The sequence below is a fragment of the Staphylococcus sp. EG-SA-10 genome, assembly GCF_017151945.1.
GTDB lineage: Bacteria > Bacillota > Bacilli > Staphylococcales > Staphylococcaceae > Staphylococcus > Staphylococcus aureus.
This window is the reverse complement of record NZ_JACVZJ010000012.1, coordinates 1-53,191: the sequence shown is the minus strand read 5'-3', so window position 1 is coordinate 53,191 and position 53,191 is coordinate 1. Positions and strand designations below refer to the sequence as shown.

Sequence of the window (53,191 nt, the reverse complement as noted above, 5' to 3'; positions counted from 1 at the left end):
GCCTTTTTCATATTCTTGAAACATATATAGCAGTACATCTATGTCTACTTTAGGTTTTATTGACATAAATAAAGCTCCCTTCAAAGTTTTCATTTTTTCAATGTCTACTTTGAAGGGAGCATTTCAAATGTTTTTAAGTCCGATTTCTTTATATCTACTTTTTTGAGTGCGAATCTAAAAATATGATCAAGCTAGTTTAATCAATTTCACTAGAACTGAATGAAGTGAAAGTATTATCGTTGAATCAAACGCGGCCACCCCTATACTAGTAAATCATTAATTTTATTAACGTTTATACATAATTGTTAGAGAGGAATAAATGTCCTTATCATTAGTTGTTAAACAACACTTTAAAGACTAGAAATGAGTCAGAAAATACTAGTAATATATAGAGAACCCAGTCAATGTCATATACAGCGATTTATAAATATTGTAAAATATGATAGATACACGAATCGTAAAGGAGAGAGACAAGTGGAGGATAAGAATTCAGTTATTGTATTTAAAAATGTTTCATTTCAATATCAAAGTGATGCATCCTTCACATTGAAAGATGTTTCTTTTAATATACCTAAAGGTCAGTGGACATCTATTGTTGGTCATAACGGTTCTGGGAAATCTACAATTGCCAAGTTAATGATTGGCATAGAGAACGTTAAATCTGGAAAAATTTTTTATAATAATCAAGCTATAACTGATGATAATTTTGAAAAGTTAAGAAAAGACATAGGAATTGTATTTCAGAATCCGGATAATCAATTTGTTGGTTCAATTGTAAAATACGATGTGGCATTTGGACTCGAAAATCATGCGGTTCCACATGACGAAATGCATAGAAGAGTCAGCGAAGCACTTAAACAAGTTGATATGTTAGAACGTGCAGATTATGAACCTAATGCATTATCTGGGGGACAGAAGCAGCGTGTGGCTATAGCAAGTGTATTAGCACTTAACCCCTCTGTCATTATATTAGATGAGGCGACTTCTATGTTAGATCCTGATGCACGTCAAAATTTATTGGATTTAGTGAGAAAAGTTAAATCAGAACATAATATTACAATCATTTCTATTACGCATGATTTATCTGAGGCGATGGAAGCAGATCATGTTATCGTTATGAATAAAGGGACTGTCTATAAAGAAGGCACAGCGACTGAAATTTTCGACCATGCAGAAGAGTTAACAACAATAGGTCTAGATTTGCCATTCCCAATCAAAATAAATCAAATGCTGGGACACCAAACATCATTCTTAACTTATGAAGGGCTGGTGGACCAACTATGACTATACGCTTTGACAATGTAAGTTATACCTATCAAAAAGGGACACCATACCAGCATCAAGCTATTCATGATGTTAATACAAAATTTGAACAAGGTAAATATTACGCCATCGTTGGACAAACGGGTAGTGGTAAATCAACATTGATACAAAATATTAATGCACTGTTAAAGCCGACTACTGGGACAGTTACAGTTGATGACATTACTATTACACATAAGACCAAAGATAAATATATTAGACCTGTAAGAAAAAGAATTGGAATGGTATTTCAATTCCCTGAATCTCAATTATTTGAGGACACAGTAGAGCGTGAAATGATATTTGGACCTAAAAACTTTAAAATGAATTTAGATGAAGCTAAAAACTATGCCCATCGTCTGTTGATGGATTTAGGCTTTTCAAGAGATGTAATGTCACAATCACCATTTCAAATGTCAGGTGGACAAATGCGTAAAATAGCGATTGTATCGATATTGGCAATGAATCCTGATATTATCGTGGTTGATGAACCTACAGCAGGACTTGATCCACAAAGTAAACGACAAGTAATGCGATTACTCAAGTCACTACAAACAGATGAAAATAAGACAATTATCCTAATTTCACATGATATGAATGAAGTCGCGCGTTATGCAGATGAAGTCATCGTTATGAAAGAAGGTAGTATCGTGTCGCAAACATCACCAAAAGAGCTCTTCAAAGATAAAGAAAAATTGGCGGATTGGCATATTGGTTTGCCAGAAATTGTTCAGTTACAATATGACTTTGAACAAAAATATCAAACAAAATTAAAAGATATTGCCTTAACTGAAGAAGCATTTGTAAGCTTGTATAAGGAGTGGCAACATGAAAAATAAATTGATTATAGGGCGATATTTACCAATTAATTCTTTTGTTCATCATCTTGATCCAAGAGCAAAGTTAATGTTTGTTTTTCTTTTTATTATATTAATATTTTTCTGTCATTCACCATTAACATATCTTTGGGTGTTTGCACTTATCTTATTCTTTATGAGATTAGCAAAAATTCAATTATGGTTCCTAATCAAAGGTTTAACGCCAATATTTTTCTTTTTAATCTTCACATTAATGATGCATATATTTTTAACTAAAGGTGGATATGTATTAGTTGAGTGGCATGGTATCACGATTGAAACTAATGGTATTTTAGAAGGGCTATATATATCACTGCGTTTAATTGGGATTGTGATGATAGCAACAATTATGACACTATCTACAAGTCCAATTGATTTAACAGATGCGTTTGAAAGATTACTTGCACCACTAAAGATGTTTAAATTACCAGTTCATCAATTAAGTATGATAATGTCCATTGCGTTAAGATTCATCCCGACGTTAATGGATGAGTTAGATAAAATCATTTTGGCGCAAAAGTCACGTGGTTCTGAAATAAGTTCAGGAAACATTGCAACACGTATTAAATCATTTATTCCATTACTAGTGCCACTATTCATCTCAGCTTTCCAACGCGCCGAAGAATTAGCAGTCGCAATGGAAGTTAGGGGTTATGATGCCAATGTTAAGAGAACGAGCTACAGACAGCTTAAATGGCAATTGAGAGATACGTTATCTTTAATCATGATTATCCCAATTGCAATTATTTTATTCGTATTAAAATATTCAGGAGTGTAAATTCATGCGTATATTAGTAGAAATTGCGTATCAAGGAAATAATTTTCTAGGTTTTCAAATTCAACAAAATGGTCGAACGGTACAGCAACAATTTGAAAAGCTATTACAACGCATGCATAAAAGACATGTGAGAATCCATCCTTCAAGTAGGACTGATAGAGGTGTACATGCGATACAGCAGTACTTTCATTTCGACACAGATTTGAATATACCTATGTCACAATGGCAATATGCAATGAACCGAACGTTACCTGATGATATTTATGTCAACAATGTAGTTACAGTCGATGACGATTTTCATTGTCGTTACGATTGTGTCGGTAAACGCTATCGATATAAAGTATATCAAGCACAACACCGCGATCCATTTCAAAGTGGTTTGAAAACATTTATTCCTGAACCGTTGGATTTAGACAAAATGAACAGAGCGGCACAACAATTCATAGGTACACATGATTTTACGGGATTTTGTTCGCAAAAAACTGAAGTAGAAAGCAAGGTTAGAACATTATACCAAAGTGAAATTGTAAAGACAGATGATGGCTTTGATTATATTGTCACTGGATCTGGATTTTTATATAACATGGTGCGTGTCTTAGTTGCATTTTTAATAGAAGTTGGAAAAGGGCGACATGAAGTATCTGATGTACCAAAACTTCTTGAATCAAAGAATCGTAAGAATGTACCTTTTACTGCACCGGCTGAAGGATTATATTTAGAGAAAATTTATTTAGATGAAAATGAGTTATTAAAAGACTTTGGTAACGATATCAAAATACATCGTAAAAAATCATTACAAAATGACTGATTGCCATTGACAAAAAGCTTGTGAAATTATAAGATTATTAACGGTATTGTTTTATATCCACCCCACGATAAGCCCCGGAAACTTATTGTGTTACAAGATATATAAGCAGAAACGAACAACAGTTAACAAAATAAATGAAATTAAACGTTTTAAAAATGAAACAAATGAAATCATCTATTAGGTTATGAAACTGTTTATAGCTTGAATAGAAGCATTTATTTTTTAGGAGGACAATTATTATGCGTCAAACATTTATGGCAAATGAATCAAACATTGAGCGCAAATGGTATGTTATCGATGCTGAAGGCCAAACATTAGGTCGTTTATCATCAGAAGTAGCATCTATCTTACGCGGTAAAAATAAAGTAACTTACACACCACACGTTGATACTGGTGATTATGTAATCGTTATTAATGCATCAAAAATCGAATTTACTGGTAACAAAGAAACTGACAAAGTTTACTACCGTCACTCAAATCACCCAGGTGGTATCAAATCAATCACTGCTGGTGAATTAAGAAGAACTAACCCAGAACGTTTAATTGAAAACTCAATTAAAGGTATGTTACCAAGCACTCGTTTAGGCGAAAAACAAGGTAAAAAATTATTTGTATATGGTGGCGCTGAACATCCACACGCTGCACAACAACCAGAAAACTACGAATTACGTGGTTAATTAGAAGGAGGAAATGACTTTGGCACAAGTTGAATATAGAGGCACAGGCCGTCGTAAAAACTCAGTAGCACGTGTACGTTTAGTACCAGGTGAAGGTAACATCACAGTTAATAACCGTGACGTACGCGAATACTTACCATTCGAATCATTAATTTTAGACTTAAACCAACCATTTGATGTAACTGAAACTAAAGGTAACTATGATGTTTTAGTTAACGTACATGGTGGTGGTTTCACTGGACAAGCTCAAGCTATCCGTCACGGAATCGCTCGTGCATTATTAGAAGCAGATCCTGAATACAGAGGTTCTTTAAAACGCGCTGGATTACTTACTCGTGACCCACGTATGAAAGAACGTAAAAAACCAGGTCTTAAAGCAGCTCGTCGTTCACCTCAATTCTCAAAACGTTAAGCTGGAGCTGTTGCGAACTTGTTCGCTTACAGATGGAGTTCGCAAATTGCGTCAGCAATTTGTGTTCAACTGAAGAAACGTTTACAGCACTCTTTGGATTATTCCAAAGAGTGTTTTTTGTATTTTTATAGAGTCATTTAGATACCATTTAGTTACCCCTAGAGGAACTAATTTGTTTCAATTCTGCTTAAACTTCAATGATATGAAACTTTAGGAAACCATATGAAATGACCTTGTTTTTCTTTGGGATTCGTACGACAAGCAGATAGAGGTTGTAATGATATTCGATAGATATAGTATTGAATGTTTGCAAACTGAGGTTGAAGGACAGCTTTCGAGTAAAGAGGAGGATTTTCGAGTAGTATTATTTAATAAGAATTACAAGTTAAATAAAATACCTACTAATCAGAAGTTGTCAGAGATTGTAGAATTTTTATCAGATGGTAAGTTAGCAAGTAGGCTAGAAATTCAAGAAACAATGGGACTTCAAAAAAGTTATACATCTGAGTTAATTGCTGAACTGAAGAAGTTAGAGATTATCGGATCTGAAGGTAGAGGTCCGGGAACTAGATATTATTTAATTAGAGACTAATAAATTCATCAAGTGATAACCGGACGATAACCTATTGATATACATAAAAACATTGATAAATCAATATATTTACGACCGGACGATAACCGGACGATAATCGGACGATACGAGAGTATATACCACCGGACAGCAGTTTATTTAGTTACCCCTGAGTGATATTTGGTGCAATACTATGCAATCGGAAAAATTAGAAATCCTTTAGTATCAAGGCTTACGACAGTCTATACAATTGTACGAAACCCTAAAGTTTTTTGAACGTAAAAAACCAAATCTTAAAGCAGCTCGTCGTTCACCTCAATTCTCAAAACGTTAATTGTCGGACGAAATATACAAAATACCTCGATGTTATGTCGAGGTGTTTTTTTACGTTTGTGTGGGGAATATGGATTGTGTAGAGTATAATGAATTTTTCTTTATTTAATGTCTCAGGAATAGAATAAATTCAACTATGAATTATTGATTTACACGTATAATTTGTACATGCTTACACAATCAAAAGTGTACATTATTAAATTGTCATTTAGCTTGCGGAGGACGGATAATAATGTTCTAATCATAGTGGTTCAAGGGAAAGGGCTATCGGATGATAACCAGACGATAACTCAAGAACCATGATTTAAGAGTGTTATCAAAATAAGGAGTGACTTAATTGAAAGATTCTATATTTTGGAAGAAAGCTTTTATTCCTGTTTATTTTATTGTTGCGATGCTGGTGTTTCTACTTTTTAGGTTTTATATTAAAACAGATAACTTTTCTATATACTTAATGATTATCTTCTTAATTTGTTTAGGAACTGCATCTATCATTTATAACTATAAAAACTATCGATAAATATAAGTATGAAATGTATAAGTCACAGTTAGATCTAAGTCTTGCTGTGGCTTTTTATCGAAATGACAATTTTAAATCGCCAAAAACAGCATTTTCAAACCGCCATAAAACGACAATTTCAGCCCGCCATCGACTAAATACCAAACTCAAAGACATAGTAACAATCATCCTCATTAATCAATCCGACATTCTTCATAATCACACCGCACAAAATCTACTCATGCATTTTTGGAATACTTAGTATTACAAATAACGATTTTTATTCATCTTACAAAGGATATATAATGTACTGAAGGCAATTTTTATGTATTACAAATCTAATTATATATGTAAAGTTTTGATAAATATCATTAATTTTACATAACTATCATTAGATTACAAATCACAATGTAATTACATGTAATACACATCTACACATCACATTTGAAGGGAAATGAATATAAATGACTGATAAAAAGTACACTGCAGCCGATATGGTTATTGATACTTTGAAAAATAATGGGGTAGAATATGTTTTTGGTATTCCGGGTGCAAAGATTGACTATCTATTTAATGCTTTAATTGATGATGGTCCTGAACTTATTGTCACTCGTCATGAACAAAACGCCGCAATGATGGCGCAAGGTATTGGAAGATTAACAGGCAAACCGGGTGTAGTACTTGTTACAAGTGGCCCTGGTGTAAGTAATTTAACGACTGGACTTTTAACAGCTACATCTGAAGGGGATCCTGTCTTAGCGTTAGGTGGCCAAGTGAAACGTAATGATTTATTACGATTAACGCATCAAAGTATTGATAATGCTGCTTTATTAAAATACTCATCAAAATACAGTGAAGAAGTACAAGATCCTGAATCATTATCAGAAGTTATGACAAATGCAATTCGTATTGCTACTTCAGGAAAAAATGGCGCAAGTTTTATTAGTATTCCGCAAGACGTGATTTCTTCACCAGTTGAATCTAAAGCTATATCACTTTGCCAAAAACCAAATTTAGGAGTACCGAGTGAACAAGATATTAATGATGTCATTGAAGCGATTAAAAATGCATCATTTCCTGTTTTATTAGCTGGTATGAGAAGTTCTAGTGCTGACGAGACGAATGCCATTCGCAAGCTAGTAGAGCGTACGAATTTACCAGTTGTAGAAACATTCCAAGGTGCGGGTGTGATTAGTCGTGAATTAGAAAATCATTTCTTTGGGCGAGTGGGTTTATTCCGTAATCAAGTTGGTGATGAATTATTACGTAAAAGTGATTTAGTTGTTACAATCGGTTATGATCCTATAGAATATGAGGCTAGTAACTGGAATAAAGAATTAGATACGCAAATAATCAATATTGACGAAGTTCAAGCTGAAATTACTAATTATATGCAACCGAAAAAAGAATTGATTGGTAATATTGCTAAAACGATTGAAATGATTTCTGACAAAGTAGATGAACCATTTATAAATCAACAACATTTAGATGAATTAGAACAGTTAAGAGCGCATATTGATCAAGAAACTGGTATTAAAGCGAAGCATGAAGAAGGTATCTTGCACCCAGTTGAAATTATAGAATCTATGCAAAAGGTATTAACTGATGAAACAACAGTGACAGTTGATGTTGGTAGTCACTATATTTGGATGGCACGTAATTTCAGAAGTTACAATCCAAGACATTTATTATTTAGTAACGGTATGCAAACGCTTGGTGTAGCATTACCGTGGGCAATTTCAGCTGCGCTTGTACGCCCTAATACGCAAGTTGTATCCGTTGCTGGCGATGGAGGCTTTTTATTTTCATCACAAGATTTAGAAACAGCCGTACGTAAAAATCTAAACATTATTCAACTTATTTGGAACGATGGAAAATATAACATGGTTGAATTCCAAGAAGAAATGAAATATAAACGTTCATCAGGTGTCGACTTCGGTCCTGTAGATTTCGTAAAATATGCTGAATCATTTGGCGCAAAAGGTTTAAGAGTTACTAATCAAGAAGAATTAGAAGCGGCAATTAAAGAGGGCTATGAAACAGATGGTCCAGTATTAATTGATATACCTGTAAATTATAAAGATAATATCAAACTTTCAACAAATATGTTACCTGACGTATTTAACTAAAACAAAGATAAATGTTAATGAGGAGTGGGAAATTATATGGCTAGTGTTTTATATCAACATGGTACATTAGGCACATTAATGGCAGGTTTATTAAAAGGAACTGCATCAATAAATGAATTATTGCAACATGGTGATTTAGGTATCGCTACACTAACAGGTTCAAATGGTGAGGTCATCTTTTTAGATGGAAAAGCTTATCATGCAAATGAACATAAAGAATTTGTGGAATTAAAAGGTGATGAGTTAACACCATATGCAACTGTAACTAAATTCGTAGCAGATACAAGCTATGAAACGAAAGATAAATCTTCTGAAGCAGTTTTTGCAGAAATTAAGGAAAAGATGTTGAGTGAAAATTTATTTTCTGCAGTAAAAATTTCAGGTGTGTTTAAAAAAATGCATGTACGTATGATGCCGGCACAAGAGCCACCTTATACACGTTTAATTGATTCAGCTAGAAGACAACCTGAACAAACTGAAACATACGTCAAAGGTTCAGTCGTTGGGTTCTTTACACCAGAACTATTCCATGGTATCGGGTCAGCAGGATTCCATGTACACTTTGCAAATGATGATCGTAACTTTGGTGGACATGTCTTAGATTTTGAAGTAGAAGATGTTAAGGTAGAAATCCAAAATATAGAAACATTTGAACAGCATTTTCCAATTCAAGATGAAGATTTCATAAATGCAAATATTGACTATAAAGATATTGCAGACGAAATTAGAGAAGCTGAATAATGAATGCGGAAATGTAATGATGGATTATAAAAATTGAAGCATTGACTTCATAATGTTCGATTTGGAAATTAAGTAATGATAAAAGGTTGATTAATACGGTTAATCATGTTTGTCATAGAGCAAACGTCTAAGTAATAACATAAATCCCTTCACTATTAACGGTAGTGAGGGGATTTATTTGTGTTCTAGCTATTTGTAATTTGCTGTTATGTTAGATTATAAATTACGGAAGACATTCATATCGAATTTACTTTAGCATAGGCCAATCTAATCTATTGTCAGTATAAGCAATCAATAATAAATTACAAGTTCAATCATTTGTTTCATACTAAAAAGACAAACGCAATTTTTCAGCGTTTGCCTTGTATAACTATTTTCATTTTCAAATTATTATTTAACTACAATTTGTATTTGTTTGATTGTACTTGGATCAATTGAATTTTTAGCGTTGTCATTTTTCTTTAGATTCACTACTTTTTTATTACCATCATTCAAAGTAAGTGTATAAGTTGCTGTTTGCGCATTATTAATTTTTTCTGTTGTAACACCACGTTGAGAAGCTAATTCATTTTTTACTTTACTGTCAATTTCTTGATAAAGTACCTTTTTATTTTCTGGAAAAACAAAGTAAGTTCGATGTAATGCAGTAATACCATCTACTGAAATCGTGTAAGGAATAGTGTGATAACCATCCATTGTCATTTCTTTATAGCCGTTATTACTATCTGCAGATGCTTCGTGACTAGGTAATGCAGCTCCGACCGATGATAATAATCCCAATGCTAAAGTGGCAGTAACAAATGATTTTAGTTTCATATCTCAATCTCCTTTTAAAGTTGTGGTATATTACACTATTTATATAACACGTTTCATAAAGTTTAAAACATACTTTTTGATTTTTTTATATTTTTGAATTTTAGTAATAGTTTTTAACGAGGAATATGACTCGTGTATTTTGAAAAAGGAATTATAATAAACCATCATGTTACTATAATTTTAAATCATTAATTATCATCTTTATTTAATGTTTGTTGTAATTCAAAGTAATACTTTGAATTGCCGGTACTAAAATAGTTAAACCATGCATCTAAAGTAGAATGTTTAAATACATCTAGATGATGTAGTATATCTTTTGTCCACATTAGTGCACCAGTTGAGCTTGCAGTAATTAAATTTTTATGAGATACAGATGGTTGATCAATATATAATTTTTGTCCATGGTAATTTGAAGAAAAACTTTCTAGATATAATAAGTCATTACTCGTATGATAATGTTCATTTAATATACCAATATCAGCTAGCGGAATTGTTGCTCCGCATATAGCCGCAACATAGCCACCATTTGATAAAACTTCTTTAGCAATTTTTATTACAGGTAAATGTTTTGAATCATTCCATGTGTCTGAGCCTGGTAGTATTAGAAAAGTGTCTTTAGAAATACTAATTTCCTCAATTAAGCATTCGGGCTTAATATTAATACCTCCCATTGTAGTAATAGGTGTTTTTGAGTTACTAACCATTTCTATGTTTATTGTTTGAGCATCTTTTTTAAAGAATCGCTTAGAGTTTAACTCGGCTAAAATATTACTTATTTCCCAGTCTGCTAAACCATCTATAATATAAAAATATACATTCTTCATAATTATCCTCCTGTAGTTGAATTTGATATCATTATAAGAGATAAAAGTGACCAACTGTATGGCAACAATTAAAAGTCAGGTGGAATTTAGATGAAAATTAGTCGGCTAATTAGTATTATATTGTTATTAAATGAGAGAAAACGTGTAAGTGCTCATGAGTTGTCAGAATTAATGGAAGTATCACAACGTACAATTTATCGAGATATAGAAGCGATAAATATAGCTGGAATACCTGTTTATTCTATTCCAGGTGTCGGTGGTGGCTTTGAAATTATGGAAAATTTTAAAATAGATAAAAATACATTTACTGAAAATGAATTGGCAAGTCTTTTAATTAGTAACTCTAATTTTCCGGAAAAACTAAAGAATAATGATTTTTTTAACACAAATCTAAAAATTAAAAGTTTAATACCGAAAGATAAGCTAAATTCAATAGAAACACAAGTAGAACAATTTCAATTAGATTCTAATCATTGGAATGAATTAAGAAATATAGATGAACAACTGATTAAATTTAAAAACGCTATACAAAACAATCAGGTATTAAAAATTAAATATATTAATCATTTAGGAAATAAAACAGAAAGAGAAGTCGAACCATATCAACTTATTTTAAAAGCAGGACATTGGTATTGTTATGTTTATTGTTATTTAAGAGATGATTTTAGATTACTTAAATTAAATCGAGTTATACATTTGCAAGAATTAGAAAGCAAATTTATTAAAAAAATGTATATAGACCCATTATTATCTACAAATAGGATCTTTGAAAAATTAAAAATGACAATTAAACTTCGCGTACACGAATCAATTGTTGAACGTTTATTAGATTTCTGTGATTACGATAGCTTTAGGCAAGAAAATAATCGATATTATGTAGTTGACTTCCCATTCATCGACAACTCATATTACTTTGGATTAATTTTAAGTTTTGGAGATAAGTGTGAAGTTATAGAACCAACTGAAATTAGAAATAAAATGAAACAAACAATTAAAAAAATGGCGGATAATTATAAGTAGTTAGATTACAATAATTAAATGAGGAGAAACTTGCTGAATGCCTTGGTAAATCGATTTATAAATAATCGAGAACTTATCAAGGGTGATGTGGTCTGCGGATTACAAGGTGAATGATGGCGATACTTATAAAATCTCGACACTATAAAAATGGTATAGTGCCGAGATTTTCTTGCTTATTTAGTTAATTCAAAGCATACGCCGGATTCATTAGTAGTCGATGCATTTTTATTTGTAATAGAGTATCCAGTCATTGAAATTTTAGATTCAATATCTGAAGCGGTATTTGTAGATTCGGGATTATAGAAGCTACATTCATAAGTTTTATCATCTTTCTTTTTAAGAATAAACATTCCTTTGACTTTAACTTCGACTTTAGTACCATTAATTTCAAAAGTTTTAGCGCTATCACTATAATTGACACCAGCCCAAACCGATTCATTATCTTTCACAACGTGGAAGTCATCATCTTGTTTAACGACAGTTACTTGGCTTGCTTTGGATTTAAAATTATCTTTTGTTATTCCTGGATACAACACATATCCATATTTATCATCTGTATTAGAATGCTTTTGAGTTACTTCATAATACTCATCTTTTTTGTCTTCTGATTTTTGACTTTTATTTATTTCTTTCCACTTACCAGTATGACTTTCTTTTGTTACAGTTATTTTCGGTTTGTTTAAAAAATGATAGCCTATATTGTTTTTAGGTTTATTGGTTGACTCTAAAAAGACAGAATTGGTTTCCTGATTATCGGAAGCGGTTGTTTGTTTATCGTCTGTATATAACGTATACCCATTCGATTTGCGATTTTCAATCGTTGTAACTGGATTCTTTGATGAATCAGTACTTTTAATGCCAGTTCCTAAGAAGACAATTTTATCGTTTAATATGAAATATGATTTTTTGGCAGTTAAAGTTTTGTCCTGATTTTCAAAATCCATTCCGATACTAGCATGTTGGTCATCGAATTTTGTTCCGCCTACAAAAGTTTTACTCGACTTTTTATCATCCGTATCTTTTAATATTTCATTATCTAAAGTTGTAGTACCTGCTAAACGTTTCATATCAGCTGTTGCCCAGAAGTTATCACGGTAGTGTTTCACATCGCTATTGTATAAATAAGACATTCCAGCACCAGTATGCCAACCTTTTAAGTTTTCATTATTGATACTTTCGTAACGTGCGACGTTTTTCGACGTCATACTTAAACCAAGTGCAAAGTCTAAGTCTTTATTGTGATAGGTGACACGATCCATGTCATTATATATTTTAAGTTGTTGTGTTAAATCGTTAGTAGAAAGAGTGCTGTCTTCCATTAAAGCCTTCATTTTATCTATGTCTGAATAAGAGCTTAAATAATCGTTTTGTTTATAACTTGAATCAGATTTAACTGAAGTTTTGACAATTTTTTTATATTTAGCTTTTGTTGAATTATCCATGGCATCACTCAATCTCAACAATGATTTCATTACAGTTGCAGATGCTGAGTGACTCGTTTCATTTTCTCGGCTAATAGCTCTACCACGTGATAAGTCCATCATTTCACTTTTATAAATGAGTGGCATAAATCCGTCATCAATCCACGACTTTAATGTTGTATCATTTTGATTACTATCTTTAAAAGGTGTTGCTTTTATCGTCGGCATCATTTGAGAAATACCCTCTAAGAGTACAACGCCATAAGCACCAGTGTATGGGACGTCTTGATGATCAATGTAAGAGCCGTCTTTATAGAATCCATTACGTTCTTTACCAGTTGCATTACTTTGAACGTAAGTGAAGACTTTATTAAATGAATCTATTGAATTTTTCGTCATATCTTTATCTTCTTCGATAATACTTTCTAAAAGTTTTACTTTAGCAATGTCTACTAAATTTCCGCCTTTAGCTTGTTCAGGTTGTCCTACTGATGATAATATTTTGTCACTTTCTGGGGCGAAAGTTTTAATAGGGGCAGTATATTTTTTCTTTTCATCACTTGAAATATCACCATTCAGTAATATTAGGGTATTTGTTAATGATTTAGGTGTTCCAATTTCATAATCCCACCAATTTAAATTGGTATTCTTGCCAGTTGTTTTATTTTTAAAGTTTGAAGTCAGAGCAGCAACTTTTTTATCTGGCTCTTTTCCATAGGCATTTTTATGCAGCCACTCAAGGGCATCTTTCACTTTCTTCTTATTTTCGTCATTTTTTAAAGTGGTTTTAGGATGCTTCATCGCTTCTGCGATTTTCTCAATATTACGATAGGTACGAGTCATATGAGAAGAATTAGTTTCAAGGTTTTCCGCTCCTGCCCACAAGTATTTCCTATCACTTTCAGTTTTCATTTCCTTGAGTAATTTCTCTGCCTCTTTCTCCGTAGCATCAAACTTCTTCTTCATTGCGTCATTCTTCTCATCATACTTATTATAACCGTAGTTAACATCTAGCCATGTGTTCCTCAACTTTTCATAATCTGGCGTTTGAACATTCGTATTAGCCACAGCAATTTGATGTTTATCAATACTTCTAAATTCACCACCATTCAAAATAATCACACCAGCCATTAATAACGTAATGGTAGATAATTTTTGCCATTTCTTCATTCTATATGTCATTGACATGTCTCCTTTTTGTGTTGCGCGTGCGCAATGAATATTATGATTAAATAATGATTCAATTTTTCAAAATTCGTTAACGTATACAAATGACTGTCTACTGTCAAACAATCCTCAAAGAATGTTGATGCATATAAACAATCGATCACCCAAATTTTCCGCATCACCCAAAAATTGCAACGAAAATAATTTTTAAAAAATTAAATATTATCAATCTTAGTGATTATATCATTTTAAATATTTAAGTTATACAATTTTTAAAGTAATTAAAAACGATGAAATGTAAAATGTTAAAAAAGAGACAAATTTAAATTTGAGTAATAAAATAAGAAGTATTCAAACAAAGATGACAATATATAAAGCAACATTACTTTAGATGCCCAAATATAGCTGAAAGGATAGTCGCAATGAAAACTAAAGAAGTCGTAGCGCTCATGAATATATCTCAAGACACTTTAAGATATTATGAAAAGGTTGGTGTGATTCCACCTGTTAATCGAGATGAAAATGGATATAGAATATATAATGATAGTGATTTAAATTGGATTTATTTAGTGAAAAATTTGCGAAATGCAGGCGTCAGTATTGAATCGCTTATCGAATTTTGTAGGTTAGCGCAGCTTCCTAAAAATGAAAATATTCAAACACAGCAAAAGCAAATTTTAAATAAGTAACTCGAAGAATTAAATGAAAACTTAAAGACAATTCATGATGCGAGAGATTTACTACAATATAAAATTGATAATTATGATAATCATATTGCTAAAATCAATGCTAGTGATAATCATGATGACAATGTTGAACGTCTTTGGGAGAGAAAGTAATACTATGGTTTGCTATAGAGTTTGCTCCATGGTTTATAGTGAGCTTACAAGAAAAAAGAGGTTCATTTTATGAATCATATTGAAATAAGTAAAGATGTAAAGATACCAGTATTAGGTTTCGGAGTATTTCAAATTCCTCAAGAACAAACAGCAGAAGCGGTTAAAGAAGCAATTAAAGCGGGTTATAGACATATTGATACAGCACAAAGTTATTTAAATGAAACTGAAGTAGGTCAAGGTATTGAAGCTTCAGGTATTGATAGAAGTGAACTATTCATTACGACTAAAGTATGGATTGAAAATGTTAACTATGAAGATACTATCAAATCAATCGAACGATCATTACAACGATTAAATTTGGACTATCTTGATCTAGTGCTTATTCACCAACCTTATAATGATGTATATGGCTCATGGCGTGCATTAGAAGAGTTAAAAGAAAATGGTAAAATTAAAGCAATCGGTGTATCTAACTTCGGCGTTGATCGAATTGTAGATTTAGGTATTCACAATCAAATTCAACCACAAGTGAACCAAATAGAAATTAATCCATTCCATCAACAAGAAGAACAAGTTGCAGCACTTCAACAAGAAAATGTTGTGGTAGAAGCTTGGGCACCATTTGCAGAAGGTAAAAATCAATTATTCCAAAATCAATTGTTGCAGGCCATTGCAGATAAATACAACAAATCAATTGCACAAGTTATTTTACGCTGGTTAGTAGAACGTGACATTGTTGTACTCGCAAAATCAGTGAATCCAGAACGTATGGCTCAAAACTTAGATATATTTGATTTTGAACTTACAGAAGAAGATAAACAACAAATTGCGACATTAGAAGAAAGTAATAGCCAATTTTTCTCACATGCTGATCCAGAGATGATTAAAGCACTTACAAGCAGAGAATTAGATGTTTAATCATAATATAACAAAGTAAATAATTTACATTACACTAACCTGAAACTTGGATGTTAAAGTCTATGTTTTAGGTTATTTTTTACTCTTAAAAAGTTAAAGGAGCAAGCAAATAAGTTATTATGAATTTTTGTACTATGCAATTACTTATCTAAGGTTATAATTAGATAATTAATATGTCTTGGTATTACTTATCTAATAAGTTGTATAGCAGGTGGCGATATGACATATATACACTTTTCTATTATTACATTAATTACAGGTATCATTATGCATATGACAATGTACTTTGTATCATTTGAATGTCGGAAAATGCCATTATTTATGACGATTATTTTTACAATCTAAAAGCAGTAAAGACTCATAATATAACCAAAAACATTAATAAAAGTTTGTTAAATGATAAGGGGATGAGTATTGGTAAATTTACTCAAAAGGTTTAAGGGAAAAATCCTACCTGGAGAGATCCAAAAACTAAATGGACTATTTCCAAAAATAAAGGGCAATCACATGGTGGTTCTTATTGGAAGTTAATAAATAACAAAGGAAAAAGAATAGCTTCTGTAACTAAAGAAGGAAAAATCTTAAGGGAATAAGGTGTTGTAAATTATGTGCTTTGATATAAATAATTTGGATATAAAAAAGTTGAATTTTAGAAAGGTAAAAAACGCAATTCATTTAAGTTTAAGTGGCGATAAATACCAGTTTTTGGAGGACGGTAAAACTATCAATAATACTTATTTTTTAGCTGTATATGATAATGCAATAAACATTTTTGAAGATTTGTTTTCGCCTTCTGATTCTATAAATTTGGTTCATGTAGTATATGTTTATAGTGAACCTTATAAGAAAACAAATGTTATAAAAAAATTTACATCGTTAACAATAGATGAATTGTATTACTTTAAAGAATATAAAAAGGAGAAGGATGATAATATTTTGTGCGAGGAGTGTTCATATAAGTGTTCCATAAAAGATATAAAATATAAAAAATTACTAAAAGCTATATCCAATCAAGACTTTAAAGGGTTAGTTCCAAATATCAATCAGAATGATAATTATTCTGAAATATATATAATTAACAATACTAAAAACTTAATATATCATTTATATGATGATAGAGGTCTATGGCTAGCTTTTAATAATAATGAAGATTATGCAAGATATTCTGAAAAATATAATGATTTAATATTGGAATTTGATAACGAAGATATCTGATTTTTTAATCTAACAAATGACAAACCATTAAAAGTAGCATCCCAACATCAAACAAAAAACAATCCATCAAATAAAAATCGCTACAAAACCAAGGCATTTTGCACGCTATAATTAAAGTTTTCCACTCATTTTAATTCCGAATTCCAAATGTCGAATTCCGAAAACCAAACACCGAATTCCAAAAACGCAACTACAAAATAAAAAGCATTTCCCTACTACTCGGGAAATGCTTTTTACGTACTGATTACTCTGTCATTAATGATTTTACAACGGAAACCATGTCGTCATGTATGACCAAAGTAGCGTCGTTATCATAAGGTGTTCGATCTTTATTGATAATAATTAAATTGTCGCCTTTAAAATTTGATATTAATCCTGCGGCAGGTTGTACAACGAGTGATGAACCTAGTACAACAAGGGTGTCAGCATGTTCAATTTTATTTAATGCCCGTATGATGGTAGGTTGATCTAACATTTCACCGTATAATACGATGTCGGGTCGAATGGCACCACCACAATTATCACAATGTTTCAAAGTTATATCAATGACATCTGACTTCGTATAAGATTTATGACATGCATTACAATAAAAACGATTTAACGTGCCATGTAATTCATCAACATGTTGACTTCCAGCGTCTGAGTGCAAACCATCGATATTTTGCGTGATGACACCTAATGATTGTTGATTACGTTCTAATTTTGCAATCCAATCATGAACGATATTTGGCATCGTATCGACAAATAGTAAGCGCTTATGGCAGAAATTGATAAAACCTTCAGGATCATCTTCTAAATAATCACGGCTTAACAAGTATTCTGGCGAAAGCCCATCTTTTGAAATTTCATCAAATAAGCCACCCATTGAACGGAAATCTGGAATACCACTTGCGACAGATACACCAGCACCTGTGAAAAATGTAATACGATTCGAACTATCTAAAATATGTTTTAGTGTCTTTAAATCATTTTCCAAATTAAACACCCCATCAAAATAATGAATGATTTATAACGTCTTTTGCTTTTATTATAGTATATTCATTTTACGATTATCAAAGGCGCAGTTTAAACAGTTCTTTTTAAAAATGAATTATACATATAATCGAACAGTTAAATTATATTAGTTTTTACGCAATTTTTATTATAGAATAAGCATGTATATTAAAATTGATGTCTAAACATAAAAGGTAATGCGCAATCGCCTAAATAAAGGAGGCAATTTTACATTGAATAAACATGAACGTTTGGACGAAATTGCTAAACTAGTGAATAAAAAGGGCACGATAAGAACGAATGAAATCGTCGAAGGTTTAAATGTGTCTGATATGACAGTTCGAAGAGATTTAATTGAATTGGAAAATAAAGGGATTTTAACGAAGATTCATGGTGGTGCACGCAGTAATTCAACATTTCAGTATAAAGAAATATCGCATAAAGAAAAACATACTCGTCAAATTGCAGAAAAACGATTTATAGCTAGAAAAGCTGCATCATTAATTGAAGATGGGGATACTTTGTTTTTCGGACCGGGAACAACAGTGGAACTATTAGCAGAAGAAGTCAATCATCATACGCTCACAATTATAACGAATTGTTTGCCGGTGTATAAAATTTTGTTGGAAAAACAAACAGCACATTTTCGTGTCTATTTAATTGGTGGTGAAATGCGCCATATTACAGAAGCATTTGTAGGTGAAATGGCGAATGCTATGTTGGAAAAACTAAGATTTAGCAAGATGTTCTTTAGTAGTAACGCAGTAAATAAAGGTGCTGTGATGACATCTACATTAGATGAAGCCTATACGCAACAATTGGCACTAAGTAATTCAATTGAAAAATACTTGCTAATTGATCATACGAAAGTTGGCAAAGAAGATTTTACATCATTTTGTCAGTTAAACGAATTGACTGCAGTGGTTATGGATTATGAAGATGAAGAAAAAGTAGAAACGATTAAAACATATATTGAAGTAGTCGACTAAATTAAAAATATAACTGCATTGTTAAAATATGTGTCTATATGCTCATAAGTGAATGTGAATTTGCATTCATTTATGGGCTATTTTTTATGCAAATTTATGTAAACGGGAACCCCGACAAAGTTTTACTACAATTTCAGACGAATACCTAATTAAAACAACACCACAATTTGAATGTTCACTTATTGTTTGAAAATATGCCATAAACAAACAGATTATAAACATATTGTGTTGATTTATTGTTTGTTTATGTTTATAATTTAAACGTAATCAAATTGAAAGCCTTTTCTCAAGATTTTCATAACCTACAAATAAACATGTCATATTTTAAGAAAGGTATTTCAAAATTAAAGTAAAAAGGAGTCTTATTATGGCGATTATTATTGGTTCAGATGAAGCTGGCAAACGATTAAAAGAAGTCATCAAATCATACTTATTAGACAATAAATATGACGTTGTTGACGTAACAGAAGGACAGGAAGTTGACTTTGTTGATGCAACTTTGGCTGTAGCAAAAGATGTTCAAAGTCAAGAAGGTAACTTAGGTATTGTTATCGATGCATTTGGTGCAGGTAGCTTTATGGTTGCTACAAAAATCAAAGGCATGATTGCTGCTGAAGTATCAGATGAACGCTCTGGATATATGACTAGAGGCCATAACAATTCAAGAATGATCACTATGGGATCTGAAATTGTTGGAGACACATTAGCGAAAAATGTTGTTAAAGGTTTTGTTGAAGGTAAATACGATGGTGGTAGACACCAAATCCGCGTAGATATGCTTAATAAAATGTGCTAAGGAGGAAAAATTACTATGAAGATTGCATTAGGATGCGACCATATTGTTACAGATACAAAAATGCGTGTATCTGAATTTTTAAAATCAAAAGGACATGAAGTCATTGACGTAGGAACATACGATTTCACAAGAACACATTATCCAATTTTTGGTAAAAAAGTTGGAGAACAAGTTGTTAGCGGTAATGCAGACTTAGGTGTTTGTATTTGTGGAACAGGTGTTGGTATTAACAATGCTGTAAATAAAGTACCTGGCGTTCGTTCAGCGCTAGTACGTGATATGACATCAGCGTTATATGCTAAAGAAGAATTAAATGCGAACGTTATTGGCTTTGGTGGACGTATTATTGGTGAGTTATTAATGTGCGATATTATCGATGCATTTATTAGTGCTGAATATAAACCAACTGAAGAGAACAAAAAATTAATCGCTAAAATTAAACATTTAGAAACAAGCAATGCAGATCAAGCTGATCCACATTTCTTTGATGAATTCTTAGAAAAATGGGACAGAGGCGAATACCACGATTAAGGGACGACACATATGATTTTAACTTTAACATTAAATCCATCCGTTGATATTTCATACCCATTAACAGCATTGAAATTAGATGATGTTAATCGTGTTCAAGAAGTAAGTAAAACAGCTGGTGGTAAAGGTTTAAATGTAACAAGAGTACTTGCGCAAGTAGGTGAGCCAGTCCTTGCGAGTGGTTTTATTGGCGGTGAATTAGGTCAATTTATTGCTAAAAAATTAGATCATGCCGGCATCAAGCATGCATTTTATAACATTAAGGGTGAAACACGAAACTGCATTGCAATTTTACATGAAGGACAACAAACAGAAATTTTAGAGCAGGGACCGGAGATTGATAATCAAGAGGCTGCAGGATTTATTAAACATTTTGAGCAATTACTAGAAAAAGTTGAAGCAGTTGCTATTTCAGGTAGCTTACCAAAAGGATTAAATCAAGATTATTATGCACTAATCATTGAACGATGCCAAAACAAAGGTGTGCCTGTGATATTAGACTGCTCGGGTGCAACTTTGCAAACAGTATTAGAAAACCCTTATAAACCAACAGTCATTAAACCAAACATTTCTGAACTATATCAATTGCTTAACCAGCCACTTGATGAAAGTTTAGAAAGTTTGAAACAGGCAGTGTCACAACCCTTATTCGAAGGGATTGAGTGGATTATTGTGTCTTTAGGTGCACAAGGTGCGTTCGCTAAGCACAATCATACATTCTATAGAGTGAATATTCCGACAATAAGTGTATTAAATCCGGTTGGTTCAGGTGATTCTACGGTTGCTGGAATTACTTCAGCAATTCTTAATCATGAAAACGACCACGATTTACTAAAAAAAGCCAATACTTTAGGCATGCTGAATGCGCAAGAAGCACAAACAGGTTATGTCAATTTAAATAATTATGATGATTTATTCAATCAAATTGAAGTTTTAGAGGTGTAAAAAATGTCAAAATCGAATCAAAAAATCGCATCAATTGAACAATTAAGTAATAACGAAGGTATCATTTCTGCATTAGCATTTGATCAACGTGGTGCTTTAAAGCGCATGATGGCAAAACATCAAACTGAAGAGCCAACTGTAGCTCAAATTGAACAATTAAAAGTATTAGTTGCGGAAGAATTAACACAATATGCATCTTCAATTTTATTAGATCCTGAATATGGTTTACCAGCTTCAGATGCACGTAACAAAGATTGTGGATTATTACTTGCTTATGAAAAAACTGGATATGACGTAAACGCTAAAGGTCGTTTACCTGACTGTTTAGTAGAGTGGTCTGCAAAACGTTTAAAAGAACAAGGTGCAAATGCTGTTAAATTCTTACTTTACTATGATGTTGATGATACTGAAGAAATTAACATTCAAAAGAAAGCATACATTGAAAGAATCGGTTCAGAATGTGTTGCAGAAGATATTCCATTCTTTTTAGAAGTATTAACATACGATGACAACATTCCTGATAACGGTAGTGTTGAATTCGCAAAAGTTAAGCCTAGAAAGGTTAACGAAGCAATGAGATTATTCTCAGAACCACGCTTTAACGTTGATGTATTGAAAGTTGAAGTACCAGTAAACATGAAGTATGTAGAAGGCTTTGCTGAAGGTGAAGTGGTTTATACAAAAGAGGAAGCGGCACAACACTTTAAAGATCAAGATGCAGCAACTCATTTACCATACATTTACTTAAGTGCTGGTGTTTCTGCGGAATTATTCCAAGAAACTTTAAAATTTGCTCACGAAGCTGGTGCTAAATTCAACGGTGTACTTTGTGGCCGTGCTACATGGTCTGGTGCAGTTCAAGTATACATTGAACAAGGTGAAGATGCTGCTCGTGAATGGTTACGTACTACTGGTTTCAAAAATATTGATGACTTAAATAAAGTATTAAAAGATACTGCGACATCTTGGAAACAAAGAAAATAAGTTTAAAAGGGGATTAATGCTATGAATAGAGAAGAAGTCCAATTATTAGGTTTTGAAATTGTTGCATTTGCAGGGGATGCACGTTCTAAGTTTTTAGAAGCATTAACAGCAGCTCAAGCTGGAGATTTTGCAAAAGCAGATGCATTGATTGAAGAAGGAAACAATTGCATTGCTGAAGCGCATAGAGCACAAACAAGCTTGTTAGCTAAAGAAGCGCAAGGTGATGATATTGCATACAGTGTGACGATGATGCATGGTCAAGACCATTTAATGACAACAATTTTACTGAAAGATTTAATGAAGCATTTATTAGAATTTTATAAAAGAGGGTGATGACAATGATGCAAAAATTGATCGCACAAATTGAAAAAGGGAAGCCATTTTTCGAGAAATTATCACGTAACATATATTTAAGAGCCATCCGTGATGGATTTATTTCTGCAATGCCTGTCATCTTATTCTCAAGTATCTTTCTATTAATTGCATATGTGCCAAATATATTTGGTTTTAAATGGGATAAAGGCATGGAAGCCATTTTAATGAAACCATATAACTATACGATGGGGCTTGTAGCATTTTTAGTAGCAGGAACGACAGCGAAATCTTTAACAGATTCATTTAACCGTAAGGTAGAAAGTACAAATCAAATTAACTTTATTTCTACAATGCTAGCAGCGATGTGTGGATTCTTGTTCTTAGCTTCTGATCCAGCCAAAGATGGTGGATTCTTAAGTGCATTTATGGGAACTAAAGGTTTATTAACAGCATTCTTATCAGCATTTGTAACTGTAATTGTTTATAACTTCTGTGTGAAGCGCAATATTACAATTAAAATGCCGAAAGAAGTACCGCCGAATATTTCACAAGTATTTAAGGACTTAATTCCATTTTCAGCGGTAATCATCATTCTTTATGCATTAGATTTAGTCATTCGCAACAGCTTTAAATCAAATGTAGCGGAAGGTATTTTAAAATTATTCGAACCATTATTTACAGCAGCAGATGGATGGATTGGTGTCACAATTATCTTTGGTGCCTTTGCATTATTCTGGTTTGTAGGAATTCATGGTCCATCAATAGTAGAACCAGCAATTGCAGCCATTACATATGCGAATATCGAAGCGAACTTCAAGTTGCTTCAAGCTGGAGAACACGCAGATAAAATTATTACATCAGGTACACAAATGTTTATCGTTACTTTTGGGGGTACGGGTGCAACATTGGTCGTCCCGTTCATGTTTATGTGGATGACGAAATCTAAACGAAACAAAGCGATTGGACGTGCATCAGTTGTACCAACATTCTTTGGTGTAAACGAACCAATTTTATTTGGTGCACCACTAGTATTGAATCCTGTGTTCTTTATTCCATTTGTATTAGCACCAATTGTTAACGTATGGATTTTCAAACTTTTCGTTGAAGTGTTAGGAATGAATAGTTTTAGTGTGAATTTACCTTGGACAACACCAGGTCCATTGGGCATTATCATGGGTACAGGTTTTGGTTTATGGTCATTCGTACTAGCTATTACTTTGATTGTTGTAGATATTATTATTTACTACCCATTCCTAAAAGTTTATGATAGTGAAATTCTTGATGAAGAAGAAGGACGTAAAGAAAGTTATTCAGATTTAAAAGAAAAAGTTGCAGCAAACTTTGATACGAAAAAAGCTGATTCAATTTTAGCGGCAAGTGGTGTATCAGACGATGCAGCTAAAGCTTCAAATATCACAGAACAAACAAATGTCTTAGTACTTTGTGCCGGTGGTGGTACAAGTGGATTATTAGCCAACGCACTTAATAAAGCAGCTGAAGAATATCATGTGCCAGTGAAAGCGGCAGCTGGCGGATATGGCGCACATATGGACATTATGAAAGAGTACCAATTAATCATTTTAGCGCCACAAGTTGCGTCTAACTATGAAGATATTAAGCAAGATACAGATAGATTAGGTATTAAATTAGCGAAGACTCAAGGTGCTGAATATATCAAATTGACACGAGATGGCCAAGCAGCCCTTGATTTCGTTCAACAACAATTTGAAAATTAAGAATAGGAGTTTTTCATATGACTAAAACATTACCTGAAGATTTTATTTTTGGTGGAGCAACAGCAGCATATCAAGCAGAAGGTGCGACAAATACGGATGGTAAAGGTCGTGTAGCATGGGATACGTATTTAGAAGAAAACTATTGGTACACTGCAGAACCAGCGAGTGATTTTTATAACAGATATCCAGTGGATTTAGAATTAAGTGAAAAATTCGGTGTTAATGGTATCCGTATTTCAATTGCATGGTCTCGTATCTTCCCAAATGGATATGGCGAAGTTAACCCTAAAGGTGTTGAGTATTACCATAAGTTATTTGCGGAGTGTCATAAACGTCATGTTGAACCATTTGTAACATTGCATCATTTTGATACACCAGAAGTGTTACACAAAGATGGCGATTTTCTAAATCGCAAAACGATTGACTACTTTGTAGATTATGCTGAATATTGTTTTAAAGAATTCCCAGAAGTAAAATATTGGACTACATTCAATGAAATTGGACCAATTGGTGATGGCCAATATTTAGTAGGTAAATTCCCTCCAGGTATTAAATATGATTTTGAAAAAGTATTCCAATCACATCATAACATGATGGTGGCTCATGCTAGAGCAGTAAAATTATTTAAAGATGGCGGATACAAAGGAGAAATTGGTGTTGTACACGCATTGCCAACAAAATATCCGTTCGATCCATCAAATCCTGAAGATGTTCGTGCAGCAGAATTAGAAGATATCATCCATAATAAATTCATCTTAGATGCAACATATTTAGGTAAGTATTCTCGTGAAACGATGGAAGGTGTGCAACATATCTTATCTGTTAATGGCGGTAAATTAAATATTACAGATGAAGATTATGCCATTTTAGATGCAGCCAAAGATTTAAACGACTTCTTAGGCATCAATTACTACATGAGTGACTGGATGAGAGGTTACGATGGAGAATCTGAAATCACGCATAATGCGACAGGTGATAAAGGCGGTTCTAAATACCAACTTAAAGGTGTCGGACAACGTGAATTTGATGTCGACGTACCTCGCACAGACTGGGACTGGATGATCTATCCTCAAGGTTTATATGATCAAATCATGCGTGTTGTTAAAGATTATCCTAACTATCATAAGATTTATATCACTGAAAATGGTTTAGGATATAAAGATGAATTTATTGAATCTGAAAAAACAGTTCATGATGATGCACGTATTGATTATGTAAGACAACATTTAAACGTTATTGCAGATGCTATTAAAGATGGTGCAAATGTAAAAGGTTACTTTATTTGGTCATTAATGGATGTGTTCTCTTGGTCAAATGGTTATGAAAAACGATATGGTTTATTCTATGTCGATTTTGAGACTCAAGAACGCTATCCTAAGAAAAGTGCTTATTGGTACAAAGAGTTAGCCGAAACAAAAGAAATTAAATAATTAGAGATATTAAAAGGCCTATCAGTCGAGTGCTGGTAGGTCTTTATTTATAAAAAGAGATAAATTAAACATGCATATACATATTTATATATTAATCAATGGGTGACACACGATTGAAAGTTAAATAAGCAATCAATTAACAAACGTTAACGGACAACTTTCCAAAGTCATCTTTAAAGTTAATGATGTATTCAAAATCAACTAAAGGACATTTTTAATCACATCCTTTATACTTAAATAAAAGACATGAATGGGAGTTAAAAGTGTGAAGAAAATTTTTGTAATTAGTACGACATTGTTAGCGGTCGCTATTATTATAGGCACTATTATTACGGTTGTGTTTAGTCAACGACAGGCACAAACATTTAAAATACAACAACAGCAATTTGTTAAAAAGCCAATTCCGACATTGTTTTTACATGGATTTGGTGGTAGTGCCAACTCTGAAAAATTTATGGTGAAGCAAGCAGAAAAAAGAGGGGTAACTAAAGATATCATCACTGCTTACGTTTCAAAGGATGGTGCAGTGACATTTAAAGGGAAACTAAGAAAAGATGCAGTGAATCCTATTGTGAAAATTGAACTTGAAAATAACAGACAAGGCTATTTGGATAAGAATGCTGCGTGGTTTAAAAATGTACTGACTAAGTTACAATCTGAATACAATTTCGATAAATTCAACTTTGTCGGTCACTCAATGGGGAACTTAACATTTGCACAATATATGATGACATATGGTAACGACAAGTCACTGCCACAGTTAAACAAGCAAGTGAATATTGCAGGGACATTTAATGGTGTTTTAAATATGAATGAAGATGTCAATGAAATCACAGTTGATAAAGATGGTAAACCAAGTCGAATGAATCAACCTTATCAGCAATTACGCGTGCTAAAAGATATTTATAAAGGTAAAGGTATCGAAGTGCTAAATATTTATGGAGATTTGAAAGATGGTACACATTCAGACGGCAGAGTGTCTAATAGTTCTTCGAAATCATTAAAATATTTACTGGGAAATAGTCCGAAAAGTTATCGAGAATCTAAATATGAAGGTGAGTCTGCACAGCATAGTCAGCTTCATGAGAATGAAAATGTTGCTAATGAGTTAATCGACTTCTTATGGAAAAAATAATGTCTATTAGTAGTCACTAGAATCAAAAAGCTCTGATATCACCTTTAAAGTAGCAACAACGATAATATAGTAGATACTTGTTAACGTGATCATCAGAGTTTCTTTTTCAATCAGCATGGAAGATACGTGTCCAAGTCGTAACATTTTAAATTTATGATTATAGCAAATATAATGTGGTTGAAGTTACATGAATGAATCACTAAGTCAAAAATGACATCGAAGAACGTATTTGTATACAAGCATCACGAAGACACAATTCAAACTTAACGCTTAAGTAAAAAATAAGGAAATGTTCCAAATAAAGAAAGGTGATTAATGATGCAAAATAAACAAATTCTTTTTAATAAAGTACCAGAAGGCATGCCTCAAGAGGATACATTCAAAATTGAAGATATTGACACGCCTAAACTTGAGAGCGATGGTGTACTTGTACAAACGCTGTATATTTCAGTGGATCCATATATGAGAGGACGTATGACTAAGGCAGATTCGTATGTACAGCCTTTTGAAATTGGTAAGCCGATTGTTAGTCATGTCGTTGCAAAAGTAATTGATTCGACACTCGCAGATTATAAAAAAGGAGATGTCGTTGTAGGTATGTTGCCTTGGCGAATCATTAATCATGTCCAAGCGGATCAAATTACTAAAGTTCCAACGACAGATGTACCACTTGATTTATATTTAAGTGTTTTAGGAATGCCAGGACAAACAGCATATCATGGTTTGCTTGATATTGGACAACCTAAAGACGGTGATACTGTTGTGGTTTCAGCTGCATCTGGTGCTGTAGGTTCAGTTGTAGGTCAAATTGCTAAGATTAAAGGTTGCCGTGTAGTAGGTATTGCGGGTGGCGACAAAAAAGTAAATTATTTAACAGAGACACTGGGCTTTGACGCTGGTATTGATTATAAGAAAGAGGATTTTGCAGAAGCGTTAGCACAAGCAGTACCAGATGGTATTGATGTTTATTTTGAAAATGTTGGTGGTACAGTTGGCGATGAAGTATTTAAGCATTTAAATCGTTTTGCACGTGTACCAGTATGTGGCGCAATTTCGTCATATAATCATCCTGAAGCAGATATCGGACCACGTATTCAAGGTACGCTTATTAAGAAGCAAGTAATGATGAGAGGCTTCTTAGTAAGTGAATTCGCTGATGATTTTAAAGAAGCTAGTGAACAGCTTGCAACATGGGTTCAAGAAGGTAAAATTCAGTCACAAGTAACTATTGAAGATGGTTTTGAAAATGCGCCACGTGCATTTAAAAATTTATTTACTGGCGATAACTTTGGTAAACAAGTTATTAAAGTAACGGAATAATAAAGTATACGTTTTCACAAACCAATTTTGTTAATTGACCAAAATTTAATAACTTTCTTATCTAAAGCAAATTTGTTCAGTAACATGGTAGAAATAAGTCTAAAATGTAATACAAAAGTCGTCTGTAATTATTTATATATTCAAATGAAAAAGGAGTCATGATGCTGCGATATAAGCACACATGACTTCTATTTTGTATAATAAGAAATAAGTTCATAAATGAGGTGAAACGATATGAAAATGATAGGATTTGAAAAGCCCTTTAAATTGGAAGAAGGAAATTTATTTAAAGTATACGAACAAAGAAAGCCAACGCCAGAAAACGATGATATCTTAGTCAAAGTAAATAGCATTAGTGTAAATCCTGTAGATACAAAGCAACGACAAATGGAAGTCACTCAAGTACCTCGTGTACTTGGATTTGATGCTATTGGTACTGTTGAAGCTATCGGACCAGACGTTACATTATTTAGTCCGGGTGACGTTGTATTTTATGCTGGATCGCCAAATAGACAAGGATCAAATGCGACATATCAATTGGTGTCAGAAGCTATAGTTGCAAAAGCGCCACACAACATAAGTGCTAATGAAGCGGTTAGTCTACCGCTAACTGGTATTACGGCATATGAAACGTTTTTTGATACATTTAAAATTTCACATAATCCTTCTGAAAATATAGGTAAATCCGTGTTAATCATTAATGGCGCTGGGGGTGTAGGAAGTATTGCCACTCAAATTGCTAAACGGTATGGTTTAACTGTCATTACAACAGCATCACGACAAGAAACAACAGAGTGGTGTGAAAAGATGGGCGCAGATATCGTATTGAATCATAAAGAGGATTTAGTGCGTCAATTTAAAGAAAAAGAAATTCCATTAGTAGATTATATATTTTGCACCTATAATACAGACTTGTATTACAATACTATGATTGAACTGATAAAACCATTAGGGCATATTACAACTATTGTAGCTTTTAATGAAGATCAAGATTTAAATGCATTAAAATTAAAAAGTATAACATTTACACATGAATTTATGTTTGCGCGTCCAATTCATCGAACGCCTGATATGATTAAACAACATGAGTATTTAGAAGATATTACGAAAAATATAGAATCAGGACATTACCAACCAACAACGACACAAGTTTTTGAAGGTTTGTCACCTGAAAACTTATATCAAGCACATCAATTATTGGAAAAACAGTCAATGATTGGGAAATTAGTAATTAATATATAGTTTAGTAAGTAAAGTCGCCTTATGCAGAAAATACTGTATAGGGCGACTTATTTTTGTGTCTAGCGACTATTGATTCTAAACGGAAATATGGCAACTTTGCAGGTATCAATTCAATAATGCATTAGAAAGGCATTACTTAAATACAATAAAATACTTTGTTGTTCATTGATAAATAATTTGAGCGTGTTTTATATATCATTTTTAAAAGATGAAGCATTATTAATTGTGTCTATATAAAATTACAAATGATTAAAATGTTGCAGTTGTGGGTATGAACTTACCATTACACAGAAAGGGTTTGTATTTATGAAAAATAAATCAGTAAGTCTAGTGTTTTGGGTATCGTTAGTGATTTGTACGATATTTGTTGCTTTTGGTGCCATATTTCCGAAACAGTTAGAAAAACTCACGCAAAACATTACTACATTTATTGCGCTGCATTTTTCTTGGTATTATTTATTGCTCGTTTTAGTTATTTTATTTGTCTGTGTGTATATTTTATTTTCAAGATACGCAAACATTACATTAGGTGAAGAAGGTGAAGACCCAGAATTTTCATTGCCATCTTGGTTTGCTATGTTATTTAGTGCTGGTATGGGAATAGGACTTGTGTTCTGGACAACGGCAGAACCAATCAGTCATGCCTTCAAATTAACGCCTATTCATAAAGCTGGCACGCAATCTGCAATTAATGATGCAATGCAGTTTTCATTTTTCCATTGGGGTATTCATGCATGGGCAGTCTATGGTATTGTCGCGCTTGTGTTTGCATATTTTAGCTTTCATAAAGGATATCCTGGCTTAGTCAGCGCTACATTGACGCCTTTATTAGGTGAAAAAGCAATGCGTGGCCCTTTAGGTGGTGCCATTGATGTATTGGCAGTCATAGCTACAGTCACAGGCGTTGCTGCAACATTAGGTTTCGGTGCATTGCAAATAAACGAAGGTTTACATTTTTTATTTAATGTACCGAGTAACTTCACGATGCAAGTAATCTTGATTGTCATTGCAACCATATTATTTACTTGGTCAGCATGGTCAGGTATCGATAAAGGTATCAAAACGTTGAGTAATATCAACATGTTACTTGCTTTTGTAGTACTTATTGGTCTTTTTATTGTTGGGCCAACGCTTTACATTTTAAATACATTTACGAATGGTCTAGGTAATTATATTGCAAATTTCTTTAGTATGAGTTTACGCATTCCGTCTGGCGGTCAAAAATTCCAATGGTTACAAAATTGGACAATCTTTTACTGGGCATGGTGGATATCTTGGGCACCATTTGTAGGTATATTTATTGCACGTGTGTCAAAAGGACGTACGATTAAAGAATTTATTCTAGGTGTACTTTTTGTCCCGGCGTTAGTTTGCTTTATATTCTTTGCGGTATTCGGCGCGTCAGCAATTTACTTACAAGATAATCATATTGCCGATATTGCTAAAGCTGCGACAGAAACAGCAACTTTTGCAACGCTACAACATTATCCGCTAGGTTTTGTATTAAGCTTAATTACTTTACTTGTTATTATGATTTTCTTTGTTACATCAGCGGATTCGGCAACTTATGTTTTAGGTATGTTGAGTTCAAGTGGTGATATTAATCCGAAGTCATTTGTCAAAGTGAGTTGGGGTATCATTATGGCATTATTTGCAATCATCATGATTTACACAGGTGGTACTCAAGCGATTCAAAATTTATTAATCATTGCTGCGTTACCATTTTCCGTGGTCATTATAGCGATGATATGGTCGCTTTTAAAATCTTTGAGTGAGGAGAAACCGAGAAATAGTAATAAGGTTTTAATTAAACATCGTGACCCAGATATTTTAGAATATCGTTCTTCAAAACATATTGACGAAAATTAATTAAAAATTAGGTTTCATTAATATGAACTAGGGAATATATTACTAAATGGTACTTCATCTTATATATTAAAAATAAATTTATAGTTATTAATTTATTATGTTTAAGAAAAAATCTGATGGGTACATATTTAATATGTTTTTAAATTAACTTTAACTAAGGAGGTGTCGTTAGGGGTGAAACGACTTAAAAACTTTATCCTTGGCTTATTAATAGTAGTAATCGTGGGGTTCCTGTTATTCATGTATATCCAAGATGGACGTATAACTGAATATCAAGACTACTTCCTTCAATTTGAATGGTTCCAACCATTACTTATTTCACTTGCTTCACTATTGATATTAATAGGTCTTATATTAGTATTTAGTATCTTCAAACCTACGCATCGAAAACCTGGATTATACAAAGACTTCGATGATGGTCATGTTTACGTATCTCGTAAAGCTGTTGAAAAGACGGCATTCGATACGGTTGCAAAATATGATCAAGTAAGACAACCAAATGTAGTTGCGAAACTATATAACAAAAAAAATAAATCTTATATCGACATTAAAACTGACTTTTTCGTACCAAATAATGTTCAAGTTCAATCTTTAACTGAAGCAATTCGTGCGGATATTAAAAAGAATGTAGAATATTTCACAGAAATGCCAGTACGTAAGTTAGAAGTTAATGTGAGAGATCAGAAAACTTCTGGTCCACGAGTGTTGTAAGGGAGGTATATCATGGCTAACAATCATAACCAAAACGGACAAGACTCTACACAACAAGTGATTAATTTTTTAAAAGTGTTTAAATGGAGAATCGTTGGTTTCCTAGCGTTTCTATTAATCGCGATATTATTCTTAACGTTAGGTTTTTGGAAAACAATACTTATCATCGTTTTATGTTTAATTGGTGTGGGTATTGGGTATATAAAAGACCGTAAGCAAGATTTTATGAATTTTTTAAATCGATGGAGTTAATTCATCAATTTAGAATTTAATTAAAAAAATATAAAAAACAATAAGTTAAAGGAGAATCTATTATGACTGTAGATAACAATAAAGCAAAACAAGCATACGACAATCAAACTGGTGTTAACGAAAAAGAAAGAGAAGAGCGTCAAAAACAACAAGAACAAAATCAAGAGCCTCAATTCAAAAATAAATTAACTTTCTCTGATGAAGTTGTTGAAAAAATTGCTGGTATCGCTGCACGTGAAGTTAAAGGTATCTTAGACATGAAAGGTGGCTTAACTGATACATTCACTAATGCATTCTCAAGTGGCAACAATGTTACACAAGGTGTATCTGTTGAAGTTGGTGAAAAACAAGCTGCTGTAGACTTAAAAGTAATTTTAGAATATGGTGAATCAGCACCTAAAATCTTCCGTAAAGTAACTGAATTAGTAAAAGAACAAGTTAAATATATTACTGGTTTAGATGTTGTTGAAGTTAACATGCAAGTTGACGATGTAATGACTCAAAAAGAATGGAAACAAAAACACGAAAAAAATAATGAAAACAATAACCAAGAAAGACAAGGTTTACAATAAGTTATTCGATAAAAAAGCTCGGCACTCAATTTAAGTGCCGAGCTTTTTTGTGATTTTTAATAATTTGAACATGGGAGATGCGTTATACTCTCATTTGTATAGATTGTATTTAATAAGTTAATGTAATTCTTGAGTTCATGATTAATAAAATTCTATAATTTTAATTATTTTCTCGATACAAAGGGTTATTAACTTTAATATAAGTATAATGATGTGCCTCATCTTCAAGACGCATTGTTGTAACACACTTATAATCTATAAATGGCGCGAACATGGTATCTTTAATTTCATTTATGCGATTCTCATTTACTTGATTAGATTTGTGTGTCGAAAGTACAAGTTGATCAAAGATGTTATCTAGTACATCACGAACGATATACCACATATGTCTTTCTAAGTTTGAATCATTTGATGCTTTAGAGATTGTAAGAATTAATTCGCCTAAATGGTTTTGAACGGTAGAATAAAAGGCTTTGTTAAACACAGACGTTTTTGAATCAGTAAGAATTCTTGATTTTTCATGGAAATGAGATGTACTGTATCCCATTTCATTTAGTTGTGCTTTATCAATTCTTAAACCTTCAAAGTCTCTAATATACATCGTGTCCAATAGACCATCTTTTCGGAATGTTGCAATAGCATTTTGCAAGTGAGCCTCTAATGCAATGCCATATTTAGTAACTAGTGGGATTACGAGACCAAGCAATGCTTTACTATAAGTTTCAATCCACGATTTCGCCGATGATTCAAAATCAGACAATGATGCAGCTGATTGATAACGTTTAATCAATGTCACGATAGGTGATTCATTGTTAAATGGGTAGGTTGCAACTAAGCTTGAAGGAATCATTGGTGTGACTTCTTGTGGAATCATTTGGTATATGTTTTTTCTAAATAATGTACCTAATTGTTCACTTCGTTCAGTTTGATAGTCTGCTTCGTCTTGCTCATTATAAAAATGAATACCAGCAACTTCATCAATAATTGTTGATGCATAGGACTTAAATATGACATCTTTCTTCAAAATATCATTTAAAATACGTGTCATTAGTGGACCATTGTGCGTCGTTTGTTCTGATAATGTACGAATTTCACCTGTAATATGAACGTTTGTCGACAATTTGATGTGTGGCGACATAGCTGGGTATTTAGGAACTAATGTTCTGAAAGATAAACCAGCATAATAATCCAACGTATGTTTTGCTTCAATGATTAATTCTTTATCTACTTCTGCTTGATAATCAGAATGTAATACGTCATCTAATTGCCATGGATGTACAATCATAATGTGATAATCATTAAAGTTAAATTTTGGCGTAAATTCATTTTCTAATTGTTTAATTAAGTCCGGAAATAGTTGATGAACAGTTGTATCATAATCTTTAGACAGTGACATAGTACGGCTTAATTTACTGTGAATCAGTACTATTTTCAACTTAATAGGTTGATTGAATTCTGAAGAATATAGGAATGTTTGTAATGCATTTAATCCTTTACGTAATTTAGCCCCAGGATGTAGCGGATGACCTTCAATAACGGCTTGCTCTGAACGCAAGTAACTATCTTCGCTATTTTCGATAATATTAAATAAAGGTGCAGAATCATGTTGCATTGACAGTGCTTGATAGCTAATTGCAAATGTCATATTAGTTGCACTGTTTATTAAATCTTGCTGAAATTGATCACTAGCAGCATTTTTTAAATCTGGTGCTTCAATTAAAATACACTCAAGAATTTCATTTGGATGGTGTACTCGTGTAATCGTATTTGTAATGTCATCTTTAATGTAGAAAGGGCCTTCAACATCAATTCGATCAAAGGCGTGTTCTCCAGTGATAGGAGCATATAATGTTTGCTTAGCTTGTGGGAACGGGATTTCTAGTATTTGAGTCGTTGAGATATCTAACATAATCAAATCACGACTCAATATTTTCTTACTTTGAGTGCGCGCTTTAACTAAGTTTTCGCGATGCATTGATGTGACTAATCTCTGAGTGACTTTATCTCTTCCTTGTAAAATCATCTCTTTAAAAATATTAGCCCAATCGTTATTATGTTGTTGTAAAAATAAATATGTTTCTTGTTCTTCTTTGTTAAATTTTAATGTCTGTTCTTTAAAAATTAAGTTCAAGTTCATAATTCACCTCTATGAAATATTTTACAAAAGCAAGATAGATTTGTATAATCCATATTAATGATAATGATTCTTATTATCAACAGAATGCGGGTGTAAGTTTTATGACAAAATATTTTTTTAGCAGTTCTTTTCTACTATTTCTAGGTAATTGGATTGGACAAATAGGGCTAAATTGGTTTGTTCTTACCACTTATCATAACGCAGTTTATCTGGGGATTGTCAATTTTTGCAGACTTGTACCAATATTATTACTAAGTGTGTGGGCAGGGGCAATTGCCGATAAATATGATAAAGGGCGATTGCTGAGAATTACAATTTCATCATCATTTTTAGTAACTGCAATTTTATGTGTGCTTACGTATAGTTTCACTGCAATTCCAATTAGCGTCATTATTATATATGCGACATTAAGAGGGATTTTAAGTGCGGTTGAAACACCTTTAAGACAAGCAATCTTACCAGATTTATCAGATAAAATATCTACTACACAAGCTGTATCATTTCATTCATTCATCATTAATATTTGTCGTTCAATAGGGCCTGCCATTGCTGGTGTCATATTAGCAGTCTATCATGCGCCAACAACATTTCTTGCACAGGCAATTTGTTATTTTATCGCAGTTTTATTATGTTTACCATTACATTTTAAAGTAACTAAAATACCTGAAGATGCAACAAGATACATGCCGTTAAAAGTCATTATAGATTACTTCAAATTACATATGGAAGGTCGACAAATATTTATAACATCATTATTGATTATGGCGACAGGTTTTTCATATACGACACTTTTACCAGTTTTGACAAACAAAGTATTTCCGGGGAAATCTGAAATATTTGGTATCGCTATGACGATGTGTGCTATTGGTGGTATTATTGCAACGCTAGTTTTACCTAAAGTACTTAAATATATTGGTATGGTAAATATGTATTATTTAAGTTCATTTTTATTTGGCATTGCTTTGTTAGGTGTGGTATTTCACAATATTGTCATCATGTTCATTTGTATTACATTGATTGGGTTGTTTAGTCAATGGGCACGTACGACAAATCGCGTTTATTTTCAAAATAATGTTAAAGATTATGAACGTGGTAAAGTACTGAGTATTATTATGATGGATAGAGGTATGATTCCATTGGGAAGTCTGTTAATGAGTATATGTGCAGATGTGTTTGGCATTGTTAGAACTTTTTCAATAATGGGAATAAGTACTATATGCATTACAATGGTATTCTATTTTATAAATAGAAAGTTGAAGTTAAAGTTGGAGGAAAGTAATCATGGTATATCTTGAATGGGCAAAGGCAGATAGAAATATTCAATATCGTGTAATTAACGCCATTATTAAAGAACATATTTACCCCGAGCAAACATTTATTTCACAAAAAGAATCTTTAATTGAAATTCAGTATCATATGCATGTGTTGACTATTGAAGTTGCTAGAAAAAGTGCATTAGAACGCTATGAGTTTACAGGTGATATTACTTATCTGAATAAAGGTGAAACCTCTCTAATCATGACGTTAGAAGGACTACTAGATGTATTGAACGATGATTTTGAAATCCCTATTTCAGAGCGACTACGCGAAGAGTTAATACACAGTCGAGATAGTTTAGTTGAAACATATAAGCAAATGTCTCACAGACAAACATTAATAAGTCAAAGTTTTAAATTTTCAAGATTACCACAAGATATTAACTTTTTTTCATGGTTACAACATGTAAAAGATAGTGATAAGACAGATGATTTAACTTATTCTGAGAGTTTGGTACCAGAGGGTCATCCAACACACCCTTTAACCAAAACGAAATTGCCCTTAACTATGGAAGAAGTACGAGCATATGCACCTGAGTTTGAAAAAGAAATCCCTTTGCAAATTATGATGATTGAAAAAGACCATGTTGTGTGCACAGCTATGGATGGTAATGATCAATTTATTATTGATGAAATAATTCCCGAATACTACAATCAGATTCGTGTGTTTTTGAAGAGTTTAGGTTTGAAAAGTGAAGACTATAGAGCGATTTTAGTACATCCTTGGCAATATGATCATACGATAGGGAAATATTTTGAAGCATGGATTGCTAAAAAAATATTAATTCCAACGCCGTTTACAATACTTTCAAAAGCAACTTTATCATTCAGGACGATGTCTTTAATTGATAAACCATATCATGTTAAGTTGCCCGTCGATGCACAAGCAACAAGTGCCGTTAGAACAGTCTCAACTGTGACTACTGTAGATGGACCAAAGTTAAGTTATGCTTTACAAAACATGTTGAATCAATATCCAGGATTTAAAGTTGCTATGGAACCGTTCGGTGAATATGCAAATGTTGATAAAGATAGGGCGCGTCAGCTTGCTTGTATTATAAGACAAAAGCCTGAAATTGATGGAAAAGGTGCAACAGTAGTTAGTGCAAGTCTAGTTAATAAAAATCCAATAGATCAAAAAGTTATCGTGGATAGTTACTTAGAGTGGTTAAATCAAGGAATTACTAAAGAAAGTATTACGACATTTATTGAACGATACTCTCAAGCATTAATCCCGCCTTTAATTGCTTTTATTCAAAATTATGGAATTGCATTAGAAGCACACATGCAAAATACAGTAGTGAACTTGGGGCCACATTTTGATATTCAATTTTTAGTGAGAGATTTAGGTGGTTCTAGAATTGATTTAGAAACATTACAACATCGTGTATCAGATATTAAAATTACAAATGATAGTTTAATAGCTGATTCTATAGATGCAGTGATTGCAAAATTCCAACATGCTGTTATTCAAAATCAAATGGCAGAATTAATCCATCATTTTAATCAGTATGATTGTGTTGAAGAAGCCGAATTATTTAACATAGTACAGCAAGTAGTAGCGCATGCCATTAACCCAACACTACCACATGCAAATGAGTTAAAAGATATTTTGTTTGGACCAACAATTACTGTCAAAGCGTTATTAAATATGAGAATGGAAAATAAAGTAAAGCAATATTTAAATATTGAGTTAGATAATCCGATAAAAAAAGAGGTGTAGTACTACATGGCACACGTTAACATAAATATATCTAAGATTAAATATAACGCCAAAGTACTTCAAACAGTTTTTCAAAGTAAAAATATGCAATTCACACCAGTAATTAAGTGCATAGCTGGTGACCGTACAATTGTAGAAAGCTTAAAAGCGTTAGGTATCAATCATGTTGCAGAATCCAGATTGGATAACATAACTAGCATTGCAGATCAGGATTTAACATATACGTTATTGCGTACGCCTGCCAAAAAAGAGATTTCAGATATGATAGAAAAAGTTGATATGAGTATCCAAACAGAATTATCTACCATACATCAAATAAATGAAGTAGCAGAAGTTTTAGGAAAAAAACATAAGATTTTATTAATGGTAGATTGGAAAGATGGCCGTGAAGGTGTTCTGACTTATGATGTTTTAGATTATATTAAAGAGATTATTCACTTGAAAAATATTCATTTTGTTGGATTAGCATTCAATTTTATGTGTTTTAAATCTGATGCGCCAAGTGATGATGATATCTTTATGATTAATCGATTCGTCTCAGCTGTTGAAAGAGAAATAGGATATCGATTGAAAATTATTTCAGGTGGTAATTCGAGCATGTTACCACAACTTTTATATAATGATTTGGGTAAAATAAATGAATTACGAATAGGTGAAACGTTGTTTAGAGGTGTTGATACAACGACAAATCAAGCGATAGCTATGTTATATCAAGATGCGATTACATTGGAGGCTGAGATTTTAGAAATTAAACCTCGAGTTAATACACAAACGCATGAATCATTCATACAAGCTATTGTAGATATTGGTTATTTAGATACAAAAGTCGATAATATTTTACCTATGGACCAGCATATCAATATTTTAGGCGCTTCGAGTGATCATTTAATGCTTGATTTAAATGGTCAAGGACACTATCAAGTAGGAGATCATATATCTTTTTCATTAAATTATGAAGCACTTTCTCATTCGATGTATATGAAAAATTTACATAAGGTATATATTGATGATTCAAAGATTGATACGCTACTTCAAAATTTTGATGTGAAATCTCCTGCTATGGTAAACCAATATTAATATATTTATCAATAAGTCTAAGTTGACTAGTTATACTACATATCGTTTACACGGTTGTATGATAATTGTTCAACTTAGATTTTTTGTATTTGTTGATTTATCTATTTAAGTGCAACAGTTCGGCACATAAAAAATGCAACAGGTAATAACAGCTGAATTACAGGAATAACGGTCATGTTAAATGGTGTCAATTGTATTAATTCAAAGATGAGATAGCCATGATACATTGTCAGTATTTTGTCTAAGGAAATGTGCTAATTGTAGTCATAATTATTAGAGGAAATATATAGTCGTACATTTTAGTAATATAAAAAGATTGGACGCTACTTGACAATGATAATTGTTATCAATAAAATAATAAATGAAGTTATACATATTAAGGAGTGGAACGATGAGAGGTCTAAAAACTTTTAGTATATTGGGATTAATAGTTGCCTTATTTTTAGTTGCAGCTTGTGGTAATACGGATAATTCAAGTAAAAAAGAATCATCAACTAAAGATACTATTTCGGTAAAAGATGAAAATGGTACAGTAAAAGTACCTAAAGATGCAAAACGTATCGTTGTATTAGAGTACTCATTTGCAGATGCATTAGCAGCATTAGACGTTAAACCAGTTGGTATTGCTGATGATGGTAAGAAAAAACGTATCATTAAACCAGTTAGAGAAAAAATTGGGGATTATACTTCTGTAGGTACACGTAAACAGCCAAACTTAGAGGAAATTAGTAAATTAAAACCGGATTTAATTATCGCTGATAGCAGTAGACATAAAGGTATTAATAAAGAATTAAACAAAATTGCACCAACATTATCATTAAAGAGTTTTGATGGAGACTACAAACAAAACATTAATTCGTTCAAAACAATTGCTAAAGCTTTAAATAAAGAAAAAGAAGGCGAAAAGCGTCTTGCTGAACATGATAAATTAATCAAAAAGTATAAAGATGAAATTAAGTTTGATAGAAATCAAAAAGTGCTTCCAGCAGTTGTTGCTAAAGCTGGTTTATTAGCACATCCAAACTATTCATATGTTGGACAATTTTTAAACGAACTTGGATTTAAAAATGCATTAAGTGATGATGTAACAAAAGGTTTAAGTAAATACTTGAAAGGACCTTACTTACAATTAGATACTGAACATTTAGCTGACTTAAATCCTGAACGCATGATTATTATGACAGATAATGCTAAAAAAGATTCTGCTGAATTCAAGAAGTTACAAGAAGATCCAACTTGGAAAAAGTTGAACGCAGTTAAAAATAATCGCGTGGATATTGTTGACCGTGATGTTTGGGCAAGATCTCGTGGCTTAATTTCTTCTGAAGAAATGGCTAAAGAACTTGTTGAATTATCAAAAAAAGAACAAAAGTAAGGTGGAAGTAAATGGCTATAAAAGAAATAAGTAGCCAATCTGCCATAGATCATAAAAGAAAAAGACGCACAACACTCACGTATATAGTGAGTTTGTGCTTTCTTTTTATTTGTATATATTTAAATATGGCGATTGGTTCTTCGAAAATTAATTTTAGCGATATAGTTCACTATGTTACTGGTCATACAGATACGAAAGCAACGTTTTTATTGCATAATGTACGTGTGCCAAGGATGATTGCAGGGTTATTTATTGGCGGTGCATTAGCGGTATCTGGTTTGTTAATGCAAGCGATGACACGCAATCCGCTCGCATCACCTAAAATTTTCGGTGTCAGTTCTGGTGCATCGTTTTTCATTGTATTTGTGACGATTATCATTCCATCATTAGAATATTATGCATTATATTTAGGTGTGATAGGTGCATTTATAGGTGGTTTAACTGTTTATACACTTTCAGGTGCTACGAAAGGTATGACACCCATTAAATTAGCATTGGCTGGTATGGCCATCCATTTGTTTTTTAGTAGTATGACTGAAGGTATTATTATTTTGAATGAGAATTCAAACGAACAAGTGATGTTTTGGCTTGTCGGTTCATTATCCAGTATGAAGTGGGATGAAATTTTAACCATTTTACCATGGATTATTGGTGCTTTAATTGTAACGATTTTTATTGGACGTCAACTAACGATTATGGAACTAGGCGATGACATTGCTAAGGGATTGGGTCAAAATATAAATAAAGTTAGAATTATCATTGGACTATTAGTCATTATTCTTACAGGTATGTCGGTGTCAGTGGCAGGGCCAATTGGATTTGTTGGCTTAATCGTACCGCATATAGTCAAACGCTATGTGAGTAAGAATTATTTAGTCATGATTCCATTAACATTTATTATAGGTGCAGATTTGTTACTACTATCAGATGTATTAAGTCGTTTAATTACATATCCTTATGAATCACCAGTAGGGATTGTTACATCATTCGTAGGTGCACTTTACTTCTTATTTATAACGATTAGAGGGGTGAAAAGAATATGATGACAACGAAAATTATACGTCGTTATAGTTTAATCACAATCCTTTTAATTGTGAGTATATTCATAAGTTTATGTGTAGGGTCTGTCATGATTCATCCGATTGATGCTATTAAGGGAATCTTTACACAAGATGATTTTATTTTAAATGAGTATCGTATACCTAGAACATTACTTGGTATTATTATCGGTAGTAGCTTGGCTATATCAGGTGCAATTATACAAGCTGTAATAAGAAACCCGTTAGCCTCACCTGATGTTATAGGTATTTCTAAAGGTGCCAGTTTATCTGCTGTGATTATTATTATGATCTTTCCAACAGCACCATTGTTTGTATTACCTATAGGTTCATTCTTAGGTGCCTTTGCAGTAAGTTTATTTTTATCATTTTTAATTTCAAAATATGATGTTAAAGGTTCAAAGCTTGCCTTAATTGGTTTAGCAATAGGCGCAATATGTACGGCGATTGTGCAGTTCTTATTAATCAGAAATCCACTGGAAGCAAACAAAGCGCTTGTTTGGTTGACAGGTAGTCTATATGGACATGATATGTCGAATATTTATACTATATTACCTTGGTTTTTAATAACGATACCAATCATCATTTTATTGAGTTATCAATTAGATGTATTGAATCTAGGTGATGCTGTTGCAACCGCACTCGGTTTAAAAGTTAAAACGATTAAAATGCTATTGCTAATTTTAGCAGTAATATTAGCAGGATCCGCAATTTCAGTTGTCGGTGGTATTAGCTTTTTAGGATTAATTGCACCTCATATTGCGAGACAATTAATAGGAAATAAAACATTACACGTTATTATCATGTCGGGGTTAATTGGTGCTATATTGTTAACATTTGGAGATGGTTTAGCCCGTGGCATTCATCCGCCACTGGATATTCCTGTAGGGGTTATCATTGCAATTATCGGTGCACCATACTTCTTAATATTATTACGAAGAATGAAATAACTAACATATGATTAGAGTTAAAAAAGGTTAAGTACGAAATCAGTAATTGTACTTAACCTTTTTTGAATTCATCTTGAAAAATTACAAGAAATAGCGTATATTTAATAACTGTAATTATTCATTATTTTGCATACATAAACATTTTAAAAGATAGAATGATAAGGAATATGTTTGTTAACTGAATAGAATGCTGTATATACTTAAAACGAATACATAGAGAAATGGATTGATTTTATGGATAGCTTTTCAAGGAAAGAGATAATCATTGGGAGACTTAAGTTTATTACGATGTCTTTAATTGGTATCTTATTATTTCTAGTACCAATTCCAGTCGAACAAGATGGACAGAAGCAAACAACGTTGCCCGTGGCATTTTTAGCAGGCGTGCTTAAAGATGTATTAGGTGGCGTAATGCCATTTTTAATTGTGACGATAATTACTTTATCGGGTATCATAACGCTGATTTGTTCAACTATTTTAAAAGATAAATTGAAACCTGACGGGCTAATGAACAATGCTTTTAACGTTAGAATTGGTTGGTTAATTTTACGAATATTAGCAGTTGTTTTTGCATGGATGACATTTTTACAAATTGGTTCAAAGGTTATTTACTCAGATGAAACGGGCGGATTATTGTTCTCAAGTTTATTGCCAACATTAGTGGCAGTATTCTTATTTGCAGCTCTATTTTTACCGCTATTAATGGAATACGGTTTGTTAGAGATGTTGGGTCCTATTTTCAGACCGGTTATGAGACCTTTATTTACATTGCCAGGACGTTCGACAGTAGATAATTTAGCATCATTTATTGGAGACGGAACTGTTGGGGTCTTAATTACAAGTAGACAATATGGTGAAGGATATTATTCTCGTCGTGAGGCAACAGTTATTTCAACGACATTTAGTGTAGTTTCTATCACCTTTGCAATTGTAGTTGCTGAAACAGTGCACATGCAAAATCAATTTTTTGCTTTCTATTTATCAGTGATAGTATCCTGCCTCGTTGCAGCAGTCATTATGCCAAGAATTTGGCCTTTAAATAAAATTCCTGATGAGTATGCTAAGGAGGTACCTGAAAGTGCGCGTACTGAGGCATTGCCAGAAGGAAAGACGGCATTGAGACATGGCTTTGATACTGCAACAGAAGTAGGTATTAAAGCACCGGGCGTTATTGACTTTTTTAAGTCAGGATTAAAAACAGTCGTTGATATGTGGTTTGTTATTTTGCCTGTAGTGATGAGTATTGGTACTATTGCTACCATTATTGCGAACTACACGCCCTTTTTTGTCATATTGGGTAAACCTTTTGTTCCATTTTTAGAGTTAATGCAAATACCTGAAGCGGCACAGGCTTCTCAAACGATTATTATCGGTTTTGCCGATATGTTTTTACCTTCTATATTAATTGAAGGTGTACAAAATGATATAACTCGTTTTGTTATTGGGGCACTTAGTATATCGCAGTTAATATACTTGTCTGAAGTAGGTGGCGTCATACTTGGTTCGAAGATTCCTGTAAGCATCGGCAAATTGTTTATGATTTTCTTGATTAGAACAATCATTACACTACCGATTATTTCTTTGATGGCACACTTGTTATTGTAATTAGATATAGAAAAGGACAACTGTTAAAATTGTGGAAACAGTTGTCCTTTTGTATTTGTTTATGCTGGGTGTTGAATCAATTAAAAAAATCATTCATGAAGCCCTAACCATGAATGATTTTTTTATACAATTTATTTAGTTAATTCATTGTAAACTTTTTGATCATTTTGAGTATAAATAATGTATTCGTGGTCTTCAGTATCGATAATAACGCGATTCGTTTTACCAAATGTTGAACCGATTCTAGATACATCTTTGCTGTCTAATTTAGGAACTGCATGAATATCTTGGTCTTGTGTAATATTTTTAATTTCACTTGTAGGAATTTTGATATCAGCAACTCTCCATTGAATACGCACTTCATTATTATCCTTTTTTACTGTCATTGCCATTATTCAAACACATCCTTTAAATATTTTGTAAATACATCATAAACGATTTTGTAATCGTTTTCAAGAGTTTGTGTGATACTTTTTTAAATTGTGTCATACTAATGAAATTTAACCCGAAAATATGTTCGTGTTTTTGTTAGGGATATGGTAAAATGTGAGTATTAAAGGAGAACAAATATGACAGGTAAAACACATGCTTCATGCGGCATGCTCGTTGGAGCGCTAACAACACAATATTTTCAAACGGATATTTTTTCGTCGGTTACGGTTATCATTCTAGCAACTCTAGCTAGCTTATTACCCGATATATGTCACACTCAAAGTAAGATTGGCAGAAGGTTTAAGGTAATTAGTTTTTTTGTGAGATTGATCTTTGGACATCGAACCTTTACGCATTCAATATTATTTATCGCAATCATAGCATTTTTATTGCAAATTATTCAGACGCCTAATTATTATATGGTAGCAATTATAATTGGATTAGTGTCACATGTTATACTAGATATGATAACACCAAAAGGCGTGAAATTATTTTATCCGTTACCGTTTAATGTGAAGACACCAATCCAATTTAAAACAGGTGGACTTGTAGACTTATCTTTAGCTACTGCGTTAATGGTCGGAACAGTTTATGTTTTATTTCAGCCTTTCATCAATGATATAATAAGCAACTGGAATACTAAGTTTTTATAGAAAATAAATTATTAAAGGTTACAAACTCAGCAGGAGGCATAAAATGCTAGATAAAAATCAATTAGCTAAATATAAACAAGATCATTTATGTGAATATGAAAAAATAATGAGTAACAATGAAAAAGAAGCGCTTGAAGAGAAGGTAGCGTCATTAGATTTAGATTTTATTGCCAAATTATATAACGATTTATACATCAATAAGAAAACAATAGATGATGTATCTGCAGTTTCTGAAGTGAAATATGATATTAAATCACAAATGAGTGATGATGAGATTAAGCGTATAGAGGAACAAGGACTTCAAGCTATTAAAGAAGGACAATTTGCAGTACTTTTGATGGCAGGTGGTCAAGGAACAAGACTTGGTTACAAGGGACCTAAAGGTTCGTTTGAAATTGAAGGTGTAAGTTTATTTGAACTTCAAGCTAACCAATTAAAAACATTGAATCATCAATCTGGACATACGATTCAATGGTATATTATGACAAGTGATATCAATCATGAAGAAACTTTAGCTTATTTCGAAGCACATAGTTATTTTGGATATGATCAAGAAGCAATCCACTTCTTTAAACAAGATAATATTGTGGCGCTTAGTGAAGAAGGGAAGTTAATTTTAAATCAACAGGGTCGTATTATGGAAACGCCGAATGGTAATGGTGGCGTGTTTAAATCTTTAGACAAGGCAGGATACTTAGAAGAAATGTCTAATAATGGCGTTAAGTATATTTTCTTGAATAATATCGATAATGTTTTAGTAAAAGTGTTGGATCCACTATTTGCAGGATTTACGGTAGAACATGATTACGATATTACTTCTAAAACGATTCAACCAAAACCAGGAGAAAGTGTTGGACGATTAGTTAATGTCGATTGTAAAGATACAGTATTGGAGTATTCAGAATTAGATCCAGAAGTTGCAAATCAATTTAACAATGCTAATATCGGTATTCATGCATTTAAACTTGGCTTTATTTTAAATGCTGTAAATCGTGAATTACCTTATCATTTAGCTATTAAGAATTTGAAGCAATTAGATGAGAACTTTGGGGTTATTGAACAACCAACTTTAAAATTCGAATTGTTCTATTTTGACATATTTACTTATGGAACTAGTTTTGTCACGTTACAAGTTCCTAGAGAAGAAGAGTTTTCACCTCTTAAAAATAAAGAAGGTAAAGATAGTGTTGCAACAGCAACTGAAGATTTACGTAGAATGGGTTTAATTTAATGTTAGGCGGTGACTATGATGTCCAAATCAAGTAAAAAAAGTAATGACACAATTGCAGAAACATTTAAGGATATCATTCCATTGTCATTTGGAGAAGAAATAGGCAATGCTGCATCTCATGGGCTGGCAGCGCTGTTAACACTATTAGTCTTACCTTATGCGGCTGTACATAGTTATATTGCAAATGGCACACTTGCATCAGTTAGTATGTCAATTTATGTTATTTCTATCTTTATGATGTTTATTTCATCAACAATTTATCACTCTATGCAAAATGAAACACCCCATAAATATATTTTAAGGATTATTGATCACAGTATGATTTACGTAGCAATTTCAGGTACATACACTCCTATTTTGTTAACAATTGTAGGTGGTTGGATAGGTTGGACAGTATTTATTTTATTATGGGGAACGACTCTTTGGGGAATTTTATATAAATCCATAGCTGTCAAAGTTAATCAAAAGTTAAGTTTAATTGTCTATTTAGTGATGGGCTGGGTAGGTATTATCTTGTTACCAATTATTTTTATTCGCACATCATGGATATTCATATTATTCATTTTCTTAGGCGGTGTGTCATATACAATTGGTGCATGGTTTTATGCACAAAAGAATAGACCATATTTTCATATGATTTGGCATATTTTTATTGTTATAGCATCACTGTTGCATTTAATTGCAATCTTATATTTTATGTAGTCGTTTAGAAAAGGTGGGGGAAACTCCGCTTTTTTTATTACTTAAATCATTCTATTAGGGGATTGTATTGTAATAAAATTATCGTTAAGCTTTGAAAGTCAAAAGTGTTTATACATATAAAAATCAATAGTTTGTAAATAAAATCTTATAAATATATAGAAGGAGGTATTTCATGCGATTAAAGTCAATCATAACTGTTATAGCTTTAATATTAATTATGTTTATGTCTGCGATTGAATCATCTATTATTTCGCTTGCATTACCTACAATTAAACAAGATTTAAATGCAGGAAATTTAATTTCATTAATTTTTACCGCGTATTTTATCGCATTAGTAATTGCAAATCCTATAGTGGGCGAATTACTTTCGAGATTTAAAATTATTTATGTGGCAATTGCAGGATTACTTTTATTTAGTATAGGTAGTTTTATGTGTGGTTTAAGTACTAATTTTACTATGCTAATTATATCACGCGTGATACAAGGTTTTGGATCAGGTGTATTGATGTCATTATCGCAAATTGTTCCAAAGTTAGCATTTGAAATTCCGTTACGATATAAAATTATGGGCATAGTTGGCAGTGTTTGGGGTATTTCGAGTATCATTGGGCCGCTTCTAGGTGGTGGTATATTAGAATTTGCAACATGGCATTGGTTATTCTACATAAATATACCGATTGCGATCATTGCCATTATATTAGTTATATGGACATTTCATTTTCCAGAGGAAGAAACAGTTGCTAAATCAAAATTTGATACTAAAGGGCTCACGCTATTTTATGTATTTATTGGATTGATTATGTTTGCTTTATTAAACCAACAGCTATTACTTTTAAATTTCTTAAGTTTTATCTTAGCTATCGTTGTGGCAATACGTTTATTTAAAGTAGAAAAACATGTTTCTTCACCATTTTTACCTGTGGTTGAATTTAATCGTCCAATTACTTTAGTTTTTATAACTGACCTTCTAACAGCTATTTGTTTAATGGGATTCAATTTATATATTCCAGTCTACCTTCAAGAACAACTAGGATTATCTCCATTACAAAGTGGATTGGTTATTTTTCCTTTATCTGTAGCTTGGATTACATTGAATTTTAATTTACATCGAATTGAAGCAAAACTATCAAGGAAAGTTATTTACTTACTATCATTTACGTTGCTACTAGTAAGTAGTATTATCATTTCATTTGGTATTAAATTGCCGTTACTTATTGCATTTGTATTAATTTTGGCAGGATTAAGTTTTGGATATATTTATACGAAAGATAGTGTAATTGTCCAAGAAGAAACTAGCCCATTACAAATGAAAAAAATGATGTCATTTTATGGATTAACTAAAAATCTTGGGGCATCAATAGGTTCAACAATAATGGGATATCTTTATGCGATACAATCAGGAATCTTTGGTCCAAACTTACACAATGTGTTAAGTGCTGTTGTTGTAATTAGCATTGGGCTTATTGTTTTATGGGTCGTATTTTTTAAAGAACAGTCATCTCAATCAAAAGAATAGAATTATGATTAAAATTGATGTAGTGTAATTAAAGTAAGAAATAATAAATTTACTAGATGCTAGATAAATCGTTCAATATTTTATTAATAAGGAGGCCAATGATTGTGAATTATCTTAAACATAAGTTTTATAACTTGTTAACTACAATGATTGTTCTCTTTATTTTTGTACTTTCTGGTGCGATTTTTTTAACATTTCTAGGGTTTGGTTTATATGGATTAAGTAGAATACTTATTTATTTTAGGTTGGGTGACTTTACATATAATAGAAGTATGTACGATAACCTATTATATTATGGTAGTTATATAATCTTTGGGTACTTCATCATATTTGCAGTCGAGCATTTAATGGATTATTTTAGAAAAATGTTGCCTGAAAATGCATATTTTAGAGGCGCGACTTTTCATTTGATTTCTTACACAGTTGCAACAACGTTATTTTATTTCATCATTCATTTAAATTATGTTTATATCAATATCGATTTTTGGGTAATCATGGTTATTATAGGGTTCTTATATGTTTGTAAGCTTCAATTTTACCCTGAAAGTAAAAATTTAAATAATAGAAAATAGATATCTGAAGTTGAGTGCACATATGTGTTCCAACTTCTTTTTGTTCAATAGAAGAATCGATAATAGTGAGTCTTAGTGCTCAATTTGTGGTAAATAAGTTAAATAACCATTGTATGAGTCTGAGACATAAAATAAGTTATTAGGCGCTACAATGTTATATTGTTAGTTTTTTAAGTCAGGCTGGGACATAAATCAATGTTCTATGCTCTACGAAGTTATATTGGCAGTAGTTGACTGAACGAAAATGCGCTTGTAACAAGCTTTTTTCAATTCTAGTCGGGGCCCCAACAAAGAGAAATTGGATTCCCAATTTCTACAGACAATGCAAGTTGGGGTGGGAAGACGAAATAAATTTTGCGAAAATATCATTTCTGTCCCACTCCCAAGAACCAATAATGATTTATTATGTAGTGCTTCTTTATCATTTGAGTACTACTCCCATTATGTTAATGGCTATATGTATTAAAGGGACAAGTGTATATCTGTTTAAAAAGGAGGAATTATGATGGCTAAAGTTGAATTAACAACCCGGAGACGAAACTTCATAGTTGCTGTTATGTTGATTAGTGCGTTTGTAGCTATTTTAAATCAAACATTATTAAATACAGCGTTACCTAGTATAATGAGAGAATTAAATATTAATGAAAGTACATCGCAATGGCTAGTTACTGGGTTTATGCTTGTTAATGGCGTCATGATACCTCTGACGGCATATCTAATGGATAGGATTAAAACTAGACCTTTATACTTAGCAGCGATGGGGACATTTTTATTAGGTTCTATTGTTGCAGCCTTAGCTCCGAATTTTGGAGTTTTAATGTTAGCACGTGTAATTCAAGCGATGGGGGCAGGGGTACTTATGCCCTTAATGCAATTTACGTTATTTACATTGTTCAGTAAAGAACATCGAGGTTTTGCAATGGGGCTGGCAGGTTTAGTAATTCAATTTGCACCAGCAATAGGACCTACAGTTACAGGATTAATCATTGATCAAGCGAGTTGGCGAGTACCATTTATTATAATTGTAGGAATTGCTTTAGTTGCCTTTGTTTTCGGTTTGGTTTCAATCTCAAGTTACAATGAAGTGAAATATACTAAATTAGATAAGCGCTCAGTAATGTATTCAACTATTGGGTTCGGGTTAATGTTATATGCATTCAGTAGTGCAGGCGACCTAGGATTTACTAGCCCGGTAGTCATTGGTGCAATGATAATTAGTTCTATTATCATCTACTTATTTATTCGTAGACAATTCAATATAAGCAATGCACTTTTAAATTTAAGGGTTTTTAAAAATAGAACATTTGCATTATGTACGATTAGTTCAATGATTATTATGATGTCAATGGTTGGACCCGCGCTGCTTATACCGCTATATGTTCAAAACAGTTTATCTTTATCTGCCTTGTTATCAGGACTAGTTATCATGCCTGGTGCAATAATAAATGGTATTATGTCGGTTTTTACAGGTAAATTTTATGATAAGTATGGTCCTAGGCCATTGATTTATACTGGTTTTACTATTTTAACAATTACTACAATTATGTTGTGTTTCTTGCATACAGACACATCTTATACGTATTTAATAGTTGTATATGCAATTAGAATGTTTTCAGTTTCTTTACTCATGATGCCGATAAATACTACAGGAATTAATTCTTTGAGAAATGAAGAAATCTCACATGGCACGGCTATTATGAACTTTGGTCGTGTAATGGCTGGTTCACTAGGCACAGCTTTAATGGTTACATTAATGAGTTTTGGTGCAAAAATATTTTTATCAACTTCACCATCACATTTAACTTCAAATGAGATAAAACAACAATCAATTGCTATTGGAGTAGATATCTCATTTGGATTTGTAGCAGTTCTAGTTATGATTGCTTATGTGATAGCAATTTTTATCAGAGAACCTGAAGAGATTGAAAGTAATAGAAGGAAATTTTAAAATAATATGAGTAGTTGGTCTATTGAAAATAATAGGCTAACTTCTTTTTTTATTTAATGAAAAGTTTTATACTTTTATTGATAGACTACGTAAAAAATGACATTTGCAATTATGTAGATATTTTAAATTGATTAAGGGGGATTTACTTTGTTAACGGTAGATCAAGTTAAAGAACTAATAGGAGAAATTAAAGATCCTATTATAGATGTACCTTTAAAAGAAACAGAAGGTATTGTAGAAGTTTCTATTAAGGAAGAAAAAGAACATGTAAGTGTTAAATTGGCAATGGCACAATTAGGTGGTGCACCGCAATTAGATTTACAGATGGCAGTTGTTAATGCTTTAAAAGAAAATGGTGCAAAAACTGTGGGTATACGATTTGAAACGTTACCAGAAGAAAAAGTAAATCAATTTAAACCAAAAGAAGAAAATAAACCTAAAACGATAGAAGGGCTGTTATCTCAAAATAATCCAGTTGAATTTATTGCTATTGCTTCAGGTAAAGGTGGCGTCGGTAAATCTACTGTTGCAGTAAATTTAGCCGTTGCCTTAGCTCGTGAAGGTAAAAAAGTTGGATTAGTAGATGCCGATATATATGGATTTAGTGTACCAGATATGATGGGTATCGATGAAAAGCCTGGAATTAAAGGGAAGGAAGTAATTCCAGTTGAACGTCATGGCGTTAAAGTTATATCAATGGCCTTTTTTGTGGAAGAAAATGCGCCAGTTATATGGAGAGGGCCAATGTTAGGTAAAATGTTGACGAATTTCTTTACAGAAGTTAAATGGGGAGACATTGAATATTTAATACTCGATCTTCCACCTGGAACAGGAGATGTAGCTTTAGATGTTCATACGATGTTACCTTCAAGTAAGGAAATTATTGTAACGACACCTCATCCTACAGCAGCATTTGTTGCAGCTCGCGCAGGTGCGATGGCAAAACATACGGATCATTCTATTCTTGGCGTAGTTGAAAACATGAGTTATTTTGAAAGTAAAGAGACAGGTAATAAAGAATATGTCTTTGGCAAAGGTGGCGGTACTAAGTTAGCTGATGAACTTAATACTCAATTACTTGGGGAATTACCTTTAGAGCAACCATCTTGGAATCCAAAAGATTTTGCACCGTCAATATATCAATCAGATGATCGTCTAGGTAAAATTTATAGCTCGATTGCACAAAAAGTTATAGCTGCTACAAATAAATAGGTATAATATATGCTAAACGTACAAAATTACTTTTATTTTGTACGTTTTTATATTGAATTGTTTTAGAATGCTGGTAAAATAAGTTCTTGTGTTAAGCAATCAACGCATTGAAAAAAGAAGCGGTTTGCAAACACGAATGTTTTTCAAAAAAGTTATTGACTTTAAATTATAAAGTTGATAAGATAATAAAGTCGTCAAAAACGGCGGCGATGTTTTTATAGAAGAATTTCAAAAGTGTAAAACTTACCATTGAAATAACTATAAAAACAATATAGAATAAATAAAGTAATCGTTCAAAAAGTTATTAACTTCAACAATTAAACGAAGTATAATAAAAGAGATTGAACATTAATGAACATTGAAAACTGAATGACAATATGTCAACGTTAATTCCAAAAAACGTAACTATAAGTTACAAACATTATTTAGTATTTATGAGCTAATCAAACATCATAATTTTTATGGAGAGTTTGATCCTGGCTCAGGATGAACGCTGGCGGCGTGCCTAATACATGCAAGTCGAGCGAACGGACGAGA

The 53,191-nt window shown here is 32.4% G+C and carries 51 protein-coding genes, 1 rRNA gene and 4 pseudogenes; 47 read left to right on the top strand and 9 right to left on the bottom strand.

Annotation, left to right across the window (positions count from 1 at the left end; translation table 11 throughout):
- The first annotated feature begins 474 nt into the window (after positions 1–474).
- The 11 genes from IDG45_RS09600 (at position 475) to budA (ending at position 9,107) form a co-directional block, all read left to right on the top strand.
- The gene (locus IDG45_RS09600; protein ID WP_000389672.1) at positions 475–1,284 is read left to right on the top strand and encodes an energy-coupling factor transporter ATPase; all 810 of its coding nucleotides are present in this window, start codon (positions 475–477) and stop codon (positions 1,282–1,284) included.
- A complete protein-coding gene (locus IDG45_RS09595; protein ID WP_000155394.1) occupies positions 1,281–2,141 on the top strand; it encodes an energy-coupling factor transporter ATPase in 861 nt (286 codons plus the stop codon). The genes IDG45_RS09600 and IDG45_RS09595 overlap by 4 nt, the downstream gene beginning before the upstream one ends.
- Positions 2,131–2,937 (top strand): energy-coupling factor transporter transmembrane component T family protein, encoded by an 807-nt coding sequence (locus IDG45_RS09590; protein ID WP_000791617.1) that lies wholly within the window; start codon positions 2,131–2,133, stop codon positions 2,935–2,937. Before IDG45_RS09595 ends, IDG45_RS09590 begins: the two co-directional genes overlap by 11 nt.
- Before the next feature lie 4 nt (positions 2,938–2,941).
- The gene (gene truA / locus IDG45_RS09585; RefSeq protein WP_001221839.1) at positions 2,942–3,745 is read left to right on the top strand and encodes a tRNA pseudouridine(38-40) synthase TruA; all 804 of its coding nucleotides are present in this window, start codon (positions 2,942–2,944) and stop codon (positions 3,743–3,745) included.
- A 239-nt stretch (positions 3,746–3,984) separates the two neighbouring features.
- Positions 3,985–4,422, top strand: coding sequence for a 50S ribosomal protein L13 (rplM, locus tag IDG45_RS09580; protein WP_001250038.1), 438 nt, complete (start codon positions 3,985–3,987; stop codon positions 4,420–4,422).
- A 19-nt stretch (positions 4,423–4,441) separates the two neighbouring features.
- A complete protein-coding gene (gene rpsI / locus IDG45_RS09575; protein ID WP_001790547.1) occupies positions 4,442–4,834 on the top strand; it encodes a 30S ribosomal protein S9 in 393 nt (130 codons plus the stop codon).
- A 277-nt stretch (positions 4,835–5,111) separates the two neighbouring features.
- Complete coding sequence (locus IDG45_RS13920; protein ID WP_000575580.1) at positions 5,112–5,426, top strand: hypothetical protein; 315 nt, start codon at positions 5,112–5,114, stop codon at positions 5,424–5,426.
- A 223-nt stretch (positions 5,427–5,649) separates the two neighbouring features.
- Positions 5,650–5,739, top strand: coding sequence for a hypothetical protein (locus IDG45_RS13915; RefSeq protein WP_370736909.1), 90 nt, complete (start codon positions 5,650–5,652; stop codon positions 5,737–5,739).
- A 336-nt stretch (positions 5,740–6,075) separates the two neighbouring features.
- Entirely contained in the window at positions 6,076–6,258 is a 183-nt protein-coding gene (locus IDG45_RS09565) for a hypothetical protein (protein ID WP_031927603.1), read from the top strand.
- Between the two features lie 443 nt (positions 6,259–6,701).
- The gene (gene alsS / locus IDG45_RS09560; protein ID WP_000130139.1) at positions 6,702–8,366 is read left to right on the top strand and encodes an acetolactate synthase AlsS; all 1,665 of its coding nucleotides are present in this window, start codon (positions 6,702–6,704) and stop codon (positions 8,364–8,366) included.
- A gap of 36 nt (positions 8,367–8,402) precedes the next feature.
- Entirely contained in the window at positions 8,403–9,107 is a 705-nt protein-coding gene (gene budA, locus IDG45_RS09555) for an acetolactate decarboxylase (protein WP_000179070.1), read from the top strand.
- Positions 9,108–9,497: 390 nt separating this feature from the next.
- Here budA and IDG45_RS09550 read toward each other — a convergent pair whose 3' ends face one another.
- Together IDG45_RS09550 and IDG45_RS09545 are read right to left on the bottom strand one after the other, a co-directional pair.
- Complete coding sequence (locus tag IDG45_RS09550) at positions 9,498–9,923, bottom strand: MAP domain-containing protein (RefSeq protein WP_000769701.1); 426 nt, start codon at positions 9,921–9,923, stop codon at positions 9,498–9,500.
- 188 nt (positions 9,924–10,111) lie between these two features.
- Positions 10,112–10,747, bottom strand: a complete 636-nt coding sequence (locus tag IDG45_RS09545; protein ID WP_000800345.1) for a DJ-1/PfpI family protein — start codon at positions 10,745–10,747, stop codon at positions 10,112–10,114.
- A gap of 90 nt (positions 10,748–10,837) precedes the next feature.
- Here IDG45_RS09545 and IDG45_RS09540 point away from each other — a divergent pair, with 90 nt between their 5' ends.
- Positions 10,838–11,767: a helix-turn-helix transcriptional regulator gene (locus IDG45_RS09540; RefSeq protein WP_000703976.1), complete on the top strand. Its 930-nt coding sequence runs from the start codon at positions 10,838–10,840 to the stop codon at positions 11,765–11,767.
- Positions 11,768–11,940: 173 nt separating this feature from the next.
- On the opposite strand, the gene IDG45_RS09535 is transcribed toward IDG45_RS09540, so the two are convergent.
- Together IDG45_RS09535 and IDG45_RS09530 are read right to left on the bottom strand one after the other, a co-directional pair.
- Positions 11,941–14,370 (bottom strand): polysaccharide lyase 8 family protein, encoded by a 2,430-nt coding sequence (locus IDG45_RS09535; protein ID WP_111063887.1) that lies wholly within the window; start codon positions 14,368–14,370, stop codon positions 11,941–11,943.
- Complete coding sequence (locus tag IDG45_RS09530; protein WP_031927605.1) at positions 14,367–14,534, bottom strand: hypothetical protein; 168 nt, start codon at positions 14,532–14,534, stop codon at positions 14,367–14,369. Before IDG45_RS09530 ends, IDG45_RS09535 begins: the two co-directional genes overlap by 4 nt.
- Positions 14,535–14,777: 243 nt before the next feature.
- Here IDG45_RS09530 and IDG45_RS09525 point away from each other — a divergent pair.
- From IDG45_RS09525 to IDG45_RS09510, 5 genes and pseudogenes are all read left to right on the top strand, one after another.
- Positions 14,778–15,194, top strand: a pseudogene (locus IDG45_RS09525) (MerR family transcriptional regulator).
- A gap of 69 nt (positions 15,195–15,263) precedes the next feature.
- Positions 15,264–16,112: an aldo/keto reductase gene (locus IDG45_RS09520; RefSeq protein WP_001015500.1), complete on the top strand. Its 849-nt coding sequence runs from the start codon at positions 15,264–15,266 to the stop codon at positions 16,110–16,112.
- A 219-nt stretch (positions 16,113–16,331) separates the two neighbouring features.
- Positions 16,332–16,457, top strand: coding sequence for a hypothetical protein (locus IDG45_RS09515; protein WP_000221035.1), 126 nt, complete (start codon positions 16,332–16,334; stop codon positions 16,455–16,457).
- Positions 16,457–16,705: pseudogene (locus tag IDG45_RS13910) on the top strand (SAR2788 family putative toxin); the annotation flags it as partial. The gene IDG45_RS09515 and the pseudogene IDG45_RS13910, both read left to right, overlap by 1 nt.
- 13 nt (positions 16,706–16,718) lie before the next feature.
- Complete coding sequence (locus IDG45_RS09510) at positions 16,719–17,327, top strand: DUF3885 domain-containing protein (protein WP_000333463.1); 609 nt, start codon at positions 16,719–16,721, stop codon at positions 17,325–17,327.
- A gap of 4 nt (positions 17,328–17,331) precedes the next feature.
- On the opposite strand, the pseudogene IDG45_RS09505 reads toward IDG45_RS09510, so the two are convergent.
- A pseudogene (locus IDG45_RS09505) lies at positions 17,332–17,517 on the bottom strand (hypothetical protein).
- 54 nt (positions 17,518–17,571) lie between these two features.
- Entirely contained in the window at positions 17,572–18,312 is a 741-nt protein-coding gene (locus tag IDG45_RS09500; RefSeq protein WP_025174469.1) for an NAD-dependent protein deacylase, read from the bottom strand.
- A gap of 241 nt (positions 18,313–18,553) precedes the next feature.
- Here IDG45_RS09500 and IDG45_RS09495 point away from each other — a divergent pair, with 241 nt between their 5' ends.
- The 15 genes from IDG45_RS09495 to IDG45_RS09425 all read left to right on the top strand — a co-directional run bounded on the left by IDG45_RS09495 (position 18,554) and on the right by IDG45_RS09425 (position 33,147).
- Positions 18,554–19,309: a DeoR/GlpR family DNA-binding transcription regulator gene (locus IDG45_RS09495; protein ID WP_001032743.1), complete on the top strand. Its 756-nt coding sequence runs from the start codon at positions 18,554–18,556 to the stop codon at positions 19,307–19,309.
- Positions 19,310–19,676: 367 nt separating this feature from the next.
- Positions 19,677–20,105 (top strand): galactose-6-phosphate isomerase subunit LacA, encoded by a 429-nt coding sequence (gene lacA / locus IDG45_RS09490; protein WP_000974608.1) that lies wholly within the window; start codon positions 19,677–19,679, stop codon positions 20,103–20,105.
- 15 nt (positions 20,106–20,120) lie between these two features.
- Complete coding sequence (gene lacB, locus IDG45_RS09485; RefSeq protein WP_000684748.1) at positions 20,121–20,636, top strand: galactose-6-phosphate isomerase subunit LacB; 516 nt, start codon at positions 20,121–20,123, stop codon at positions 20,634–20,636.
- Between the two features lie 12 nt (positions 20,637–20,648).
- The gene (lacC, locus tag IDG45_RS09480) at positions 20,649–21,581 is read left to right on the top strand and encodes a tagatose-6-phosphate kinase (protein WP_000604140.1); all 933 of its coding nucleotides are present in this window, start codon (positions 20,649–20,651) and stop codon (positions 21,579–21,581) included.
- A gap of 3 nt (positions 21,582–21,584) precedes the next feature.
- Complete coding sequence (lacD, locus tag IDG45_RS09475; RefSeq protein WP_000047022.1) at positions 21,585–22,565, top strand: tagatose-bisphosphate aldolase; 981 nt, start codon at positions 21,585–21,587, stop codon at positions 22,563–22,565.
- Positions 22,566–22,586: 21 nt separating this feature from the next.
- Positions 22,587–22,898 carry a PTS lactose/cellobiose transporter subunit IIA gene (locus IDG45_RS09470; RefSeq protein ID WP_001078309.1) on the top strand — a complete coding sequence of 104 codons (312 nt, stop codon included), beginning with the start codon at positions 22,587–22,589 and terminating at the stop codon, positions 22,896–22,898.
- Between the two features lie 5 nt (positions 22,899–22,903).
- Positions 22,904–24,616: a lactose-specific PTS transporter subunit EIIC gene (locus IDG45_RS09465; RefSeq protein ID WP_000983339.1), complete on the top strand. Its 1,713-nt coding sequence runs from the start codon at positions 22,904–22,906 to the stop codon at positions 24,614–24,616.
- Positions 24,617–24,633: 17 nt separating this feature from the next.
- On the top strand, positions 24,634–26,046 hold the full coding sequence (lacG, locus tag IDG45_RS09460; RefSeq protein ID WP_000169221.1) for a 6-phospho-beta-galactosidase: 1,413 nt from the start codon (positions 24,634–24,636) through the stop codon (positions 26,044–26,046).
- Between the two features lie 265 nt (positions 26,047–26,311).
- On the top strand, positions 26,312–27,181 hold the full coding sequence (locus tag IDG45_RS09455; RefSeq protein WP_000719340.1) for an alpha/beta hydrolase: 870 nt from the start codon (positions 26,312–26,314) through the stop codon (positions 27,179–27,181).
- Positions 27,182–27,499: 318 nt separating this feature from the next.
- Positions 27,500–28,501, top strand: a complete 1,002-nt coding sequence (locus IDG45_RS09450) for an NADP-dependent oxidoreductase (RefSeq protein ID WP_001180229.1) — start codon at positions 27,500–27,502, stop codon at positions 28,499–28,501.
- A 234-nt stretch (positions 28,502–28,735) separates the two neighbouring features.
- On the top strand, positions 28,736–29,743 hold the full coding sequence (locus IDG45_RS09445) for a zinc-binding alcohol dehydrogenase family protein (RefSeq protein ID WP_000781947.1): 1,008 nt from the start codon (positions 28,736–28,738) through the stop codon (positions 29,741–29,743).
- Positions 29,744–30,049: 306 nt separating this feature from the next.
- Positions 30,050–31,612, top strand: a complete 1,563-nt coding sequence (locus IDG45_RS09440; protein WP_000792343.1) for a BCCT family transporter — start codon at positions 30,050–30,052, stop codon at positions 31,610–31,612.
- A gap of 174 nt (positions 31,613–31,786) precedes the next feature.
- On the top strand, positions 31,787–32,323 hold the full coding sequence (gene amaP, locus IDG45_RS09435) for an alkaline shock response membrane anchor protein AmaP (protein ID WP_031927608.1): 537 nt from the start codon (positions 31,787–31,789) through the stop codon (positions 32,321–32,323).
- A 12-nt stretch (positions 32,324–32,335) separates the two neighbouring features.
- Positions 32,336–32,575, top strand: a complete 240-nt coding sequence (locus tag IDG45_RS09430) for a DUF2273 domain-containing protein (protein ID WP_000002681.1) — start codon at positions 32,336–32,338, stop codon at positions 32,573–32,575.
- A gap of 62 nt (positions 32,576–32,637) precedes the next feature.
- Positions 32,638–33,147 (top strand): Asp23/Gls24 family envelope stress response protein, encoded by a 510-nt coding sequence (locus IDG45_RS09425; protein ID WP_000215236.1) that lies wholly within the window; start codon positions 32,638–32,640, stop codon positions 33,145–33,147.
- A 160-nt stretch (positions 33,148–33,307) separates the two neighbouring features.
- On the opposite strand, the gene sfaD is transcribed toward IDG45_RS09425, so the two are convergent.
- Complete coding sequence (gene sfaD / locus IDG45_RS09420) at positions 33,308–35,284, bottom strand: D-ornithine--citrate ligase SfaD (RefSeq protein WP_001052554.1); 1,977 nt, start codon at positions 35,282–35,284, stop codon at positions 33,308–33,310.
- Positions 35,285–35,385: 101 nt separating this feature from the next.
- On the opposite strand from sfaD, the gene sfaA reads away from it, so the two are divergent.
- The 3 genes from sfaA to sfaC are packed head-to-tail and all read left to right on the top strand — an operon-like array spanning position 35,386 to position 39,400.
- On the top strand, positions 35,386–36,579 hold the full coding sequence (gene sfaA, locus IDG45_RS09415) for a staphyloferrin A export MFS transporter (RefSeq protein WP_000170405.1): 1,194 nt from the start codon (positions 35,386–35,388) through the stop codon (positions 36,577–36,579).
- Positions 36,566–38,323, top strand: coding sequence for a staphyloferrin A synthetase SfaB (gene sfaB, locus IDG45_RS09410; protein WP_000262624.1), 1,758 nt, complete (start codon positions 36,566–36,568; stop codon positions 38,321–38,323). Before sfaA ends, sfaB begins: the two co-directional genes overlap by 14 nt.
- Positions 38,324–38,329: 6 nt before the next feature.
- The gene (gene sfaC, locus IDG45_RS09405) at positions 38,330–39,400 is read left to right on the top strand and encodes a staphyloferrin A biosynthesis protein SfaC (RefSeq protein WP_031927610.1); all 1,071 of its coding nucleotides are present in this window, start codon (positions 38,330–38,332) and stop codon (positions 39,398–39,400) included.
- A gap of 97 nt (positions 39,401–39,497) precedes the next feature.
- Here the strand turns inward: sfaC and IDG45_RS09400 are convergent.
- Positions 39,498–39,627 (bottom strand): annotated as a pseudogene (locus IDG45_RS09400) (hypothetical protein).
- A gap of 164 nt (positions 39,628–39,791) precedes the next feature.
- Here IDG45_RS09400 and IDG45_RS09395 point away from each other — a divergent pair.
- The 4 genes from IDG45_RS09395 to IDG45_RS09380 all read left to right on the top strand — a co-directional run bounded on the left by IDG45_RS09395 (position 39,792) and on the right by IDG45_RS09380 (position 44,388).
- Positions 39,792–40,775 carry an ABC transporter substrate-binding protein gene (locus IDG45_RS09395; RefSeq protein ID WP_001214653.1) on the top strand — a complete coding sequence of 328 codons (984 nt, stop codon included), beginning with the start codon at positions 39,792–39,794 and terminating at the stop codon, positions 40,773–40,775.
- A gap of 11 nt (positions 40,776–40,786) precedes the next feature.
- Positions 40,787–41,818, top strand: a complete 1,032-nt coding sequence (locus IDG45_RS09390; protein ID WP_000974917.1) for a FecCD family ABC transporter permease — start codon at positions 40,787–40,789, stop codon at positions 41,816–41,818.
- A complete protein-coding gene (locus IDG45_RS09385; RefSeq protein ID WP_000989094.1) occupies positions 41,815–42,783 on the top strand; it encodes a FecCD family ABC transporter permease in 969 nt (322 codons plus the stop codon). Before IDG45_RS09390 ends, IDG45_RS09385 begins: the two co-directional genes overlap by 4 nt.
- A gap of 234 nt (positions 42,784–43,017) precedes the next feature.
- On the top strand, positions 43,018–44,388 hold the full coding sequence (locus tag IDG45_RS09380) for a YjiH family protein (protein ID WP_001807137.1): 1,371 nt from the start codon (positions 43,018–43,020) through the stop codon (positions 44,386–44,388).
- Positions 44,389–44,519: 131 nt separating this feature from the next.
- Here IDG45_RS09380 and IDG45_RS09375 read toward each other — a convergent pair whose 3' ends face one another.
- Positions 44,520–44,780: a SunI/YnzG family protein gene (locus tag IDG45_RS09375; RefSeq protein ID WP_001251935.1), complete on the bottom strand. Its 261-nt coding sequence runs from the start codon at positions 44,778–44,780 to the stop codon at positions 44,520–44,522.
- Positions 44,781–44,957: 177 nt separating this feature from the next.
- Between IDG45_RS09375 and IDG45_RS09370 the strand changes: the two genes are divergently transcribed.
- The 8 genes from IDG45_RS09370 to IDG45_RS09335 all read left to right on the top strand — a co-directional run.
- Positions 44,958–45,473 (top strand): metal-dependent hydrolase, encoded by a 516-nt coding sequence (locus IDG45_RS09370; protein WP_000147096.1) that lies wholly within the window; start codon positions 44,958–44,960, stop codon positions 45,471–45,473.
- A 43-nt stretch (positions 45,474–45,516) separates the two neighbouring features.
- A complete protein-coding gene (locus IDG45_RS09365) occupies positions 45,517–46,704 on the top strand; it encodes a UTP--glucose-1-phosphate uridylyltransferase (RefSeq protein WP_000884727.1) in 1,188 nt (395 codons plus the stop codon).
- 18 nt (positions 46,705–46,722) lie between these two features.
- On the top strand, positions 46,723–47,406 hold the full coding sequence (gene trhA, locus IDG45_RS09360) for a PAQR family membrane homeostasis protein TrhA (protein WP_000047124.1): 684 nt from the start codon (positions 46,723–46,725) through the stop codon (positions 47,404–47,406).
- A 172-nt stretch (positions 47,407–47,578) separates the two neighbouring features.
- Positions 47,579–48,922, top strand: a complete 1,344-nt coding sequence (gene sdrM, locus IDG45_RS09355; protein ID WP_001237499.1) for a multidrug efflux MFS transporter SdrM — start codon at positions 47,579–47,581, stop codon at positions 48,920–48,922.
- 98 nt (positions 48,923–49,020) lie between these two features.
- Positions 49,021–49,494, top strand: a complete 474-nt coding sequence (sepA, locus tag IDG45_RS09350; protein WP_000636857.1) for a multidrug efflux transporter SepA — start codon at positions 49,021–49,023, stop codon at positions 49,492–49,494.
- Between the two features lie 505 nt (positions 49,495–49,999).
- Positions 50,000–51,442, top strand: coding sequence for a multidrug efflux MFS transporter LmrS (gene lmrS / locus IDG45_RS09345; RefSeq protein ID WP_001141012.1), 1,443 nt, complete (start codon positions 50,000–50,002; stop codon positions 51,440–51,442).
- Positions 51,443–51,589: 147 nt separating this feature from the next.
- Complete coding sequence (salA, locus tag IDG45_RS09340) at positions 51,590–52,654, top strand: iron-sulfur carrier protein/transcriptional regulator SalA (protein WP_000958514.1); 1,065 nt, start codon at positions 51,590–51,592, stop codon at positions 52,652–52,654.
- Positions 52,655–53,112: 458 nt separating this feature from the next.
- Positions 53,113–53,191: ribosomal RNA gene (locus tag IDG45_RS09335) — 16S ribosomal RNA — on the top strand; the annotation flags it as partial.

Bases quoted from the DNA above. Each gene is read 5' to 3' on its own strand.
- budA (WP_000179070.1), top strand. From the start codon at position 8,403: ATGGCTAGTGTTTTATATCAACATGGTACATTAGGCACATTAATGGCA.
- IDG45_RS09470 (WP_001078309.1), top strand. From the start codon at position 22,587: ATGAATAGAGAAGAAGTCCAATTATTAGGTTTTGAAATTGTTGCATTT.
- IDG45_RS09385 (WP_000989094.1), top strand. From the start codon at position 41,815: ATGATGACAACGAAAATTATACGTCGTTATAGTTTAATCACAATCCTT.
- lmrS (WP_001141012.1), top strand. From the start codon at position 50,000: ATGGCTAAAGTTGAATTAACAACCCGGAGACGAAACTTCATAGTTGCT.
- IDG45_RS09590 (WP_000791617.1), top strand. From the start codon at position 2,131: ATGAAAAATAAATTGATTATAGGGCGATATTTACCAATTAATTCTTTT.
- IDG45_RS09540 (WP_000703976.1), top strand. From the start codon at position 10,838: ATGAAAATTAGTCGGCTAATTAGTATTATATTGTTATTAAATGAGAGA.
- IDG45_RS09535 (WP_111063887.1), bottom strand. From the start codon at position 14,370: ATGACATATAGAATGAAGAAATGGCAAAAATTATCTACCATTACGTTA.
- IDG45_RS09545 (WP_000800345.1), bottom strand. From the start codon at position 10,747: ATGAAGAATGTATATTTTTATATTATAGATGGTTTAGCAGACTGGGAA.
- IDG45_RS09365 (WP_000884727.1), top strand. From the start codon at position 45,517: ATGCTAGATAAAAATCAATTAGCTAAATATAAACAAGATCATTTATGT.
- sfaD (WP_001052554.1), bottom strand. From the start codon at position 35,284: ATGAACTTGAACTTAATTTTTAAAGAACAGACATTAAAATTTAACAAA.
- IDG45_RS09430 (WP_000002681.1), top strand. From the start codon at position 32,336: ATGGCTAACAATCATAACCAAAACGGACAAGACTCTACACAACAAGTG.
- IDG45_RS09550 (WP_000769701.1), bottom strand. From the start codon at position 9,923: ATGAAACTAAAATCATTTGTTACTGCCACTTTAGCATTGGGATTATTA.
- IDG45_RS09450 (WP_001180229.1), top strand. From the start codon at position 27,500: ATGCAAAATAAACAAATTCTTTTTAATAAAGTACCAGAAGGCATGCCT.
- IDG45_RS13920 (WP_000575580.1), top strand. From the start codon at position 5,112: ATGATATTCGATAGATATAGTATTGAATGTTTGCAAACTGAGGTTGAA.
- IDG45_RS09515 (WP_000221035.1), top strand. From the start codon at position 16,332: ATGACATATATACACTTTTCTATTATTACATTAATTACAGGTATCATT.
- lacA (WP_000974608.1), top strand. From the start codon at position 19,677: ATGGCGATTATTATTGGTTCAGATGAAGCTGGCAAACGATTAAAAGAA.
- IDG45_RS09380 (WP_001807137.1), top strand. From the start codon at position 43,018: ATGGATAGCTTTTCAAGGAAAGAGATAATCATTGGGAGACTTAAGTTT.
- lacG (WP_000169221.1), top strand. From the start codon at position 24,634: ATGACTAAAACATTACCTGAAGATTTTATTTTTGGTGGAGCAACAGCA.
- sfaB (WP_000262624.1), top strand. From the start codon at position 36,566: ATGGTATATCTTGAATGGGCAAAGGCAGATAGAAATATTCAATATCGT.
- IDG45_RS09520 (WP_001015500.1), top strand. From the start codon at position 15,264: ATGAATCATATTGAAATAAGTAAAGATGTAAAGATACCAGTATTAGGT.
- rplM (WP_001250038.1), top strand. From the start codon at position 3,985: ATGCGTCAAACATTTATGGCAAATGAATCAAACATTGAGCGCAAATGG.
- trhA (WP_000047124.1), top strand. From the start codon at position 46,723: ATGTCCAAATCAAGTAAAAAAAGTAATGACACAATTGCAGAAACATTT.
- sepA (WP_000636857.1), top strand. From the start codon at position 49,021: ATGATTGTGAATTATCTTAAACATAAGTTTTATAACTTGTTAACTACA.
- IDG45_RS09370 (WP_000147096.1), top strand. From the start codon at position 44,958: ATGACAGGTAAAACACATGCTTCATGCGGCATGCTCGTTGGAGCGCTA.
- IDG45_RS09445 (WP_000781947.1), top strand. From the start codon at position 28,736: ATGAAAATGATAGGATTTGAAAAGCCCTTTAAATTGGAAGAAGGAAAT.
- IDG45_RS09375 (WP_001251935.1), bottom strand. From the start codon at position 44,780: ATGGCAATGACAGTAAAAAAGGATAATAATGAAGTGCGTATTCAATGG.
- alsS (WP_000130139.1), top strand. From the start codon at position 6,702: ATGACTGATAAAAAGTACACTGCAGCCGATATGGTTATTGATACTTTG.
- IDG45_RS09390 (WP_000974917.1), top strand. From the start codon at position 40,787: ATGGCTATAAAAGAAATAAGTAGCCAATCTGCCATAGATCATAAAAGA.
- truA (WP_001221839.1), top strand. From the start codon at position 2,942: ATGCGTATATTAGTAGAAATTGCGTATCAAGGAAATAATTTTCTAGGT.
- lacD (WP_000047022.1), top strand. From the start codon at position 21,585: ATGTCAAAATCGAATCAAAAAATCGCATCAATTGAACAATTAAGTAAT.
- sdrM (WP_001237499.1), top strand. From the start codon at position 47,579: ATGCGATTAAAGTCAATCATAACTGTTATAGCTTTAATATTAATTATG.
- IDG45_RS09440 (WP_000792343.1), top strand. From the start codon at position 30,050: ATGAAAAATAAATCAGTAAGTCTAGTGTTTTGGGTATCGTTAGTGATT.
- sfaA (WP_000170405.1), top strand. From the start codon at position 35,386: ATGACAAAATATTTTTTTAGCAGTTCTTTTCTACTATTTCTAGGTAAT.
- sfaC (WP_031927610.1), top strand. From the start codon at position 38,330: ATGGCACACGTTAACATAAATATATCTAAGATTAAATATAACGCCAAA.
- lacB (WP_000684748.1), top strand. From the start codon at position 20,121: ATGAAGATTGCATTAGGATGCGACCATATTGTTACAGATACAAAAATG.
- IDG45_RS09395 (WP_001214653.1), top strand. From the start codon at position 39,792: ATGAGAGGTCTAAAAACTTTTAGTATATTGGGATTAATAGTTGCCTTA.
- IDG45_RS09465 (WP_000983339.1), top strand. From the start codon at position 22,904: ATGATGCAAAAATTGATCGCACAAATTGAAAAAGGGAAGCCATTTTTC.
- IDG45_RS09595 (WP_000155394.1), top strand. From the start codon at position 1,281: ATGACTATACGCTTTGACAATGTAAGTTATACCTATCAAAAAGGGACA.
- lacC (WP_000604140.1), top strand. From the start codon at position 20,649: ATGATTTTAACTTTAACATTAAATCCATCCGTTGATATTTCATACCCA.
- IDG45_RS09510 (WP_000333463.1), top strand. From the start codon at position 16,719: ATGTGCTTTGATATAAATAATTTGGATATAAAAAAGTTGAATTTTAGA.
- IDG45_RS09425 (WP_000215236.1), top strand. From the start codon at position 32,638: ATGACTGTAGATAACAATAAAGCAAAACAAGCATACGACAATCAAACT.
- IDG45_RS09530 (WP_031927605.1), bottom strand. From the start codon at position 14,534: ATGCGGAAAATTTGGGTGATCGATTGTTTATATGCATCAACATTCTTT.